52 protein-coding genes (2 of these 52 only partly in view) are annotated in these 56297 nt (G+C 61.7%); 22 read left to right on the forward strand and 30 right to left on the reverse strand.

Annotated features, from left to right (window positions below; all coding sequences use genetic code 11):
- From CUR33_RS12380 to CUR33_RS12425, 10 genes are all read right to left on the reverse strand, one after another.
- Nucleotides 1-364, reverse strand: partial view of a ParB/RepB/Spo0J family partition protein gene (locus CUR33_RS12380; protein ID WP_289239834.1) — the start only. It extends 509 nt beyond the left edge of the window; the window shows 364 of its 873 coding nt (coding positions 1-364); it begins with the start codon at nucleotides 362-364; its stop codon lies off the left edge, out of view.
- Nucleotides 365-374: 10 nt separating this feature from the next.
- Nucleotides 375-1163 carry a ParA family protein gene (locus CUR33_RS12385; RefSeq protein ID WP_090254191.1) on the reverse strand — a complete coding sequence of 263 codons (789 nt, stop codon included), beginning with the start codon at nucleotides 1161-1163 and terminating at the stop codon, nucleotides 375-377.
- A gap of 12 nt (nucleotides 1164-1175) precedes the next feature.
- A complete protein-coding gene (gene rsmG, locus CUR33_RS12390; RefSeq protein ID WP_289239835.1) occupies nucleotides 1176-1823 on the reverse strand; it encodes a 16S rRNA (guanine(527)-N(7))-methyltransferase RsmG in 648 nt (215 codons plus the stop codon).
- Nucleotides 1823-3715 (reverse strand): tRNA uridine-5-carboxymethylaminomethyl(34) synthesis enzyme MnmG, encoded by a 1893-nt coding sequence (gene mnmG, locus CUR33_RS12395; RefSeq protein WP_170050576.1) that lies wholly within the window; start codon nucleotides 3713-3715, stop codon nucleotides 1823-1825. Before mnmG ends, rsmG begins: the two co-directional genes overlap by 1 nt.
- A gap of 626 nt (nucleotides 3716-4341) precedes the next feature.
- A complete protein-coding gene (gene mnmE / locus CUR33_RS12400) occupies nucleotides 4342-5709 on the reverse strand; it encodes a tRNA uridine-5-carboxymethylaminomethyl(34) synthesis GTPase MnmE (protein ID WP_289239836.1) in 1368 nt (455 codons plus the stop codon).
- Nucleotides 5710-5782: 73 nt separating this feature from the next.
- The gene (gene yidC / locus CUR33_RS12405; RefSeq protein ID WP_289239837.1) at nucleotides 5783-7534 is read right to left on the reverse strand and encodes a membrane protein insertase YidC; all 1752 of its coding nucleotides are present in this window, start codon (nucleotides 7532-7534) and stop codon (nucleotides 5783-5785) included.
- 2 nt (nucleotides 7535-7536) lie between these two features.
- Nucleotides 7537-7782 carry a membrane protein insertion efficiency factor YidD gene (gene yidD, locus CUR33_RS12410; RefSeq protein ID WP_289239838.1) on the reverse strand — a complete coding sequence of 82 codons (246 nt, stop codon included), beginning with the start codon at nucleotides 7780-7782 and terminating at the stop codon, nucleotides 7537-7539.
- Complete coding sequence (gene rnpA, locus CUR33_RS12415; protein ID WP_430695388.1) at nucleotides 7775-8179, reverse strand: ribonuclease P protein component; 405 nt, start codon at nucleotides 8177-8179, stop codon at nucleotides 7775-7777. The genes yidD and rnpA overlap by 8 nt, the downstream gene beginning before the upstream one ends.
- A gap of 11 nt (nucleotides 8180-8190) precedes the next feature.
- Nucleotides 8191-8325, reverse strand: a complete 135-nt coding sequence (rpmH, locus tag CUR33_RS12420; RefSeq protein ID WP_002551315.1) for a 50S ribosomal protein L34 — start codon at nucleotides 8323-8325, stop codon at nucleotides 8191-8193.
- 211 nt (nucleotides 8326-8536) lie between these two features.
- The gene (locus CUR33_RS12425) at nucleotides 8537-8740 is read right to left on the reverse strand and encodes a hypothetical protein (RefSeq protein ID WP_289239840.1); all 204 of its coding nucleotides are present in this window, start codon (nucleotides 8738-8740) and stop codon (nucleotides 8537-8539) included.
- Nucleotides 8741-8847: 107 nt separating this feature from the next.
- Between CUR33_RS12425 and dnaA the strand changes: the two genes are divergently transcribed.
- The 4 genes from dnaA (at nucleotide 8848) to gyrB (ending at nucleotide 15127) form a co-directional block, all read left to right on the forward strand.
- Complete coding sequence (dnaA, locus tag CUR33_RS12430) at nucleotides 8848-10317, forward strand: chromosomal replication initiator protein DnaA (RefSeq protein ID WP_167145897.1); 1470 nt, start codon at nucleotides 8848-8850, stop codon at nucleotides 10315-10317.
- A gap of 31 nt (nucleotides 10318-10348) precedes the next feature.
- Nucleotides 10349-11452 carry a DNA polymerase III subunit beta gene (gene dnaN, locus CUR33_RS12435; protein ID WP_160086336.1) on the forward strand — a complete coding sequence of 368 codons (1104 nt, stop codon included), beginning with the start codon at nucleotides 10349-10351 and terminating at the stop codon, nucleotides 11450-11452.
- 149 nt (nucleotides 11453-11601) lie between these two features.
- On the forward strand, nucleotides 11602-12705 hold the full coding sequence (gene recF / locus CUR33_RS12440) for a DNA replication/repair protein RecF (protein WP_289239841.1): 1104 nt from the start codon (nucleotides 11602-11604) through the stop codon (nucleotides 12703-12705).
- Nucleotides 12706-12709: 4 nt separating this feature from the next.
- Complete coding sequence (gyrB, locus tag CUR33_RS12445; RefSeq protein ID WP_160086340.1) at nucleotides 12710-15127, forward strand: DNA topoisomerase (ATP-hydrolyzing) subunit B; 2418 nt, start codon at nucleotides 12710-12712, stop codon at nucleotides 15125-15127.
- 302 nt (nucleotides 15128-15429) lie between these two features.
- On the opposite strand, the gene CUR33_RS12450 is transcribed toward gyrB, so the two are convergent.
- The 4 genes from CUR33_RS12450 to glyQ all read right to left on the reverse strand — a co-directional run bounded on the left by CUR33_RS12450 (nucleotide 15430) and on the right by glyQ (nucleotide 19858).
- On the reverse strand, nucleotides 15430-16203 hold the full coding sequence (locus CUR33_RS12450) for a lysophospholipid acyltransferase family protein (RefSeq protein WP_160086342.1): 774 nt from the start codon (nucleotides 16201-16203) through the stop codon (nucleotides 15430-15432).
- Nucleotides 16204-16235: 32 nt separating this feature from the next.
- A complete protein-coding gene (gene gmhB, locus CUR33_RS12455; RefSeq protein ID WP_289239842.1) occupies nucleotides 16236-16769 on the reverse strand; it encodes a D-glycero-beta-D-manno-heptose 1,7-bisphosphate 7-phosphatase in 534 nt (177 codons plus the stop codon).
- A gap of 90 nt (nucleotides 16770-16859) precedes the next feature.
- Nucleotides 16860-18914 (reverse strand): glycine--tRNA ligase subunit beta, encoded by a 2055-nt coding sequence (glyS, locus tag CUR33_RS12460; RefSeq protein ID WP_289239843.1) that lies wholly within the window; start codon nucleotides 18912-18914, stop codon nucleotides 16860-16862.
- Nucleotides 18911-19858, reverse strand: coding sequence for a glycine--tRNA ligase subunit alpha (gene glyQ / locus CUR33_RS12465; protein ID WP_170050290.1), 948 nt, complete (start codon nucleotides 19856-19858; stop codon nucleotides 18911-18913). Before glyQ ends, glyS begins: the two co-directional genes overlap by 4 nt.
- A gap of 66 nt (nucleotides 19859-19924) precedes the next feature.
- Here glyQ and CUR33_RS12470 point away from each other — a divergent pair, with 66 nt between their 5' ends.
- From CUR33_RS12470 to CUR33_RS12480, 3 genes are all read left to right on the forward strand, one after another.
- On the forward strand, nucleotides 19925-20482 hold the full coding sequence (locus tag CUR33_RS12470; protein WP_289239844.1) for a DNA-3-methyladenine glycosylase I: 558 nt from the start codon (nucleotides 19925-19927) through the stop codon (nucleotides 20480-20482).
- A 45-nt stretch (nucleotides 20483-20527) separates the two neighbouring features.
- On the forward strand, nucleotides 20528-21415 hold the full coding sequence (locus CUR33_RS12475; protein WP_289239845.1) for a lysophospholipid acyltransferase: 888 nt from the start codon (nucleotides 20528-20530) through the stop codon (nucleotides 21413-21415).
- A gap of 68 nt (nucleotides 21416-21483) precedes the next feature.
- Entirely contained in the window at nucleotides 21484-21756 is a 273-nt protein-coding gene (locus tag CUR33_RS12480) for a PilZ domain-containing protein (RefSeq protein ID WP_160086356.1), read from the forward strand.
- A gap of 18 nt (nucleotides 21757-21774) precedes the next feature.
- Here CUR33_RS12480 and CUR33_RS12485 read toward each other — a convergent pair whose 3' ends face one another.
- From CUR33_RS12485 to def, 5 genes are read right to left on the reverse strand one after another with little or no spacing between them, the layout of a single operon-like run.
- On the reverse strand, nucleotides 21775-22092 hold the full coding sequence (locus tag CUR33_RS12485) for a hypothetical protein (RefSeq protein ID WP_289239846.1): 318 nt from the start codon (nucleotides 22090-22092) through the stop codon (nucleotides 21775-21777).
- Nucleotides 22093-22101: 9 nt separating this feature from the next.
- Entirely contained in the window at nucleotides 22102-23475 is a 1374-nt protein-coding gene (gene trkA / locus CUR33_RS12490; RefSeq protein ID WP_090254226.1) for a Trk system potassium transporter TrkA, read from the reverse strand.
- A gap of 12 nt (nucleotides 23476-23487) precedes the next feature.
- Nucleotides 23488-24801, reverse strand: a complete 1314-nt coding sequence (gene rsmB / locus CUR33_RS12495; RefSeq protein WP_289239847.1) for a 16S rRNA (cytosine(967)-C(5))-methyltransferase RsmB — start codon at nucleotides 24799-24801, stop codon at nucleotides 23488-23490.
- Nucleotides 24798-25742, reverse strand: a complete 945-nt coding sequence (gene fmt, locus CUR33_RS12500) for a methionyl-tRNA formyltransferase (protein ID WP_289239848.1) — start codon at nucleotides 25740-25742, stop codon at nucleotides 24798-24800. Before fmt ends, rsmB begins: the two co-directional genes overlap by 4 nt.
- 58 nt (nucleotides 25743-25800) lie before the next feature.
- A complete protein-coding gene (gene def / locus CUR33_RS12505) occupies nucleotides 25801-26307 on the reverse strand; it encodes a peptide deformylase (RefSeq protein ID WP_090254233.1) in 507 nt (168 codons plus the stop codon).
- A gap of 152 nt (nucleotides 26308-26459) precedes the next feature.
- On the opposite strand from def, the gene CUR33_RS12510 reads away from it, so the two are divergent.
- The 3 genes from CUR33_RS12510 to CUR33_RS12520 all read left to right on the forward strand — a co-directional run bounded on the left by CUR33_RS12510 (nucleotide 26460) and on the right by CUR33_RS12520 (nucleotide 29289).
- Nucleotides 26460-27485, forward strand: a complete 1026-nt coding sequence (locus tag CUR33_RS12510; RefSeq protein WP_167145924.1) for a LysM peptidoglycan-binding domain-containing protein — start codon at nucleotides 26460-26462, stop codon at nucleotides 27483-27485.
- Between the two features lie 89 nt (nucleotides 27486-27574).
- On the forward strand, nucleotides 27575-28690 hold the full coding sequence (gene dprA / locus CUR33_RS12515) for a DNA-processing protein DprA (RefSeq protein ID WP_289239849.1): 1116 nt from the start codon (nucleotides 27575-27577) through the stop codon (nucleotides 28688-28690).
- Nucleotides 28691-28731: 41 nt separating this feature from the next.
- Nucleotides 28732-29289, forward strand: coding sequence for an L-threonylcarbamoyladenylate synthase (locus CUR33_RS12520; RefSeq protein WP_289239850.1), 558 nt, complete (start codon nucleotides 28732-28734; stop codon nucleotides 29287-29289).
- A 15-nt stretch (nucleotides 29290-29304) separates the two neighbouring features.
- On the opposite strand, the gene CUR33_RS12525 is transcribed toward CUR33_RS12520, so the two are convergent.
- On the reverse strand, nucleotides 29305-30282 hold the full coding sequence (locus CUR33_RS12525; RefSeq protein WP_289239851.1) for an NADPH:quinone reductase: 978 nt from the start codon (nucleotides 30280-30282) through the stop codon (nucleotides 29305-29307).
- Between the two features lie 182 nt (nucleotides 30283-30464).
- Here CUR33_RS12525 and hemF point away from each other — a divergent pair, with 182 nt between their 5' ends.
- From hemF to CUR33_RS12540, 3 genes are read left to right on the forward strand one after another with little or no spacing between them, the layout of a single operon-like run.
- Nucleotides 30465-31385: an oxygen-dependent coproporphyrinogen oxidase gene (hemF, locus tag CUR33_RS12530; RefSeq protein ID WP_289239852.1), complete on the forward strand. Its 921-nt coding sequence runs from the start codon at nucleotides 30465-30467 to the stop codon at nucleotides 31383-31385.
- A complete protein-coding gene (gene aroE / locus CUR33_RS12535) occupies nucleotides 31385-32209 on the forward strand; it encodes a shikimate dehydrogenase (RefSeq protein ID WP_289239853.1) in 825 nt (274 codons plus the stop codon). The genes hemF and aroE overlap by 1 nt, the downstream gene beginning before the upstream one ends.
- A gap of 4 nt (nucleotides 32210-32213) precedes the next feature.
- Entirely contained in the window at nucleotides 32214-32840 is a 627-nt protein-coding gene (locus CUR33_RS12540) for a class I SAM-dependent methyltransferase (RefSeq protein ID WP_289239854.1), read from the forward strand.
- 79 nt (nucleotides 32841-32919) lie between these two features.
- On the opposite strand, the gene CUR33_RS12545 is transcribed toward CUR33_RS12540, so the two are convergent.
- Entirely contained in the window at nucleotides 32920-36990 is a 4071-nt protein-coding gene (locus tag CUR33_RS12545) for a bifunctional nitrate reductase/sulfite reductase flavoprotein subunit alpha (RefSeq protein ID WP_289239855.1), read from the reverse strand.
- A 545-nt stretch (nucleotides 36991-37535) separates the two neighbouring features.
- Here CUR33_RS12545 and nirB point away from each other — a divergent pair.
- The 5 genes from nirB to modC all read left to right on the forward strand — a co-directional run bounded on the left by nirB (nucleotide 37536) and on the right by modC (nucleotide 43319).
- The gene (gene nirB, locus CUR33_RS12550) at nucleotides 37536-40091 is read left to right on the forward strand and encodes a nitrite reductase large subunit NirB (RefSeq protein WP_289239856.1); all 2556 of its coding nucleotides are present in this window, start codon (nucleotides 37536-37538) and stop codon (nucleotides 40089-40091) included.
- Nucleotides 40091-40468: a nitrite reductase small subunit NirD gene (gene nirD, locus CUR33_RS12555; RefSeq protein WP_289239857.1), complete on the forward strand. Its 378-nt coding sequence runs from the start codon at nucleotides 40091-40093 to the stop codon at nucleotides 40466-40468. The genes nirB and nirD overlap by 1 nt, the downstream gene beginning before the upstream one ends.
- Before the next feature lie 260 nt (nucleotides 40469-40728).
- Nucleotides 40729-41475, forward strand: coding sequence for a molybdate ABC transporter substrate-binding protein (gene modA, locus CUR33_RS12560; RefSeq protein ID WP_289239858.1), 747 nt, complete (start codon nucleotides 40729-40731; stop codon nucleotides 41473-41475).
- 12 nt (nucleotides 41476-41487) lie between these two features.
- Nucleotides 41488-42180, forward strand: a complete 693-nt coding sequence (gene modB / locus CUR33_RS12565) for a molybdate ABC transporter permease subunit (RefSeq protein WP_289239859.1) — start codon at nucleotides 41488-41490, stop codon at nucleotides 42178-42180.
- Complete coding sequence (modC, locus tag CUR33_RS12570) at nucleotides 42177-43319, forward strand: molybdenum ABC transporter ATP-binding protein (RefSeq protein ID WP_289239860.1); 1143 nt, start codon at nucleotides 42177-42179, stop codon at nucleotides 43317-43319. Before modB ends, modC begins: the two co-directional genes overlap by 4 nt.
- Here modC and CUR33_RS12575 read toward each other — a convergent pair.
- Nucleotides 43302-43733 carry a hypothetical protein gene (locus CUR33_RS12575; protein WP_289239861.1) on the reverse strand — a complete coding sequence of 144 codons (432 nt, stop codon included), beginning with the start codon at nucleotides 43731-43733 and terminating at the stop codon, nucleotides 43302-43304. The two genes, modC and CUR33_RS12575, sit on opposite strands and share 18 nt — an antisense overlap.
- Nucleotides 43734-43858: 125 nt before the next feature.
- Here CUR33_RS12575 and CUR33_RS12580 point away from each other — a divergent pair, with 125 nt between their 5' ends.
- On the forward strand, nucleotides 43859-44671 hold the full coding sequence (locus tag CUR33_RS12580; protein ID WP_289239862.1) for a helix-turn-helix domain-containing protein: 813 nt from the start codon (nucleotides 43859-43861) through the stop codon (nucleotides 44669-44671).
- 102 nt (nucleotides 44672-44773) lie between these two features.
- Nucleotides 44774-45517, forward strand: coding sequence for a hypothetical protein (locus CUR33_RS12585; RefSeq protein WP_160086396.1), 744 nt, complete (start codon nucleotides 44774-44776; stop codon nucleotides 45515-45517).
- A 233-nt stretch (nucleotides 45518-45750) separates the two neighbouring features.
- Here the strand turns inward: CUR33_RS12585 and CUR33_RS12590 are convergent, their stop codons facing one another.
- Entirely contained in the window at nucleotides 45751-46275 is a 525-nt protein-coding gene (locus CUR33_RS12590) for an Mpo1 family 2-hydroxy fatty acid dioxygenase (RefSeq protein WP_289239863.1), read from the reverse strand.
- 92 nt (nucleotides 46276-46367) lie between these two features.
- Here CUR33_RS12590 and CUR33_RS12595 point away from each other — a divergent pair, with 92 nt between their 5' ends.
- Together CUR33_RS12595 and CUR33_RS12600 are read left to right on the forward strand one after the other, a co-directional pair.
- Nucleotides 46368-47051, forward strand: coding sequence for a Crp/Fnr family transcriptional regulator (locus tag CUR33_RS12595; RefSeq protein ID WP_282874470.1), 684 nt, complete (start codon nucleotides 46368-46370; stop codon nucleotides 47049-47051).
- A gap of 81 nt (nucleotides 47052-47132) precedes the next feature.
- Complete coding sequence (locus tag CUR33_RS12600; protein WP_289239864.1) at nucleotides 47133-49139, forward strand: alkaline phosphatase D family protein; 2007 nt, start codon at nucleotides 47133-47135, stop codon at nucleotides 49137-49139.
- On the opposite strand, the gene CUR33_RS12605 is transcribed toward CUR33_RS12600, so the two are convergent.
- From CUR33_RS12605 to CUR33_RS12635, 7 genes are all read right to left on the reverse strand, one after another.
- Nucleotides 49115-49453 carry a DUF3325 domain-containing protein gene (locus CUR33_RS12605; protein WP_289239865.1) on the reverse strand — a complete coding sequence of 113 codons (339 nt, stop codon included), beginning with the start codon at nucleotides 49451-49453 and terminating at the stop codon, nucleotides 49115-49117. The two genes, CUR33_RS12600 and CUR33_RS12605, sit on opposite strands and share 25 nt — an antisense overlap.
- Nucleotides 49446-51041 (reverse strand): PepSY-associated TM helix domain-containing protein, encoded by a 1596-nt coding sequence (locus CUR33_RS12610; protein WP_289239866.1) that lies wholly within the window; start codon nucleotides 51039-51041, stop codon nucleotides 49446-49448. Before CUR33_RS12610 ends, CUR33_RS12605 begins: the two co-directional genes overlap by 8 nt.
- Nucleotides 51038-51334, reverse strand: coding sequence for a hypothetical protein (locus CUR33_RS12615; RefSeq protein ID WP_289239867.1), 297 nt, complete (start codon nucleotides 51332-51334; stop codon nucleotides 51038-51040). The genes CUR33_RS12610 and CUR33_RS12615 overlap by 4 nt, the downstream gene beginning before the upstream one ends.
- A gap of 7 nt (nucleotides 51335-51341) precedes the next feature.
- A complete protein-coding gene (locus CUR33_RS12620) occupies nucleotides 51342-53804 on the reverse strand; it encodes a TonB-dependent siderophore receptor (RefSeq protein ID WP_289239868.1) in 2463 nt (820 codons plus the stop codon).
- 122 nt (nucleotides 53805-53926) lie between these two features.
- The gene (locus tag CUR33_RS12625) at nucleotides 53927-54958 is read right to left on the reverse strand and encodes a FecR domain-containing protein (RefSeq protein WP_289239869.1); all 1032 of its coding nucleotides are present in this window, start codon (nucleotides 54956-54958) and stop codon (nucleotides 53927-53929) included.
- A 1-nt stretch (nucleotide 54959) separates the two neighbouring features.
- The gene (locus tag CUR33_RS12630) at nucleotides 54960-55469 is read right to left on the reverse strand and encodes a sigma-70 family RNA polymerase sigma factor (protein WP_289239870.1); all 510 of its coding nucleotides are present in this window, start codon (nucleotides 55467-55469) and stop codon (nucleotides 54960-54962) included.
- 135 nt (nucleotides 55470-55604) lie between these two features.
- Nucleotides 55605-56297, reverse strand: the 3' portion of a protein-coding gene (locus tag CUR33_RS12635) for an NAD(P)/FAD-dependent oxidoreductase (protein WP_289239871.1). It continues 621 nt past the right edge of the window; the window shows 693 of its 1314 coding nt (coding positions 622-1314); its start codon lies beyond the right edge, outside the window; it ends in the stop codon at nucleotides 55605-55607.

Here is a 56297-nt window from a genome sequence, read left to right on the forward strand (position 1 = left end):
CCATGGCAATGGCCGCTTCGTCCGGCAATTCGCGAACCATAGCCGGGATCTTGTCCAAGCCGGCTTGCTGACTGGCTCGCCAGCGGCGTTCACCGGCGACGATCTCGAAACGTCCTTCGCCAATCGGCCGCACCACAATCGGCTGCATCACGCCGTGGGCCTTGATCGAATGCGCCAGTTCTTCCAGAGCGGTGGCGTCCATGTCACGGCGAGGCTGGTATTTACCGCGCTGGATCAGGTCCAGGGGTACGTATTGCAGTTCACGGCTGTCGACCTGCGCGGCCTCTTCCTGCAAAGCGCTGACACTGGTACCGCCCAGCAACGCATCCAGACCGCGTCCGAGTCCTCGTTTTTTCACAGCCATGGGTATTTCCTTATGCAGTTGCGGTGTGGGCACTTGCGCGCTGGCGGCGCACCAGTTCGCCAGCCAGGGCCAGGTAGGCGATGGCGCCACGGGATTGCTTGTCATACACCAGCGCTGGCATGCCAAAGCTTGGCGCTTCAGCCAGACGCACGTTACGCGGGATGACCACGTCGTAGAGCTGGTCAGGGAAATGCTGCTTCAATTGCGCTGACACATCGTTAGTCAGGCTGATGCGCGGGTCGTACATGGTGCGCAGCAGGCCTTCAATCTTCAGCTTGGGATTGAGGATCTCGGCGATGCGCTGAATGCTGTTGACCAGGTCGCTCAAGCCTTCCAGCGCGTAGTACTCGCATTGCATGGGGATGATCACCCCATCAGCGGCCACCAGGGCGTTGATCGTCAACATCGACAGCGCCGGTGGGCAGTCGATGAGAATGTAATCGTAATTCTCGCGGATAGGCGCCAACGCATAACGCAGGCGGCTTTCCTTCATTTTCATTTCCAGCAGCGAAACTTCGGCAGCGGTCAGGTCCCGGTTTGCCGGCAGCAACTGGTAGCCGCCGTGCTCGGAGAACTGCATGGCATCGACCAGGTTGCATTCACCTATCAGCACGTCGTAGATCGAATGCTCCAGGCCGTGTTTATCCACACCGCTGCCCATGGTCGCGTTGCCCTGTGGGTCGAGGTCGATCAACAGCACGCGGCGCTTGGTCGCCACCAGCGAGGCAGCTAGATTGATGCAGGTGGTGGTTTTGCCCACGCCGCCTTTCTGGTTAGCGATTGCGAATACCTTAGCCATGCTGCATTCCCCCTAAACCGAGCGACGCAGTATCAACAGATGGCGCTGACCTTGGCAACCGGGAACCTTGAGTACATGGGTAGCGGTGAGACGAAAGTCCGCTGGCAGGGCCTGCAGCTCGTCATCCGGGTGCACGCCTTTCATCGCCAGCCACCGCGTATCGCCGCTTCCTAGGTGCCGGGTCCAGTTGCTGAAATCTTCCAGCGAACTGAATGCCCTGGAGCAGATACCGCTGAACGGCACTGCCGGGGTGAACTCTTCGACGCGGCTGTGGATAACTTGCAGGTTGGCCAGTTTCAACTCCAGCTTTACCTGAGTCAGGAAACGGGTCTTTTTGCCATTGGAATCGAGCAGGGTGAACTGCCGCTCGGGAAACAAGATGGCCAGCGGAATGCCCGGCATGCCGCCGCCACTGCCGACGTCCAGCCAGTTATCCCCAGCCTCGGTGACGAAAGGCACCACCGAGAGGCTGTCGAGCAGATGGCGCGAAACCATTTCATTCGGGTCGCGTACTGCGGTGAGGTTGTAGGCCTTGTTCCACTTGATCAGCAGGGCCAGGTAAGCCAGCAACTGTTCGTGCTGCTGCGCGCTGAGTTCAACACCCAACTCCAGAGTGCCTTGGCTCAGTTCTTCGGCGTGACGTGCAGTGACCAACGACATCAGGCGCTGTGCTCCAACTGCTGACCGGCAGTGCGCTTTTTCAAATGGATCAGCAGCAGGGAAATCGCTGCCGGGGTAACGCCGGGAATCCGCGAGGCCTGGCCAAGGGTTTCCGGACGGCTGTTGCCGAGCTTATGTTGGATTTCCTTGGACAACCCGGAAATGCCTGCGTAGTCGATATCGAGCGGCAGCTTGGTGTCTTCACTGGCGCGCAGGCGGGCGATTTCATCCTGCTGGCGGTCGATATAACCGGCGTACTTGGTCTTGATCTCGACCTGCTCGGCCACTTGCGGGTCCTGCGCACCACCACCGGTGATGGTTACCAGCCCGGCGTAATCGATTTCCGGGCGGGCCAGCAGGTTGAGCAGGTTGTATTCGTGGGTCAACGGTGTACCGAAGTGCGCGGCAATCGCATCGCCCTGGGGCGTACCAGGGCGTACCCAGGTGCTTTTCAGGCGCTGTTCTTCCTGCACGATGGCTTCACGCTTGGTTTCGAACGCAGCCCAGCGCACGTCATCGACCAGGCCCAGCTCACGGCCTTTCTCGGTCAGACGCAGGTCCGCGTTGTCTTCACGCAGGATCAGCCGGTATTCGGCGCGCGAAGTGAACATGCGGTACGGCTCCTGGGTACCCAGGGTGATCAGGTCGTCGACCAGTACGCCGATATAGGCCTCATCGCGACGCGGGCACCAGCTGTCCTTGCCCTGAGCGCGCAATGCGGCGTTGCAACCTGCGAGCAAACCTTGCGCACCGGCTTCTTCGTAACCGGTGGTGCCGTTGATCTGCCCGGCGAAGAACAGCCCCGCAATCACCTTGGTTTCCAGGCTGTACTTGAGATCACGCGGGTCGAAGTAGTCGTACTCGATGGCGTAACCGGGACGCACGATATGCGCGTTCTCCATGCCACGGATGCTGCGCACGATCTGCAATTGCACATCGAACGGCAACGAGGTGGAGATGCCATTCGGATACAGCTCATGGGTATTCAGGCCTTCTGGCTCGATAAATACCTGATGGCTGTCCTTGTCGGCGAAGCGGTGGATCTTGTCTTCGATCGACGGGCAGTAACGCGGGCCGACGCCTTCGATCACCCCGGAGTACATCGGCGAGCGATCAAGGTTGGCCGCGATGATTTCGTGGGTACGCGCGTTGGTGTGGGTGATCCAGCAGCTGACTTGACGCGGTTGCTGCTCGGCACGACCGAGGAAGGACATCAGCGGCGTTGGTGTATCGCCCGGCTGCTCGGTCATCACCGAGAAATCCACCGACCGACCGTCGATGCGTGGCGGCGTACCGGTTTTCAGGCGACCAACACGCAGTGGCAATTCACGCAGACGTTGCGCCAAGGCAATCGAGGGTGGATCACCCGCGCGGCCGCCGGAGTAATTCTGCAGACCGATGTGGATAAGTCCACCGAGGAAGGTGCCAGTGGTCAACACCACCGAATCTGCGAGGAAACGCAGGCCCATCTGGGTGACTACGCCTTTGACTTCGTCGTTTTCGACGATCAGGTCATCGGCTGCCTGCTGAAATATCCACAGGTTGGCCTGGTTTTCCAATGTTTCGCGAATCGCGGCTTTGTACAGCACGCGATCAGCCTGGGCGCGAGTGGCACGTACCGCTGGGCCCTTGCGGCTGTTCAGTACACGGAACTGGATACCACCTTTGTCGGTGGCTTCAGCCATGGCGCCGCCGAGGGCGTCGATTTCCTTAACCAGATGGCTCTTGCCGATCCCGCCAATGGCCGGGTTGCAGCTCATCTGCCCGAGTGTTTCCACGTTATGGGTCAGCAGCAGGGTTTTTACCCCCATGCGTGCAGCTGCCAACGCAGCTTCAGTACCGGCATGACCGCCACCGATGACGATCACCTGAAAACGGGAAGGGAAATCCACCACGCACCTCGTGCCTGTTGAGAAATGGGGGGCTTTTTGGGTTGAAAAGCGGGAAAGGCGGCAAGTATAGGGATTTAGCCGGTGTGAAAGAAGCCTTTTGCACAAAAAATAGCCAGTTTGCTTGGGTGCTGTTCGGCCTTGTCGGTTAATAAAGAATAAAAGAGAGAATTTTTATAAAGCCTTGTTTATATGTTTATTACTTAGCAACGGCTTTTCTGTGGATAGATCGCTACAGGTCAATGGATTCAATGCTTACAGCGTTTAAAAAGTCTGTGCTGATCCTGCCATCTGCCTGTTCAGTTGCCGTACGCAAGCTGTGGATGAAATGCATGGTTATCCACAGAGGCGGTTATCCTCAGTTTTATCACCGGGTTATAGGCAGGGCTTAGGCTAGTTTTTCCACAGGGCTTAGGTGGATAAATAAGTGGCTGAGCATGCATATTTCGCCCAGGCGAAGGCTTTCCCGAACGACATTAGTTGGGATTTAAGGACGTAGGAGGGATTAGGCGCAGGGAGGGTATTGCGGATGAGGGGCATGATTCGATGCGCCGTAACCCATCAGAAGTATCCTGCAGCTGACGGGTTAGGCGATGCGTTGGCAGGTGAGACGGCGTACGCCGACCAGCCTATTTTCCGATACAGAAGCTGGAAAAGATCCGCCCCAGCAGGTCATCGGAACTAAACGCACCGGTGATTTCGCCCAGGGCCTGCTGAGCCATGCGCAGGTCTTCGGCGAGCAGTTCGCCAGCGCCGGCCAGGGTCAGCTGAGCATGGCCGTGTTCAAGGTGAGTGGAGGCCTGACGCAGCGCTTCCAGGTGGCGTCGGCGCGCACTGAAGCTGCTCTCTGAAGTCTGTTCATAACCCATACAGGCCTTGAGGTGTTCCCTCAGCAGGTCCAGGCCCTCGGTGGATTTGGCCGACAGGCTGATGGTGACGTGGCCGTCATTGCAGACTTCCAGCACCACCGACTCACCGGACAAGTCGGCCTTGTTGCGAATCAGGGTGACCTTGGACGGATCAGGGCGTTGGTCGAGAAACTCCGGCCACAGGGCAAAGGGATCGCCGGCTTCAGGGGCCGTGGCATCCACCACCAGCAGGATGCGATCGGCTTCACCAATGGCTTTCAGTGCGCGCTCGACACCGATGCGTTCGACCTGATCCTCGGTGTCACGCAGACCGGCGGTGTCGACCACGTGCAGCGGCATGCCATCGATGTGGATATGTTCGCGCAGCACGTCGCGGGTGGTGCCGGCGATTTCGGTAACGATGGCTGCCTCGCGACCGGCCAGGGCATTGAGCAGGCTGGATTTTCCGGCATTGGGGCGGCCGGCGATCACTACAGTCATGCCATCGCGCAGCAGGGCCCCTTGGCCGGCCTCACGCAGCACACCGGCAAGGTCGGCGCGCACGCCATCGAGCAGGCTGAGTACATGGCCATCGGCGAGAAAGTCGATTTCCTCTTCGGGGAAGTCGATGGCTGCTTCAACGTAAATGCGCAGGCTGATCAGCCGCTCGGTCAGGCCATGCACGCGACGCGAGAACTCGCCTTGCAGCGAGCGCAATGCATTGCGCGCGGCCTGCTCGGAGCTGGCTTCGATCAGGTCGGCAATAGCCTCAGCCTGGGCCAGATCAAGTTTGTCATTGAGAAAGGCGCGCTCGCTGAATTCACCAGGGCGCGCCAGGCGTGCGCCGAGTTGTACACAGCGGCGCAGCAGCAGATCGAGCACCACTGGCCCGCCATGGCCTTGCAGTTCCAGCACGTCTTCGCCGGTAAAGGAGTTGGGGCCGGGGAAGTACAGGGCTAGGCCTTCATCCAGCACCTGCTTGGCGTCGGCGAAGAACGGCCCATAGTGAGCGTAGCGTGGTTGCAGCTCGCGTTGGCAGATCGCCTGCGCCAATGTGCCGGCCAGCGGCCCGGAAACACGCACGATGCCAACGCCACCCCGGCCCTGGGCAGTGGCGACGGCGGCAATGGTTTCAGCAACGGGTGGCATGCGCTTCTCCTGAATACGACATAGCAAAACGCCCCTGAAAAGGGGCGTTTGTTACAGCTTAGAAGCTAGGAGCTTAGGCGTCTGCGGCCTTGGCTGCGGCTTCGATCTTGCGGGTAATGTACCACTGCTGGGCGATGGACAAGACGTTGTTGACCACCCAGTACAGCACCAGACCAGCCGGGAACCAGAGGAAGAAGAAGGTGAAGATGATTGGCATCAACTTCAGTACCTTGGCTTGCATCGGGTCCGGCGGCGTTGGGTTGAGCTGCTGCTGAATAAACATGGTCGCGCCCATGATGATCGGCAGGATGAAGTATGGGTCCTTGATCGCCAGGTCGGTTATCCACAGTAGCCACGGCGCTTGGCGCATTTCCACGGATTCCAGCAGCACCCAGTAGAGCGCGAGGAACACAGGCATCTGCACCAGGATCGGCAAGCAGCCGCCCAGCGGGTTGATCTTCTCTTTCTTGTACAGCTCCATCATCGCCTGGGACATCTTCTGGCGATCGTCACCGTGCTGCTCTTTCAGCTGAGCGAGTTTCGGTGCCACGGCACGCATGCGCGCCATGGATTTGTAGCTGGCAGCAGACAACGGGAAGAAGATCAGCTTGATGATCACGGTCAACATGATGATCGACCAGCCCCAGTTACCCAGCAGGTTGTGGATAACTTCCAACAGCCAGAAGATAGGCTGAGCGAGGAACCACAGAATGCCGTAGTCGACAGTCAGCTCAAGACCTGGAGACAGCGTCTTCAGATGGCCTTGTAGCTTCGGGCCGGCATACAGAACTGCACTGGTTTCACCTTGAGCGCCGGCAGCAACCTGAATGGCCGGGCCGGTAAAGCCGACAATGTAGTTGCCTTGGCTGTCTTTACGGGTCTGTACTTGGTTAGTGCTGTCTTTGCTTGGAATCCAGGCAGTGACGAAGTAATGCTGTAGCCAGGCAACCCAGCCTCCTTGAACGGTTTCTTTGAAGGCTTGTTTGTCGATGTCTTTCATCGACACTTTTTTGTACGGCTCTTCGCTAGTCCAAAGTGCGCCACCGAGGTAGGTCGCAGTGCCGGTCGCGGTGGTGGAGGACGGATCGTCGCTGCCATCACGCTTGAGCTGGGCAAACATGTTGCCGCTCCAGGCCTGACCACTCTGGTTGTCGATCAAGTAGCTGACAGTCACCTGATAGGACGAAGGATCAACGCAGCCGGGTTTCTTCTGCTGTTGGTCTTTGGCCGCACATTCAGCGTTCAGACCACGCTTGAAGGTGAAGCGCTTAATGTAGTTGACACCGTCTTCGCTGAATTTGAGGTCAACCTGCAGCTGATCCTGACCGTCGGCCAGTTCATAGCTCTTCTGTTCGCTGCTCCAAAGAGCACGACCGCTGGATTTGTCCGGCGCATTGCTGCCGATCAAACCGCTCTGTGCCAGGTAGGTACGCTCTCCGCCGTTGTCGAACAGCTGGAAAGGTACATCCGGACGATCCTGACGACGTGGGTACTGCGGCAAACGCAGTTGCACCACATCACCACCGCGCGGATCGATGGCCAGATCCAGCACATCGGTCTTCACGCGAATCAGTTCATCGCTGGCAGCAGCAGGTGCGGCACTGATGGCGCTGGGTTCAACGGCAGTGGTGGCGCTCGGAATATCATCGCCGCCTGCTGGGGTTGAGGTCGCGGCAGTGGTATCCGGCAAGCCGGGTACAGTGCTGCTGGTCGCGGCAATTTCTGTCGGCAAGGCAGCTTGACCGTAGTCCTGGTTCCACTGGAGAACCATCATATAGGACACGATTGCCAGGGCGACGATCAGGATCGAGCGTTGAATATCCATGATTATTCGGCCATCGAAGAGGAACGGGAGGTTTTCACGCAGGGAACCGGGTCGTAGCCACCGGGATTCCACGGGTGACAGCGGCCAAGCCGACGCAGGGTCAGCCAGCCACCGCGCATGACGCCATGATGTTCAATGGCTTCAAGCGCGTAGCAAGAACAGCTTGGGTAGAAACGACAGTGACTGGCCATCAAGGGGCTGATGGCGTAGCGGTAGAACTGGATGGGAAACAAAGCCAGTTTACGCATGGGGACTGTCGTTCACCCCGGGTGTTGCGACGGTTTCCGGGCTTGGCTTGCTGCGTTCGAGGCGTTTCCAGAGTTTGCCAAACTGGCGAGCCAGTTCGACATTCTCCAGATCGCCGAGGCCTTTACGCGCAACCACCACGATGTCCCATCCCACCAGGTTGTCCTGATTGAGACGGAACGATTCGCGGATCTGGCGTTTCAGGCGATTGCGCTCAACCGAGAGCTTGACGCTCTTCTTGCCGATCACCAATCCCAGACGGGGGTGATCAAGTTCGTTGTTGCGCGCCAGCAGCAGGACATTTTTGCCCGGAGCTTTGCCGCTAGGGGAGTCGAAGACTGCCTTGAATTGCCGGGGGGTTAGCAGACGCTTTTCCCGACTGAAGTCTCGACTCACCACAAGACCGAAATTTAGACGGCGAGACGCTTACGGCCCTTGGCGCGGCGGCGCGACAGGACAGCACGGCCGTTCTTGGTGGCCATACGAGCACGGAAACCGTGGGTGCGAGCGCGTTTGATAGTGCTGGGTTGGAAAGTACGTTTCATGGTGCGGTACCTGGGTGGTCGACTACGGGCCGGAATGGCCCCCGTTTTAAGAGACCGGCAATTCTAGAGAAACCCGAGGGTCAGGTCAATTTCCAACCAGGCTTTTCCTGCATAAAGAAATATAAAGAAGAGAATATTTAAAGATGTTTAGTAATGTTAGTAGATATTAGCTAGCAATTCATCTGTGCATAAGTGCCTCAAGGCCAACAGATCAGAGCTGTTCAGCCAAGGGTAAGTCTGTCGAAAAGGCGTGCTGCAACTGTGTGGAAGCAGCGCACAAGCTGAGGATGGAATGCCATTTTACCCACAGCAGGGTTTTCCACCGGGTTTTACCCTGGTTTATCCAATGAGCTTGCGGGCGGTTATCCACAGCCATTATCCCATCTGCTTTATAAGCCTCGAACGCGATTAACACGTTGATTTTCCTTGCGCATAAGCAAGCTTACATGTGGATAACTCAAGCCTCGGCGGCTACAATGACGGCTGTTTTTTGCCTCGCGCCTTGCGATTTAGGGGATGTCCGTGTCTGTGGAACTTTGGCAGCAGTGCGTCGAGCTTCTGCGCGATGAGCTGCCTGCTCAGCAATTCAACACCTGGATCCGTCCACTGCAGGTCGAAGCCGAAGGCGACGAGCTCCGCGTCTATGCGCCGAACCGTTTTGTGCTCGATTGGGTTAATGAGAAGTACCTCAGCCGTTTGCTCGAGTTACTCACCGAACGGACCAACGGTCTGGTTCCGGCGCTCTCCTTATTAATAGGTAGCAAACGCAGCTCGGCACCTCGTGCTGCAGCTGTCAGTACCCCGTCAGCTGCGCCGAGCACGCCAGCACCTGCGGCAGTCACCACAGCAGCAACCTCTACCGCGCAGGCAGAACCCTCGCGCGCGAGCTTTGACCCCATGGCCGGTGCGGCCAGCCAGCAGGCGCCGGCGCGTACTGAGCGTTCGGTGCAGGTCGAAGGTGGGTTGAAACACACCAGTTACCTGAATCGCACCTTTACCTTTGATAACTTCGTCGAAGGTAAATCCAACCAGCTGGCCCGCGCAGCGGCCTGGCAGGTGGCGGACAACCCCAAGCACGGTTACAACCCGCTGTTCCTTTATGGCGGCGTGGGCTTGGGTAAGACTCACTTGATGCATGCAGTGGGTAACCATCTGCTGGCGAAGAACCCGAATGCCAAGGTGGTGTACCTGCATTCCGAGCGTTTCGTCGCGGACATGGTCAAGGCCTTGCAGCTGAACGCCATCAACGAGTTCAAGCGCTTCTACCGTTCGGTGGATGCACTACTGATTGATGACATTCAATTCTTCGCCAAGAAAGAGCGTTCCCAGGAAGAGTTCTTCCACACCTTCAACGCTTTGCTCGAAGGCGGCCAGCAGGTGATTCTCACCAGTGACCGTTACCCGAAAGAAATCGAAGGCCTGGAGGAGCGTCTCAAGTCACGTTTCGGTTGGGGTCTGACGGTAGCCGTTGAGCCACCTGAGCTGGAAACCCGCGTGGCGATTCTGATGAAGAAGGCCGATCAGGCCAAAGTCGACCTGCCGCATGATGCTGCCTTCTTTATTGCCCAGCGCATCCGCTCCAACGTGCGTGAGCTGGAAGGCGCGTTGAAGCGCGTTATCGCCCACTCGCACTTCATGGGCCGCGACATTACCATCGAGCTGATCCGCGAATCGCTCAAGGACCTGTTGGCCCTGCAGGACAAGCTGGTAAGCATCGACAATATTCAGCGCACGGTCGCCGAGTACTACAAGATCAAGATTTCTGATCTGCTGTCCAAGCGCCGCTCACGTTCGGTCGCGCGTCCGCGTCAGGTGGCCATGGCGTTGTCGAAAGAGCTGACCAACCACAGCCTGCCGGAAATTGGTGATGCCTTCGGCGGCCGCGATCACACAACGGTATTGCATGCATGCCGTAAGATTGCTGAACTTAAGGAATCCGACGCGGACATCCGCGAGGACTATAAGAATTTGCTGCGTACGCTTACAACCTAATACGCAACTCCACTAGGCAAGGGACTAGACCATGCATTTCACCATTCAACGCGAAGCCTTGTTGAAACCTCTGCAACTGGTCGCCGGCGTCGTGGAACGCCGTCAGACCTTGCCGGTTCTTTCTAACGTGCTGCTAGTGGTCGAAGGCCAGCAGCTGTCGCTGACCGGTACCGACCTGGAAGTCGAGCTGGTTGGTCGCGTCACCCTTGAAGAGCCAGCGGAGTCCGGTGAGATCACCGTGCCGGCGCGTAAGCTGATGGATATCTGCAAAAGCCTGCCGGCTGACGCTCTGATCGATATCCGTATCGACGAGCAGAAGCTGCTGGTCAAAGCCGGCCGCAGCCGCTTCAGTCTGTCCACCCTGCCCGCCAATGATTTCCCTACTGTCGAAGAAGGCCCAGGTTCGCTGACCTTCAGCCTGGTACAAAGCAGACTGCGCCGTTTGATCGAACGCACCAGCTTTGCCATGGCCCAGCAGGACGTGCGTTATTACCTCAATGGCATGCTGCTAGAAGTACAGACCGGCATCCTCCGCGCCGTTGCCACCGACGGTCACCGACTGGCCATGTGCTCCATGGAAGCGGCGATCGAGCAGGTTGAACGCCATCAGGTCATCGTGCCGCGCAAAGGTATTCTCGAACTGGCTCGTCTGCTCACTGAGCAGGATGGCAGCGTCAGCATCGTTCTCGGTCAGCACCACATCCGCGCTACCACCGGCGAGTTCACCTTCACCTCGAAACTGGTCGACGGCAAGTTCCCGGATTACGAGCGTGTGTTGCCGCGTGGTGGTGACAAGCTGGTGGTTGCTGATCGTCAGGGCCTGCGTGAAGCGTTTAGCCGTACCGCGATTCTGTCCAACGAGAAGTACCGCGGCATTCGTCTGCAACTGGAATCTGGCTTGCTGAAAATTCAGGCTAACAACCCTGAGCAGGAAGAAGCGGAAGAAGAGATCGCCGTGGACTACAGCGGCAGCTCGCTGGAAATCGGTTTCAACGTCAGCTACTTGCTCGACGTGCTGAGCGTGATGACCACCGACCAGGTGCGTCTGATCCTCTCCGATGCCAACAGCAGTGCCCTGGTACAGGAAGCTGACAACGACGATTCATCCTATGTCGTTATGCCAATGCGTCTGTAATCCAGACCGTTGAATAACTACTGCGCTCGGTCATGCCGCGTTGGGGTCGCTTTCGGAATGCTCATGTACTACCCGTACACTCCGCTTCCTCAACCGATCCCGCCTTGCCTGACCTTCGCTCGTAACGTTCTTCAACGGTCTCTTAGTTAATGTCCCTTACTCGCTTTACCGTCACCGCGGTGCGTAATCTGCACCCGGTGACCCTTTCCCCCTCTCCGCGTATCAACATCCTTTCCGGCGACAATGGCAGCGGCAAAACCAGCCTGCTCGAAGCCATTCATTTGCTGGGTCTGGCTCGCTCCTTTCGCAGCACTCGCCTGCTTCCGGTCATTCAGTACGATCAACTCGCTTGCACGATTTTCGGTCAGGTACAAATGTCTGATGGTCGGCAAAGCAATCTGGGTATTTCGCGGGATCGTCAGGGTGAATTTCAGATTCGTATCGATGGGCAGAATGCGCGCAGTGCTGCGCAACTGGCCGAGACCTTGCCGCTGCAACTGATCAATCCGGACAGCTTCCGTCTACTTGAAGGTGCGCCGAAGATTCGTAGGCAGTTTCTCGATTGGGGAGTGTTCCACGTGGAACCTCGTTTTCTGCCGGCCTGGCAGCGCCTGCAGAAGGCCCTGCGTCAGCGGAACTCATGGCTGCGGCATGGTACACTTGACGCCGCTTCGCAGGCTGCCTGGGACCGAGAGTTGTGCCTGGCCAGCGACGAAATTGACGGTTATCGGCGTGCCTATATCCAGGCCCTGAAACCGGTTTTCGAGCGCATCCTGAATGAGCTGGTTGAGCTGCAAGGTTTGACCCTCAGTTACTACCGCGGTTGGGATAAAGAGCGCGAGCTCAATACGGTGCTTGCCTCTACCCTTACCCGCGATCAGCAACTGGGTCACACCCAGGCAGGTCCGCAGCGCGCCGACTTAAGGCTGCGTTTAGGGGCACATAATGCCGCCGAGATACTCTCGCGCGGCCAGCAGAAATTAGTTGTATGTGCACTGCGCATTGCGCAGGGCCATTTAGTCAATCAGGCCAAGCACGGCCAATGCATCTATCTGGTGGATGACCTGCCGTCAGAACTGGATGAACAGCACCGTCGTGCGTTGTGCCGATTGTTGGAAGACTTGCACTGCCAGGTGTTTATCACCTGTGTAGACCATGAATTGTTGAGGGAAGGCTGGCGCACGGATACGCCAGTTGCCATGTTCCACGTGGAACATGGTGGCATTACCCAGACCCACGACCACCGGGAGTGAAGGCATGAGCGAAAACCAAACGTACGACTCCAATAACATTAAGGTCCTCAAGGGCCTGGATGCCGTACGCAAGCGGCCTGGCATGTACATCGGCGATACCGACGATGGCAGCGGTCTGCACCACATGGTGTTCGAGGTGGTCGACAACTCGATTGACGAGGCGTTGGCTGGGCATTGCAGCGAAATCACCATCACCATCCACCCGGATGAGTCGATCAGCGTGCGCGATAACGGCCGTGGTATTCCGGTCGATATGCACAAGGAAGAAGGCGTTTCCGCAGCTGAAGTGATCATGACCGTCCTGCACGCAGGCGGTAAGTTCGACGACAACAGCTACAAGGTTTCCGGTGGTCTGCACGGCGTGGGCGTTTCTGTGGTTAACGCCCTGTCCAAGGAGCTGATCCTGACCATCCGCCGTAGTGGCAAGATCTGGGAGCAGACCTATATCCACGGCGTGCCTCAGGCACCGATCGCCGCGGTCGGCGACAGCGATGTCACCGGTACGCAGATCCACTTCAAGCCGTCCGAAGACACCTTCGCCAATATCCATTTCAGCTGGGACATTCTGGCTAAGCGTCTGCGCGAACTGTCGTTCCTCAACTCCGGCGTGGGCATCCTGCTCAAGGATGAACGCAGCGGCAAGGAAGAGCTGTTCAAGTACGAAGGCGGTCTGCGTGCCTTCGTTGAATACCTCAACCACAACAAAACTGCGGTCAACCAGGTGTTCCACTTCACCGTGCAGCGTGATGACGGTGTCGGTGTAGAAGTTGCCCTGCAGTGGAACGACAGCTTCAACGAGAACCTGCTCTGCTTCACCAACAATATTCCCCAGCGCGACGGTGGTACTCACCTGGCCGGCTTCCGCTCGGCGCTGACGCGTAACCTGAATGCCTATATTGAGCAGGAAGGTCTGGCCAAGAAGCACAAGATCGCCACCACCGGTGACGATGCCCGTGAAGGCTTGACCGCGATTATTTCGGTAAAAGTACCGGACCCGAAGTTCAGCTCGCAGACCAAAGACAAGCTGGTTTCCAGCGAAGTGAAAACTGCGGTCGAGCAGGAAATGGGCAAGTACTTCTCCGACTTCCTGTTGGAAAACCCCAACGAGGCCAAGGCCGTAGTCGGCAAGATGATCGACGCTGCGCGCGCCCGTGAAGCAGCGCGTAAAGCGCGTGAAATGACCCGCCGTAAAGGCGCGCTGGATATCGCCGGGCTGCCGGGCAAACTGGCCGACTGCCAGGAGAAAGACCCTGCCCTTTCCGAACTCTATATCGTGGAAGGAGACTCCGCGGGCGGTTCTGCCAAGCAGGGCCGTAACCGCAAGACCCAGGCGATCCTGCCGCTCAAGGGCAAGATCCTCAACGTCGAGAAAGCGCGTTTCGACAAGATGATTTCCTCTCAGGAAGTCGGCACCCTGATCACCGCCCTGGGCTGTGGTATCGGCCGCGATGAGTACAACATCGACAAGCTGCGCTATCACAACATCATCATCATGACCGACGCCGACGTCGACGGTTCGCACATTCGTACTCTACTGCTGACCTTCTTCTTCCGTCAGTTGCCGGAGCTTGTTGAGCGTGGCTACATCTATATCGCTCAGCCGCCGCTGTACAAGGTCAAGAAGGGCAAGCAGGAGCAGTACATCAAGGACGACGAGGCTATGGATGAATACATGACCCAGTCGGCCCTGGAAGATGCCAGCCTACACGTCAACGAAAGCGCGCCAGGCTTGTCTGGTGAAGCGCTGGAGCGCCTGGTCAACGATTACCGCCTGGTGATGAAGACCCTCAACCGATTGTCGCGCCTGTACCCGCTGGAGCTCACCGAGCACTTCGTCTACATCCCGCGGGTGGAAACCGAGCAGTTGGCGGACAAGGCAGCTATGGAGCAATGGCTGGGCCTGCTTGATGCACGCCTCAAGGGTATGGAGAAGTCCGGTCTGGTGTACAAAACCAGTCTGCACGAAGACCAGGAGCGTCACCTCTGGCTGCCGCAGGTGGAATTGGTTTCCCATGGGGTTTCCAGCTACATCATCTTCAACCGCGACTTCTTCGCCAGTAACGACTACAAGACCGTTACCACTCTGGGCGATCAGCTCAACAGCCTGCTAGAAGAAGGTGCCTTTGTGCAGCGCGGCGAGCGCAAGAAGCACGTCAGCACCTTCAAGGATGCACTTGCTTGGCTGATGGCTGAAAGCACCAAGCGCCATAGCATCCAACGCTATAAGGGTCTCGGTGAAATGAACCCGGATCAACTCTGGGAAACCACCATGGACCCGGAAGTTCGCCGCATGCTCAAGGTGCGTATCGAAGACGCGATCGCTGCCGATCAGATCTTCAACACCCTGATGGGTGATGCCGTTGAACCGCGTCGGGACTTTATCGAGACCAACGCACTGGCTGTGTCCAACCTGGACTTCTAAAACAGCCGGAGGACGCCAGACACACGCTGGTTTCTGTCTAGAAAAAGCCCCTGCTGATTAACTTCAGCAGGGGCTTTTTTGTTCCACATGGAACATAGCGGCAGGCATGCAGCGCACATCCGTACCCGAGCAAATTTGAGCGATAAAAAAGCCGATACTGAGGCCGGCTTGAGGTTACATCGGAAAACTTATGCACGAAAAGTAGTTGGTTAGATGCACATTAAAACTGCTTATAAATCATTACCTTGAAAGGCTTAATAGCACTCTGCCGGTATTTCGCGCACAGGTTATCCACAATTGAGCTAGGCCGGCTCCTGGGCTTCCAGAGGCTGGCTCTGTGCATCCAGTGAGCCGATATCGCGTTGCGCCTGGCTGACCCAGGCAAACGCACGATCATTGAGCTCGGCGATGGCGCGCGGACCGGTACCTTCAGCGTGCATCAGTGGGCCAATCACTACTTGAACGGTACCTGGGGTTTTGCGCCATCCCAACTTGGGCCAGAACTCACCAGCGTTGTGGGCAATCGGTAGCACCGGCAGGTTGGCATTCACTGCGAGGGAGGCGCCGCCACGGCTGAACTTGCCGATCTGGCCGGGCGGAATGCGCGTGCCTTCCGGAAATACCAGCACCCAGGCGCCCTGCCCCAGGCGTTTGTGGCCAAGCTTGGCCAGCTGCTTGAGCGCCGCTTTGGGGTTACTGCGGTCGATGGCGATAGGTTTGAGCATGGCCATCGCCCAGCCGAAGAACGGTACATACAGCAGCTCGCGCTTGACCACTTGGCTGAGCGGCTCAAAGTAGCCGCAGAGGAAGAAGGTCTCCCAGGTGCTTTGGTGCTTGGCGAGGATCACGCAGGGCTGCTCGGGGATATTCTCCAGGCCCTTGATCTCATAGTTGATGCCGGCTACCACCTTGGCCAGCCAGGTGGCGCAGCGGCACCAGTTCTGGATAACAAAGCGATAGCGCGCGCGAAACGGTAGGAAGGGGGCAACGAAGACGCTGAGGGTGCACCAGACAAAGGCGCTGGAAGACAACAACAGATAGAAGAGAACGGTTCTGAGGGTCTGCACTGTCGACATGGGAGCTTTTACCGTCGCAGGCAGCGCCTGCTTTATAAGTGGAGAAGCTGTGCGGCAACCGCCGCCAGATCATCGAATACCAGGGTGCCCGCTGGCAATCCTTTCGCCAGGGTGCGTTCGCCCTTGCCGGTCTTTACCAAAACTGGCTGACAATCGACGGCGCCGGCCGCTGTCAGGTCACCGCTGCTGTCTCCGACAAACCACACGCCCTTAAGTGCTACGCCATAGTACGCAGCAATCTGCTCGAGCATGCCGGGTTTCGGTTTGCGGCAGGCGCAGCCCTCATCCGGGCCGTGGATGCAGTGCACGATCAGGCCCAGCTCGCCGCCCTGCGCTGTCACCAGTTCACGCAGGCGCGCGTGCATGGCTTCCAGGGTGGCCAGGTTGTAATAGCCGCGGGCGACCCCGGATTGATTGGTGGCCACGGCGATCGTCCAGCCGGCTTGCGACAGGCGCGCGATGGCTTCGATAGCGCCGGGTAGCGGAATCCACTCGGCGAGGCTTTTGATATAGGCGTCGGAGTCGTAATTGATGACGCCGTCGCGGTCGAGAATCAGCAGTTTCATGGGGAAATCCGTAACCGGCTGACGGTGATGGCCGCCAGCTGGTAAAGGTGATGATGGGCTGCGCGTAGCCCATCGGACTCGCGGCAGGCGTTAGCCGAGTACTGAGATATCGGCCACACCGAGGAACAGGCCACGCAGCTTGGCCAGCAGCGCATAACGATTGGCCCGTACGGCAGGGTCTTCGGCGTTGACCAGTACGGCCTCGAAGAAGGCATCCACCGGCTCGCGCAGATTGGCCAACTGACTCAGTGCCAGGTTGTACTGACGCCCTGCAGCCAGCGGCCGTACTGCATGCTCGGCCTGCTGAATAGCGGCGTTAAGGGCGAACTCGCTGGGGTTGTCGAAGTGATGGGCTTCGACGCTCGCTGCGACCTGACCTTCGGCCTTGCTCAGCAAGTTGGACACGCGCTTGTTCGCCGCCGCCAGAGCGGCCGCCTGCGGCAAAGCCCGGAAAGCTTGCACGGCCTGTACGCGTTGATCGAAATCCAGCGGCGAGGTCGGGCTGACCGCACGTACGGCCTGGTACACGGCCACTTCGACGCCTTCGTCCTCATAACGCGCGCGCAGACGGTCGAAGATAAAGTCCTGCACCTGGGGAGCCAGGCCATCGGCTTTGATCTTGTCGCCGAATTGTTTGATCGCAAAACCAACGGCTTCAACCAGATCCAGATCCAGCTGCTTCTCGATCAGGATGCGCAACACGCCAAGGGCAGCGCGACGCAGGGCATAGGGGTCCTTGCTGCCGGTGGGCAGCATGCCGATGCCGAAGATCCCAACCAGGGTATCCAGCTTGTCGGCCAGGGCCACGGCAGCACCAGTGAGGGTACTCGGCAGCTCAGCGCCGGCGCCGCGCGGCATGTACTGCTCGTTCAGCGCCAGGGCGACGTCTTCGGCTTCGCCATCATGCTTGGCGTAGTAGTAACCGGCGATGCCCTGCATTTCCGGGAACTCGCCGACCATTTCACTGGCCAGGTCGCACTTGCAGAGAATGCCGGCCCGTGCCGCGCGAGTGGCGTCGCCACCAATGCGCTGGGCGATAAAACCAGCCAGGGCCGAGACGCGCTGGGCCTTGTCATAGACCGAACCCAGCTGGGCCTGGAACACCACGTTGGCCAGGCGCTGGTTGAAGGTCTCAAGCTTTTGCTTCTTGTCCTGCTTGAAGAAGAACTCGGCGTCCGTCAGGCGCGGACGCACCACCTTCTCGTTGCCGGAAATGATCTGCGCCGGGTCTTTACTTTCAACGTTGGCCACGGTGATAAAGCGCGGCAGCAGCTTGCCGTTGCTGTTGAGCAGGCAGAAGTACTTTTGGTTGTCCTGCATGGTGGTGATCAGTGCTTCCTGCGGCACTTCGAGGAAGCGTTCCTCGAAGGAACAGACCAGCGGCACCGGCCATTCGACCAGGGCACTGACTTCATCCAGCAACGCCGGCGGTACGATGGCCGTGCCCTGCTCTGCTGCAGCCAGTTCATTGACCCGGGCAATGATCTGCGCGCGACGCTCGGCGAAGTCGGCAATCACATAGGCGCTACGCAGGTCTTCGGCGTAGTTGGCCGGCGCGCTGATACGCACCTCATGGTTGGCGTGGAAGCGGTGACCACGGGAAACCCGGCCGGCTTGTTGGGCGAGGATTTCGCAGTCGATCACCTCGTCACCGAACAGCATCACCAGCCACTGGCTCGGGCGGACGAATTCGGTCTTGCGCGCGCCCCAACGCATGCGCTTGGGAATCGGCAGCTCGTTCAGCGAGGTTTCGACGATGCCCGGCAGCAGGCCAGCGGCTGCTTGACCCGGAATGCTCTGGCTGAATTTCAGTTTGGGGCCGCTTTGGTCGATTTGGCTCAGCTCGACACCGCACTTCTTGGCGAAGCCCAGCGCGGCTTGAGTCGGGTTGCCGTCCTTGTCGAACGCTGCCTGTACGGGCGGGCCGTCGAGGTTCTGCGTGCGATCGGCTTGCTGCTCTTCAAGCTGCTCGATCAGTACGGCCAAACGGCGCGGCGCGGCGTAATAGCGCACTTGGCCATAGCTCAGGCCAGCGGCTTTCAGGCCTTTTTCGATACCGGCGAGGAAAGCTTCACCCAGGGTTTTCAGGGCTTTCGGTGGCAGCTCTTCGGTGCCCAGCTCTACCAGGAAATCACGCGCACTCATTCTGCTGCCTCCAGCTTGGCCAATACTTCATCACGCAGGTCGGGTGCCGCGAGCGGGAAGCCGAGTTTGCGCCGCGCTTGCAGGTAGCTCTGCGCCACCGAGCGGGCCAGGGCACGCACGCGCAGGATGTATTGCTGACGCGCGGTCACCGAGATGGCTCGGCGCGCATCTAGCAGGTTGAAGGTGTGCGAGGCCTTGAGCACCATCTCGTAGGTCGGCAGCGGTAGCTCCAGTTCGATCAGGCGGTTGGCTTCGCTTTCGTAGAAGTCGAACAGCTCGAAGAGTTTCTCGACGTTGGCGTGTTCGAAGTTGTAGGTCGATTGCTCCACTTCGTTCTGGTGGAACACATCGCCGTAGGTGACCTTGCCGAACTGGCCGTCGGTCCAAACCAGGTCGTACACCGAGTCGACGCCCTGCAGGTACATGGCCAGGCGCTCGAGACCGTAGGTGATCTCACCGGTTACCGGGTAGCACTCGATGCCGCCGACCTGCTGGAAGTAGGTGAACTGGGTGACTTCCATACCGTTCAGCCAGATTTCCCAGCCCAGACCCCAGGCGCCGAGCGTCGGCGATTCCCAGTTGTCTTCGACGAAGCGGATGTCGTGTACCAGCGGGTCGATGCCGATGGCCTTCAGCGAGCCTAAGTAAAGCTCCTGGAAGTTTTCCGGGTTCGGCTTGAGTACCACCTGGAACTGGTAGTAGTGCTGCAGACGGTTGGGGTTTTCGCCGTAGCGGCCGTCAGCCGGACGACGGGAAGGCTGCACATAGGCGGCGTTCCAGGTCTCTGGGCCGATGGCACGGAGAAACGTGGCGGTGTGGAAGGTGCCCGCGCCAACTTCCATATCGTAGGGCTGCAACACCACACAGCCCTGCTCGGCCCAGTACTGTTGCAGGGCGAGGATCAAGTCTTGGAAGGTGCGCACGGCAGGCGTAGTCTGGCTCACAAATTTCACCCGTACTTTGGCGGCTTCAGAAAGTCCGCGAGTATACCGAAGCTCAGGAAAACCCGCATGCCACGCTGTTTCTGGTGCAATGACGATCCGCTGTATCAGGCGTACCACGATGAAGAATGGGGCGTACCGCAACGTGACCCCCAGGTGCTGTTCGAGTTACTGCTGCTGGAGGGTTTTCAGGCAGGTCTGTCGTGGATCACCGTGCTGAAGAAGCGCGAGCACTATCGCAAGGTGCTGTTCGGGTTTGATTTGCAGCGTCTGGCCATGCTCACCGACGAGTACATCGAAGAAACTCTAATGCAGGACCCCGGCATCATCCGCAACCGCCTCAAGCTCAAGGCCATGCGCAAAAACGCTCAGGCCTGGCTCAAGCTGGAAGACCCAGTGGCGTTGCTCTGGTCGTTTGTCGGCGGCGTGCCAAAGATCAACCACTTCAGCGAACGCGGCCAGGTGCCGGCGGTAACCGCTGAGGCCGAGGCGATGAGCAAGGCGCTGAAGAAGGCCGGTTTCACCTTTGTCGGGCCGACCATTTGTTATGCCTATATGCAGGCCAGCGGCATGGTCATGGATCACACCACGAACTGTGACCGCTACGCGCAACTCAACGGCTACTAGCGCAGGCGGTTACAATGGCCACCTTTTGATCGGCTGGAGTTGCCTGTGGAAAAGTTCAAAGGTGCCCTGGTGGTGGGTTTCTTACGTCTGTTTGCCCTGCTGCCATGGCGCGCAGTTCAGGCTGTGGGCGCGGCGATTGGTTGGCTGATGTGGAAGCTGCCGAACGGCTCACGCGAAGTGGCCAGCATCAACCTGCGTAAATGCTTTCCCGAACTGGATGAGGCCGCGCACCAGCGTCTGCTGGGCCAATCGCTGATGGATATCGGCCGAACCCTGACCGAAAGCGCCTGTGCCTGGATCTGGCCGGCGCAGAAATCCATCGGCCTGGTGCGTGAAGTCGAGGGTCTGGATGTACTCAAGGAGGCTCTGGCCAGCGGTAAGGGCGTAGTCGGCATCACCAGCCACCTGGGCAACTGGGAAGTGCTTAACCACTTCTACTGCGCGCAGTGCAAACCGATCATCTTCTACCGCCCGCCCAAGCTCAAAGCGGTCGATGATCTGCTGCGCCAGCAGCGTGTGCAGCTGGGTAACCGCGTTGCGCCGTCGACCAAGGAAGGCATCCTCAGTGTGATCAAGGAAGTGCGCAAAGGCGGTGCGGTGGGCATTCCGGCTGATCCTGAGCCGAGCCTGTCTTCCGGGGTATTCGTGCCCTTTCTGGGCACCGAGGCGCTGACCAGCAAGTTTGTTGCCGGCATGTTGAGCGGCGGCAAGGCCTGCGGAGTATTTCTGCATGCGCTGCGTCTGCCGGATGGTTCGGGCTTTAAGGTCATCCTCGAAGCTGCACCGGAAGCCATGTACAGCACTGATACGGCAACCGCTGTTGCGGCGATGAGCACCGTTATCGAACGGTATGTGCGTACTTACCCGAGCCAGTATATGTGGAGCATGAAGCGCTTCAAGAAGCGCCCTGCCGGCGAAGCCAAGTGGTATTGAATGGGTCTGAGTTGCAGGCGAAGCCTGCTCTCGACTAGGCTGGAGGAACCCACTCTGACGGACGGCGCATGAGCAATAGTCGAAAGAATATCCGCACGCCCCTGAAGGTACGCCTGCGTATCGACCATCCGGTGCACGGTGAGCTGATGGTCACCACGCGGGATATTTCCGAATGCGGCGTCTATGTGCTGATGGACCAGGCGCAAAATATGCTCAGCATGGGTGAGCAGGTGCAGGGCCAAGTGCAGGGGTTGCCGATGGAAGCGCCGATCCTCACGCTCGAAGTGGTACGCGTCGAAGCCCTGGGCGTTGGCCTGCGCTTTGTGCAAACCGAGGAATAGTTCAGGCTATTTCCTGAGTTACCGAGCCGGCTTATCCAGGCGTTTGAGAAATACACTGATTTCCTTGCCCGCCTGCTTGTCACCCTTCTCTTCTGCCACCCGCAAGCCTTGCGTCCAGGCAGCCCGCGCCTCGGCGCTACGCCCCTGCTTGTTCAGCGCCTGGCCGAGCAGCTTCCAGGCGGCTGAATATTGCGCATCGAACTCGACACAGCGCTGCAAATGCTCCGCCGCCTTGGCGAACTCCGCCGCATCTAGATAACCCTTACCCAAACCAAAACGCAGCAGGGCATTGTCCATGCCTTTGGCCAGCATTTTCTCCAGGGCTTCGGTGCTCATGGTCGATTCCTAAAAAAAGGTCAGGCCGACCTGGAACAGACGCTCGGCATCGCGGATGTACTTTTTGTCGACCAGGAACAGGATCACATGGTCGCCCGTCTCGATCACCGTGTTGTCGTGAGCGATCAACACCTCTTCGTTGCGGATGATCGCACCGATGGTAGTGCCCGGCGGCAACGCGATATCAGCGATGGCGCGGCCGACTACCTTGCTCGATTTGGCGTCACCATGGGCAATCGCTTCGATGGCCTCGGCGGCACCGCGGCGCAGGCTGTGCACGCTTTCGATATCACCACGGCGCACGTGGGTCAGCAGAGTGCCGATGGTGGCCAGCTGCGGGCTGATGGCGATGTCGATTTCGCCGCCTTGTACCAGATCAACGTAAGCCGGGTTGTTGATGATGGTCATCACCTTGCGCGCACCCAGGCGCTTGGCCAGCAAGGAGGACATGATGTTGGCTTCGTCGTCGTTGGTCAGGGCCAGGAAGATGTCGGCGTCGCTGATGTTTTCTTCCACCAGCAAGTCGCGGTCCGAGGCGCTGCCTTGTAGCACGATGGTGCTGTCGAGGGTTTCCGAGAGGTAGCGGCAACGTGCCGGGTTCATCTCAATGATCTTCACCTGGTAGCGGCTCTCGATGGCCTCGGCCAGACGCTCGCCGATATGCCCTCCGCCGGCGATCACGACTTTCTTGTAGCTGTCTTCCATGCGGCGCATTTCGCTCATCACCGCACGGATATGCGCCTTGGCGGCGATAAAGAATACTTCGTCATCGGCTTCGATCACCGTGTCGCCCTGCGGCATGATCGCCCGGTTGCGGCGGAAGATCGCGGCCACCCGGGTGTCGACATTCGGCATGTGCTCGCGCAATTGACGCAGCTGCTGACCGACGAGTGGGCCGCCGTAGTAGGCCTTGACCGCCACCAGCTGAGCCTTGCCTTCGGCGAAGTCGATCACCTGCAGGGCGCCGGGGTATTCGATCAGGCGCTTGATGTAGTTGGTCACCACCTGCTCGGGGCTGATCAGTACGTCGACCGGGATCGATTCGTTGCTGAACAGGCCGCTGCGGGTCAGATAGGCCGCTTCACGCACCCGTGCAATCTTGGTCGGGGTGTGGAACAGGCTGTAGGCGACCTGGCAGGCAATCATGTTGATTTCATCGCTGTTGGTCACTGCCACCAGCATGTCGGCGTCATCTGCGCCGGCCTGGCGCAGCACCGTGGGAAACGAACCACGACCTTGTACGGTACGAATATCCAGGCGGTCACCGAGGTCGCGCAGACGGTCACCGTCGGTGTCGACCACGGTGATGTCGTTGGCTTCGCTGGCCAGGTGTTCCGCCAGGGTGCCGCCAACCTGGCCTGCACCGAGAATGATGATCTTCATGCAGTCTGTTCCTCAGCCGCGCGGGGCGGCAGCGATTTTCATCAGCTTGGCATAGTAGAAGCCGTCGTGGCCGTCGACTTGCGGGAATAGCTGGCGACCGTGGGCGGTTTTATGGCCGAACGCTCCGGCAATATCCAGCTCACGGGCGCCCGGCGTACGCGCCAGGAAGGCAGCAATATTCTCGCTGTTTTCCGCCGGCATCACCGAGCAGGTGGCATAGAGCAGGATGCCGCCGACTTCCAGAGTCTGCCACAGGCTATCCAGCAGCTCGCCCTGCAGCTTGGCCAGCGCGGGAATGTCATCGGCCTGACGGGTCAGTTTGATATCCGGGTGACGGCGGATCACCCCGGTGGCCGAGCAGGGCGCATCGAGCAGGATGCGCTGGAACGGCTTGCCGTCCCACCAGGCGGCCAGGTCGCGGCCATCGGCGGCGATCAACTCGGCCTCCAGGCCCAGACGTTTGAGGTTTTCGCGTACGCGCACCAGGCGTTTTTCTTCCAAGTCCACCGCCACAACGCCGGCCAGTGAGGGCTCGGCTTCCAGCAGATGGCAGGTTTTACCGCCTGGCGCGGCGCAGGCGTCCAGCACGCGTTGACCGGGCGCCAGATCGAGCAGTTCGGCCGCCAGCTGCGCCGCTTCGTCCTGCACACTGACGCGGCCTTCAGCAAAACCCGGCAGGGTGGTGACATCGCATGCCTGCAGCAGGCGAATGCCGTCACGGCTAAACGTGCAAGGCTCCGCCTCGAAGCCTACGCGGTGCAGTTCGGCCAGGTAGTCATCGCGACTGCCGAGGCGGCGGTTGACCCGCAGAATCAGCGGTGGGTGGGCATTGTTGGCCGCGCAGATGGCCTCCCAGTGTTCCGGCCACTGAGCTTTCAGGGCCTTCTGCAGCCAGCGCGGGTGGGCAGTATGCAGCACCGGATCGCGATCCAGCTCGGCCAGCAGTGACTCATGCTCGCGCTGGGCATTGCGCAGCACGGCATTCAGCAGGCCCTTGAGTGAAGGCTTCTTCAGCTTGTCGACACAGGCTACCGTCTCGCCGATGGCCGCATGCGCCGGGATGCGTGTGTAGAACAGCTGATAGAGGCCGATCAGCAGCAGCGCTTCGACATCGCGGTCGACGGCTTTGAAGGGTTTCTGCAGCAGCTTCTCGGCGATCAATGCCAGGCGTGGCTGCCAGCGTGCGGTGCCAAAGGCCAGATCCTGGGCTAGGCCACGGTCGCGCTGCTCGACCTTATCCAGCAACGGCGGCAGGCTGCTACCCAGCGAGGCTTTGCCATTGAGCACCACGGCCAGGGCGCGGGCGGCGGCCAGACGTGGGTTCATAGACCGAGCACCAAGCCAGGTGCGAACTGCTCGCGGCGGCTGTTATACAGGTCACTAAAGTTCAGCGCCTTGCCGCCGGGCAGTTGCAGGCGTGTCAGACGCAGCGCGCCTTCGCCACAGGCCACGGTCAGGCCGGATTTATCGGCGGCGAGGATGCTGCCGGGTTGGCCCTGCCCTTCGCCCAGTGCGGCGGCGTGCACCTTGATGGCTTCGCCACCTAGCGTGCTATGGCAGATCGGCCAGGGGTGAAAGGCACGCACTAGTCGCTCCAGCTCAATGGCCGGGCGGCTCCAGTCGAGGCGCGCTTCATCCTTATTCAGCTTGTGTGCATAGGTCGCCAGGCTGTCATCCTGCACCTCGCCAACCAGACTGCCGGCGGCCAGGCCGCTGATGGCAGCGATCACCGCCTGTGGGCCAAGTGTGGCCAGGCGATCGTGCAAGCTGCCACCGGTGTCTTCGGCAGAAATGGGCGTGCTGACCTTGAGCAGCATCGGCCCTGTGTCCAGGCCGGCTTCCATCTGCATCACGGTAACGCCGGACTCAGCATCACCGGCCTCCACCGCGCGCTGGATCGGTGCGGCACCACGCCAGCGTGGCAGCAGCGAGGCGTGACTGTTGATACAGCCCAGGCGCGGGATATCCAGCACCGCTTGCGGCAGGATCAGGCCGTACGCCACCACCACCATCAGATCGGGCTTGAGTGCCGCTAGCTCGGCTTGGGCTGCGGGGTCGCGCAGGGTCTGCGGCTGGTACACCGGAATATCGTGCTGAAGGGCGAGCTGCTTAACCGGGCTTGGGGTGAGCTTCTGTCCGCGGCCGGCCGGGCGATCAGGCTGGCTGTAGACGGCAATGATCTGGTGTGGCGTGTCGAGCAAGGCCTTGAGGTGTTCGGCGGCGAATTCCGGGGTGCCGGCAAAGACAATACGCAAAGACTCAGACATGGGTTCTCACTGCTAGAAAGAAAAAGGCTTGCCGTAGCAAGCCTTTGAAAGGTGTGGCTTAAGCCTGCTGGCGGTGCTGCTTTTCCAGCTTCTTCTTGATGCGGTCGCGTTTGAGATTAGACAGGTAATCGACAAACAGCTTGCCATTAAGGTGGTCGCATTCATGCTGAATGCACACGGCAAGCAGGCCTTCTGCGATCAGCTCGTAGGGCTGGCCATCGCGGTCTAGCGCCTTGATCTTGACCTTCTGCGGGCGGTCGACGTTTTCGTAGAAGCCTGGCACTGACAGGCAACCTTCCTGGTACTGATCCATTTCCTCGGTCAGCGGCTCGAACTCGGGGTTGATAAACACCCGTGGCTCGGATTTGTCTTCGGACAGGTCCATCACCACCAGACGTTTGTGCACGTTGACCTGCGTCGCGGCCAGGCCGATACCCGGTGCGTCGTACATGGTTTCAAACATGTCATCGATCAGTTGACGCAAGGCGTCATCGACCACGTCCACCGGCTTGGCGATGGTGCGCAGGCGCGGATCGGGAAACTCGAGGATATTCAGGATCGCCATATGCGTTTGTGATGCACTTGTGGAATAAAGTCAAAATCCGCTGCTAAGATGATGAGCAGCATTGAAAAACGGCTTCACGCCGCAGCACGACTGGGTTATGTCGCGGCGCTAGGGCGCTCCACGTGAAGACACATAATAAAGGGATTCACCGCATGAGGAAATCACTACTCGCCCTGCTGCTGGTTGCGGCAAGTGGCTTGGCCCAGGCCGCCGTGCAACTCAAGGACGGTCACCCAGACCGTTATACCGTGGTCAAGGGCGATACCCTCTGGGATATCTCTGGCAAATTTCTAAGTCAGCCGTGGAAGTGGCCTGAAATCTGGCACGCCAACCCACAGGTGGAAAACCCCCATTTGATTTATCCAGGCGATCAACTCAGCCTGGTGTATATCGATGGTCAGCCACGGCTGATGCTCAATCGCGGCGAGTCGCGCGGCACCATCAAGCTGTCGCCGCAGGTGCGCAGCACGCCGATGGCTGAAGCCATTCCGGCGATTCCGCTGGAGGCGATCAATAGCTTCCTGCTGAGCAACCGTATTGTTGATACCCCTGAGCAGTTCCAGGGAGCGCCCTATATCGTCGCCGGCAACGCCGAGCGCGTGGTCAGTGGTGCTGGTGATCGTGTCTATGCCCGAGGCAGTTTCGACGAGTCGGCGCCGGCTTATGGCATCTTCCGCCAGGGCAAAACCTACGTGGATCCGGAAACCCAGGAATTCCTCGGCATTAACGCCGATGACATCGGTTCGGGTGAGATCGTGGCCGAAGAAGGCGATGTCGGCACTATGGCCCTGACGCGCTCGACTCAGGAAGTTCGCCTTGGCGACCGGTTGTTCCCAACGGAAGAGCGGGCCATCAATTCGACCTTCATGCCGAGCGAGCCGGCTGGCGAGATCAATGGTGTGATCCTCGATGTGCCACGTGGTGTTACGCAGGTCGGTCAGTTCGATGTGGTGACCATCAATAAAGGTGCCCGTGACGGTCTGAGCGAAGGTAACGTGCTGGCAATCTACAAAACGGGCGAAACCGTACGTGACCGGGTAACTGGTGAGTCGGTGAAGATTCCGGACGAGCGTTCGGGCTTGCTGATGGTGTTCCGCACCTACGACAAGCTCAGCTATGGCCTGGTGCTGGGGGCGTCTCGTTCGCTTGAACTGATGGACAAAGTGCGTAACCCGTAACACCGATAAGCCCCGCAAACGCGGGGCTTTTTTATTCCCGTCTGAATTTCCTGCCGCCCGCGCGGCGCGACCGATCAAGGATGATCCGCATGTCGCAATCTTCTGCTATTTCCCCTGCTATATCTCCCGCTGAACTGGAAGCGCGTTTGCGCTTGCACTGCTTGCCGGAGCTCGGGCCTCGCCGCTTTCGTAAACTCCTCAGGGCATTCGACAGTGCTTCTGCCGCGCTCAGCGCACCGGCGAGTGCCTGGCGTTCTCTGGGACTACCGCAGGCATGCAGTGAGGCGCGACGTAGCGCTGAGGTGCGTGAGCGTGCGGCGCGGAGCCTGGCCTGGTCGGACGTCGATACGCATCATTTGTTGATGTGGGATGACGCGATTTATCCAGGTCTGCTGGCTGAGTTGGCGGATGCGCCACCGTTGCTGTTTGTTGCAGGTGACCCGACTTTGCTGGAGCAGCCGCAACTGGCCATGGTCGGTAGTCGGCGTGCATCGCGGCCAGGGTTGGATACCGCGCAGAGCTTTGCTCGCAGCCTGGCGGGTGGAGGTTTTGTGATTACCAGCGGTCTGGCCTTGGGCATCGATGGTGCGGCTCATCAGGGCGCGCTGGATGCCGGCGGCAAGACGGTGGCGGTACTCGGCACCGGCTTGCAGTGTTTATATCCGGCGCGGCACAAGCAACTTGCCGCCGATATCGTCACCCGTGGTGGTGCACTGGTGTCCGAGTTGCCGTTGGATTGCACGCCCCAGGCGAGCAATTTTCCCCGGCGCAATCGCATCATCAGTGGCCTATCCGTGGGTGTACTGGTGGTGGAAGCCAGCCCGTCCAGCGGCTCGCTGATTACCGCGCGCCTGGCCGCCGAACAGGGGCGTGAAGTCTATGCGATTCCCGGTTCGATCCATCATCCCGGCGCGCGTGGCTGCCATCAGCTGATCCGTGAAGGGGCGACGCTGGTGGAGAGTATCGAAGACATTTTGCAGGCTCTGCGCGGCTGGCAGGCGCAGCCACCCGCAAGCGCAGCGCTGAAGCCAGAGTCGCCCAGTCACCCATTACTGGCCTTGTTGCATGCCGCGCCGCATAGCAGCGAAGCGCTGGTGGTCGCCAGTGGTTTGCCGTTGGCTGAGGTGCTGGCGGCGCTGACCGAGCTGGAACTGGACGGCCGGGTGGTCTGCGAAAATGGCCGCTGGGTGGGCCGCGCGCTTTAGCTTGGATACACTGCCCGCCAGGCCTTAGTGGAGAGCAGTGAATGGTCAGTAACTGGCAGATACAGCAAGCAGCACGCGTAGTGCGCAATGGCGGAGTGATTGCCTATCCGACCGAAGCGGTATGGGGGCTGGGTTGTGATCCCTGGAATGACGAAGCGGTGGAGCGCTTGCTGGCGCTGAAGGATCGGCCGGTGCACAAGGGGCTGATTCTGGTCGCCGCCGAGGTTGAGCAGTTTGATTTTCTTCTCGAAGACCTGCCAGAAATCTGGCTGGCGCGCCTGGCCGGCAGCTGGCCGGGGCCGAACACCTGGCTGGTGCCGCACCAGAACCGGCTGCCCGAATGGATTAGCGGCCAGCACGACAGCGTGGCCCTGCGCGTCAGTGATCATCCGCAGGTGCGTGCGCTGTGTCGTCTGACCGGGCCGCTGGTGTCGACCTCGGCCAATCCGGCTGGCCGACTGTCTGCGCGTTCGCGTCTACGTGTTGAGCAGTACTTTCCCGGCCAGCTGGATGCGGTGCTGGGGGGGGCGTTGGGCGGCCGCAAGAACCCGAGTCTGATTCGCGACTTGATCAGCGGTGATGTGATCAGACCGTCCTGATCACAGCCAAATCGTCTAGGGCAGCAGAATGCTCGAACCGGTGGTTTGCCGCGCGCTCAGCGCAGTTTGCGCCAGCGCGGCGTCCTTAAGTGCATAGCGGTTGCTGATTTCCACCTGCAGTTGACCGCTGGCGATCATGGCGAACAGTTCGTCCGCCATGTTTTGCAGACGAGACGGCGTATCGGCGTAGCCGGCCAGGGTCGGTCGAGTGACGAACAGCGAGCCCTTCTGCGCCAGAATGCCCAGGTTGACCCCGCTGACTGCGCCAGACGCATTACCGAAACTGACCAGCAGGCCGCGCGGGGCCACGCAGTCCAGCGAGGTTTCCCAGGTGTCCTTGCCGACGCCGTCGTAGACCACCGGGCACTTCTTGCCATCGGTCAGTTCCAGCACGCGCTGGGCGACGTTTTCATGGCTGTAGTCGATGGTTGCCCAGGCGCCCTGCTCTTTGGCCCGTGCGGCTTTTTCGGCCGAGCTGACGGTGCCGATCAGCTTGACCCCAAGCGCTTTGGCCCACTGGCAGGCGAAGGAGCCGACCCCGCCGGCGGCGGCATGAAACAGAATGGTTTCGCCACCTTGCAGAGGGAACGTTTGGCGCAGCAGATACTGCACCGTCAGGCCCTTGAGTATCACTGCGGCGGCCTGCTCGAAGCTGATTGCATCCGGCAGTTTCACCAGCTTCTCGGCCGGCAGCACATGCAGCTCGCTATACGCGCCCAGCGGTCCGGTGGCATAGGCCACGCGGTCGCCCACCTGAAAACCGCTGACCGCAGCACCCACCGCCTCGACGATGCCCGCACCTTCGGTGCCCAGGCTGGACGGCAGCGCTGGCGGCGCATACAGGCCGCTGCGGAAATAGGTGTCGATAAAATTCAGGCCGATCGCCTGGTTCTGCACCCGTACCTCATTCGGACCTGGGGCTGCGGGTGTGTAGTCGGTGTAGTCGAGAACGTCCGGGCCGCCGTGACGGTTGAACTGGATACGCATGGCCATTTTCAGATTCTTCCGCGATTGAATGCCTGGATGATGCCCGCACGGGCAGAAACGTGCCGTTATCCAATCGTCTGCATTGACCGTCGTCAACTGCGGCCGTGGGGTGGCTGGTGTTATGCTGGCCGCCCATTTTTCCCCGCGGCCACGTGCCGCCTGGCCTTACCCGCTTTCAAGGTGCCGCCGTGAGTGACCGTACTGAGGCCGTCAAAGCCTACCTGCTGGATCTGCAAGACCGTATCTGCACTGCCCTGCAAGCCGAAGATGGTGGTGCCGAATTCTTCGAGGATGCCTGGCAGCGGCCAGCCGGCGGTGGCGGCCGCACGCGGGTGATGGAGAACGGCGCGCTGATCGAAAAGGGCGGGGTGAACTTCTCCCATGTGTTCGGCGACAGCCTGCCGCCCTCAGCCAGTGCGCATCGGCCGGAACTGGCCGGACGTGGCTTCGAGGCCCTTGGTGTGTCACTGGTGATCCACCCGGAAAACCCCTATGTGCCGACCTCCCACGCCAACGTGCGTTTCTTCAGCGCCGAGAAAGAAGGTGAAGAGCCGGTCTGGTGGTTCGGCGGCGGCTTCGACCTGACGCCTTACTACGGCAATGAAGAAGACTGCCGGCACTGGCACCAGGTCGCCCATGACGCCTGTGCGCCCTTCGGTGCCGAGGTCTATCCGAAGTTCAAGGAATGGTGTGATCGCTACTTCCACCTCAAGCACCGCGGCGAGCCGCGCGGCATTGGCGGGCTGTTTTTCGATGATCTGAATCAGTGGGATTTCGACACCAGCTTCGCCTTTATGCGCGCCATCGGCGATGCCTATATCGCGGCCTATCTGCCCATCGTGCAGCTCCGCAAGCTGACCCCCTATGGCGAGCGCGAGCGTGAGTTCCAGGCCTTCCGCCGTGGCCGCTATGTCGAGTTCAACCTGGTGTTCGACCGTGGCACGTTGTTCGGCCTGCAGTCCGGCGGGCGTACCGAATCGATCCTGATGTCGCTGCCGCCGCACGTACGCTGGGGCTACGACTGGAAGCCGGAGCCGGGCAGCGAAGAAGCGCGGCTGACCGAGTATTTCCTGACTGATCGTGAGTGGCTGAATGAGGCGGGCCGCTGATGGACCGCTACGGCGTATTCGGCAACCCCATCGGCCATAGCAAGTCGCCGCTGATTCATCGTCTGTTTGCTCAGCAGACCGGCGAGCAGCTGAGCTATGAAGCCCTGCTCGCGCCGTTGGACGACTTCCCCGGATTTGCCTGCGCGTTCTTTGCCGAGGGTTTGGGTGCCAATGTCACGGTGCCGTTTAAGGAGCAGGCGTTTGCTCTCGCCGATCAGCTCAGCGCCCGTGCTCAACGCGCCGGCGCGGTCAATACCCTAAAGAAGCTCGCCGACGGCAGCCTGCTTGGCGACAACACCGACGGCGCTGGCCTGGTGCGTGATCTGAAGGTGAATGCCGGGGTAAACCTCAAGGGCAAACGCATTCTCCTGCTCGGTGCCGGCGGTGCCGTGCGCGGCGTGCTGGAGCCATTGTTGGCCGAGCAGCCGGCGGCGCTGGTGATTGCCAACCGTACGGTGGAAAAGGCCGAGCAACTGGCCCGTGAATTTGCCGACCTGGGCCCAGTGGTTGCCAGCGGTTATGACTGGATTGATGCGCCGGTGGACCTGATTATCAACGGCACCTCGGCCAGCCTGGCCGGCGAGTTGCCGCCGATTGCCCCAAGCCTGATTCAGCCCGGGCACACCCTGTGCTACGACATGATGTACGGCAAGGAATTGACCGCTTTTAACCGCTGGGCCGCCGAGCACGGCGCAGCGCGCACTTTGGATGGCCTGGGCATGTTGGTGGAGCAGGCCGCTGAAGCCTTTGCCCTGTGGCGCGGCGTGCGCCCAGCCAGCGCTCCGGTGTTGGCCGAACTACGCCGCCTGTTGGCCGAGGGATGAAGCCGTGGGGTTGAGCGCGGATGACCTGGCGCAGATCAGCGCGCTGACCCTGCGCCATTATCAGGGCTGCGCCGAAGACTTTCGCGACGGCACCCGCGATCACGATGTCAGCCAGAATATCGCCGCTCTGCTCGCGGCTATCCAGGTGACTGCGCCCTACCAGATTCTTGATTTCGGCTGCGGTCCGGGTCGCGATCTGCGCACCTTTGGCGCTATGGGCCACAGCGCTGTCGGTTTGGATGGCTGCGGGCGCTTTGTCGAAATGGCTCGCGCCGACAGTGGCTGCGAGGCCTGGCAGCAGGACTTTCTTGCCCTCGATCTGCCGCCTGAGCGCTTCGATGGGGTGTTTGCCAATGCCTCGCTGTTTCATATTCCCCGCCAGGAACTGCCGCGGGTGCTGCAGCAACTGCATGCCACCCTTAAACCCGGCGGCGTTTTGTTTAGCTCCAACCCCCGTGGCGAGAACCAGGAAGGCTGGAATGGCGAGCGCTACGGCGCCTATCACGACCTGGCCAACTGGCGCGTGTTGCTCAACGCCGCCGGCTTTAGCGAACTGCAGCATTACTACCGCCCGGCAGGCTTGCCGCGTGACCAGCAGCCCTGGCTGGCCAGTGTATGGCGCAGGCTCTGATTAATTAGCTAGTCCGTAGGGTGGACGTCGCTTTTCACGTCCACCGCAATGGTGGATCGATAAGCGTGATCCACCCTACTCAGTACACATCACGCAGATAGCGTTTCTGCTCGGCCAGGCGGCGAATATGCTCGGCTGCGCGCTCCTCGCTCAAACCACCGTGCTCGCGCGCCACATCCTGTAGCGCCTGTTCGACATCCTTGGCCATGCGGTTGGCGTCGCCGCAGACATACAGCTGCGCACCCTCCTCCAGCCAGCGCCAGAGCTCGCCGCCCTGCTCGCGAATGCGATCCTGCACGTAGATCTTCTGCGTCTGATCACGGGAGAAGGCCAGGCTGAGGTTGGTCAGCAGGCCGTCGTGCTGCATCGCCGTCAGCTCGTCACGGTAGTAGAAGTCGCTGGCCGCATGCTGCTCGCCGAAGAACAGCCAGTTCTTGCCGGCATCGCCGCGCGCGCGGCGTTCTTGAAGGAAGCCACGGAACGGCGCCACGCCGGTGCCGGGGCCGATCATGATCATCGGCACGTCGCCATCGTGCGGCACGCGAAAGTATTTGTTGCTCTGCACAAACAGCGGCACCTCGCCGTTACCCACACGGTCGGCGAGAAAGGTCGAGGCCACGCCCTTGCGCTTGCCGTAGCGCACGGCGGAAACGGTCAGGTGCACTTCGCCGTCATGCGCCTTGGGGCTTGAGGAGATCGAATACAGGCGCGGTTGCAGCCGTTTAAGGCTGCCCAGCAGCTCGCCAGCCGAGTGTTCGGCCGGATAGGCCTGCAGCACGTCGGCCAGTTGGCGGCCCCACAGCCAGTCCTTCAGTTCGGCTTTGCGCTCGCCAAGCAGGCTGCGCAGCTCACTGCTGGCGCTGCGTTCGGCGACCAGGGCGAGGGTCTCGTTGCTTGGACGGGCGATTTCGAAATGGCTGCTAAGCGCCTCACGCAGCGGCAGCTCGCCGACCTTGGCCACGTTGACCAGTTGTTCGCCGTCCAGGCGCGCCAGCTCGAGCACTTCCTCGACCAGCTCCGGGCAGTTGCGCGGCCAGATGCCGAGGGCATCGCCGGCTTCGTAGGCCAGGCCGGAGTCGCCCAGGGCGAAGGCGAACTGGCGGGTGTCCTTGCTCGCGCCTTCTGCGTTAAGGCGCAGATTCAGCGCCAGGCGCGCAGGCAGCGGCTGGGTCTTGCTCACCAGCTGCGTGCTGACGGGCTCCGTTGCGACGGCGCTTCGTGCCGGAACTGCTGTTGCCGCCGGGCGCAGCAACGGTAGCAGCTCGCTTAGCCAGGCCGCTGCTGCGTCGTCGAAGTTGCTGTCGCAATCCAGGCAGGGCCGCAGCGGCGTGGCGCCGAGTTCGGCCATACGCCGGTCGAGGTTTTTGCCGTGCTGGCAGAACTGTTCGTAATTCGGGTCGCCAAGCGCCAGTACCGCATAACGCAGATTTTCCAGGCGCAGGTCGCTGGTCTGCAGGGCGTTCCAGAAGGCCTGGCCATTGTCCGGTGCATCGCCGTCGCCGAAGGTGCTGCTGAGCAGCAACACCGAGCCGGCGCTGGCCAGTTGCTGCGGTGGGTAATCGGCCATGCAGCTGAGCGCCACGGCCACCCCGGCTTCGTTCAGGTAGGCGGCCAGGCGTTCGGCCAGTGCTTCGGCATTGCCGGTTTGTGAGGCCCACAGCAGCGTCACTGCAGGGTTTGCTGCCAGCGCCGCTGGCGCGACGCGGCTGAATATTCCGGCGAGCATGCCGTCGAGCCACAAGCGGGTCGGCTCGGCCAGGGGCCCCTGGCTTGGCAGGCTGGGTACACCGCCGCCGGGGTTGCTGCGCAAGCCGCTGATATAGCCGGCCATATAGGTGCGCTCGCTTTCGCTGAGGTGCGGCGGCGCGCTGCAATCTACGCCGACCAGGGCCGCAAAGGTTTCGATGCTCGACATCGCGAGTTCCTCGGGCGGGTGAGAGAGGCGAGTGCTGTCGACTGCCTCGGCGGCGGGCGTATCGAGGCGTTGATGGGCGATCAGCTCGATACGCCGCAGGCTAACGGCGCAGAACTTGAATTCCGGCTGCTGCGAGATGGGGTCGATGGCGTCGCTGGTCACCGCGTTGATCGCCAGGTTGTCGCCGTACACATCGTTCCAGTGGAACGGCGTAAAGCAGCCGCCGGGCAGCACGCGGTCGCTGATCTGCACCGGCAGCACGGCGTGGCCACGCCGTGAGCGAACTTCCAGCTGATCGCGGTCGCGCACGCCGAGGGCGGCGGCGTCCTGTGGGTGCACTTCGATAAAGGGGCCCGGGTTGAGCTTGTTCAGTGTGGCGACCTTGCCGGTCTTGGTCAGGGTGTGCCACTGGTGCTGCAGGCGCCCGGTATTGAGTACGAATGGGAAGTCGGCATCGGGCATTTCCGCCGGGTCGAGGTGCGGGCGCGGGAAGAACTGCGCTTTGCCGCTGGGCGTGGCAAAGGCCAGGCGCGGCGTGCTGCCGTCTGCGTGGGTGTGCAGCGTCTGGCTGATTCCGTCGTTGATGTAGCGCAGCGGCATACGCCCGTCGCCTTCTTCGCTGGCGCAGGGCCATTGCAGCGGCGTTTGGCGCAGGCGCGGGTAGCTGGCGCCGCGCAGGTCATAGCCGGTTTTGCGGTTGTGGAAGCGTTTGATTTCCTCGAACACCTGCTCGGCCGAGCTGTAGCTGAAGCCGTCGGCAAAGCCCATGGCGCAGGCCACCTCGGCGATGATGCGCCAGTCGGCCATGGCCTCGCCGGGCGGCTCGACGGCTTGCGGCATCAGGGTCAGGTTGCGTTCGGAGTTGATCATCACGCCTTCGGCTTCGGCCCACAGCGCGCCGGGCAGGAGGATGTCGGCGTAGCGATTGGTTTCAGTATCGAGAAAAGCGTCCTGGGCGATCACCAGTTCGGCGGTCTTCAGCCCTTCAATCACCTTGCTACGGTTGGCCATACTCGCCACCGGATTGGTGCAGATGATCCAGCAGGCTTTGACCTTGCCGGCTGCCAGATCCTCGAACAGCGTCACGCTGCCGCCGCCCAGGCGGGTGTGCAGGGTGCCGGCCGGCACGCCCCATACTTGCTCGACAAAGGTGCGGTCGTCATCCACCAGCACGCTGCGCTGGCCCGGCAGGCCGGGGCCCATATAGCCCATTTCGCGGCCGCCCATGGCGTTGGGCTGGCCGGTAAGGGAGAACGGCCCGCTACCGGGGCGGCAGATCTTGCCGGTGGCCAGGTGCAGGTTGCACAGGGCGTTGGTGTTCCAGGTGCCGTGGGTGCTCTGGTTGAGGCCCATGGTCCAGCAGCTCATCCACTCGCCGGCTTCGCCGATCCAGCGTGCGGCCTGGCGGATCGCTGCTTCGCTGAGCCCGGTGTGGGCGGCGACGTATTCGGGCGTGTAGCTCTCAAGGAAGTCCGGCATGACCTGCCAGCCTTCGGTGAACTCGGCAATAAAGCCCGGATCGGTGTGGCCATTCTTGTGCAGCAGGTGCAGCAATCCGTTGAGCAGCAGCAGGTCGCTGCCCGGTTTGATCTGCAGAAACAGGTCAGCTTTGTCCGCCGTGGCATTGCGTCGGGGGTCGACGACGATCAGCTTGGCGCCGGCCTTGACCCGCGCCATCAGCCGTAGAAACAGGATCGGGTGACAGTCGGCCATATTCGCGCCGATGACGAAGAATACATCGGCGCGCTCGAAATCCTGATACGAGCCGGGTGGGCCATCAGCGCCCAGCGACAGCTTGTAGCCGCTGCCGGCGCTGGCCATGCATAGGCGCGAGTTGGATTCGATCTGGTTGCTGCCCAGGTAGCCCTTGACCAGCTTGTTGGCCAGGTACTGCGCTTCCAGCGACATCTGCCCGGAGACATACAGGGCGATGGCGTCCGGGCCGTGTTCGTCGAGGACCGCGCGCAGGCGGGCGGCGGCGGCGCTGATGGCGGCATCCATGGCGATTTGCCCCGGGTCACGGTTACGTTCGCTGCGCAGGTAGGCGTGCTGCATACGGCCGGATTCGTTCAGCGGCTGGGCGCAGGTGCTGCCCTTGGTGCACAGGCGGCCGAAGTTGCTCGGATGCTGTTGGTCACCGCTGACCTTGGCGATCTTGCCGTTTTCCACTTGCATGACGATGCCGCAGCCGACGCCGCAATAGGGACAGACACTTCGCACGGTTTTGTTCGCCACACCCCTCTCCTGCACCTGAAACGCAAAACGCCATGCAACCCTCCGTCGAAACGGGAGTGGCACGGCGTCTTTGTCGTGGATGGGCAATCAGCGTTGATTACCTGGGTGGGTCTATAGCAAGGCACGCGCCAGGGTTCGCCAGGGCGGCTTGAACGCCCGCGCGGCAAGGCCTGGCGAGGTGTGTGCGGGACAGCAGGGCCGGTTTTGCGCGACTCATAATGGGGCGCAGGCTGCTCTGCTCGCCTCTTTTTGGGTCTGTATCGCGTCGGGCAGGTGAGCCTGCAACTGCGCCTGCAGCCTGCTGCAATGTGGGCCGCAGGCCGCTGCCGGGAAACTGGCACAGGCGCTGCATGAGCCCCAGCGAGCCCGCCACATTCGGGCCGCCCATTCGATCAATGGCGATCGCCAGCCTGAACAGGCAATGGGTAATCAGGTGCCACTCGCGGGCACCGCACAGAACAGGCAAAGGCGCCTGAAACCGCAAGGTTTCAGGCGCTTTTTTTATTGCCGCAGAAAAACCTGATGAGCTTCGGCCGGGAAATGCCATGAACAGCACAGATACCTCCACAGACCAGCAGCGGCTGATCATCATCGGCAACGGCATGGTCGGCCATCACTGCGTCGAGCAACTGATCGAGCGTGGCGCGCTGGCGCAGTACCGCGTGCAGGTATTCAGCGAAGAGCCGCTGCGCGCCTATGACCGCGTGCACCTCTCCGAGTATTTCACCGGCCGCGATGCCGAATCCCTGGCCCTCAGCGGTGCCGAGCTGTACCAGACGCCGGGCGTAACCCTGCACCTCGGCGTGCCGGTGCTGGAGATCGACCGCGAGCGCCGCGAAGTGATCACCGCCGAGGGCAGCTTCCCCTACGACCAGCTGGTGCTGGCCAGCGGTTCTTATCCGTTCGTGCCGCCGATTGAAGGCGCCGAAGGCGATTCGCGCCTGGTCTACCGCACCCTGGCCGACCTCGACACCATCCAGGCTGCCGCCAAGAGCGCGCGCCGTGGCGTAGTGGTTGGCGGTGGCCTGCTCGGCCTGGAAGCGGCCAACGCATTGAAGTCGCTGGGCCTGGAAGCCCATGTGGTGGAATTCGCCCCACGGCTGATGCCGGTGCAGCTGGATGATCACGGCGGCCTGGCGCTGAAGGCACAGATCGAAGCCCTGGGCGTTAGCGTGCACCTGTCGCGCGGCACCCAGTCGATCACCCCGGGCAGCGAATACCGCTACCGGATGAACTTCGCCGGTGAGGAATTCCTCGAAACCGATCTGATCGTGTTCTCCGCCGGCATTCGCCCGCAGGACGCCATCGCCAAGCAGTGCGGCCTGGAACTCGGCCCGCGCGGCGGCGTGGCCATCGACAGCCAGTGCCGCACCAGCGACCCGGCGATCTACGCCATCGGCGAGTGCGCGGCGTGGAACGGCGGCATCTTCGGCCTGGTCGCACCGGGCTACCAGATGGCCCGCAGTGTCGCCACCCAGCTCTGCGGCGAGGACAGCGAGCCCTTTATGGGCGCGGACATGTCGACCAAGCTCAAGCTGCTCGGCGTCGACGTCGGCTCCATCGGTGATGCCCACGGCGCCACCGCCGGCTCGCGCAGCTACCGCTTTATCGACGAAGCCAACGCCAGCTACCGCCGCTTGGTCGTATCGGCCGACGGTAAGCAGGCCATCGGTGCCGTGCTGGTCGGCGACAACAGCTACTACGACACCCTGCTGCAGTACGTGCAGAACGGCATCAAGCTGCCGGCCGACCCGTCCTGCCTGATCCTGCCGCAAGGCGAAGGCGCGCCGGCGCTGGGTGCCGATGCGCTGCCGGACACCGCGACCATCTGCTCCTGCCATAACGTCAGCAAGGGCGCGATCTGCGCCGCCATCGACGGCGGTTGCGGCGACCTGGCCGGACTCAAAGCCTGCACCAAGGCGGCCACCGGCTGCGGCGGCTGCTCGGCGCTGCTCAAGCAGGTGTTCGAGCACGAGCTGACCGCCCGCGGCGTGGTGGTGGACAAGAGCCTCTGCGAGCACTTCGCCTACACCCGCCAGGAGCTGTACGGCATCGTCCGCGTGGAAGGCATCGAGAGTTTCGAGGCGCTGCTGGCCAAGCACGGCCGTGGCCATGTCGGCTGCGATATCTGCAAGCCAGCGGTGGGTTCGATCCTCGCCTCCTGCTGGAACCGCTCGATCACCGATCCGGCGCTGGTGCCGCTGCAGGACACCAACGACACCTTTATGGCCAACATGCAGAAGAACGGTACCTACTCGGTGGTGCCGCGCATCCCCGGTGGCGAGATCACCCCGGACGGCCTGCTGGCCATCGGCGCGGTAGCGAAGAAATACGACCTCTACACCAAGATCACCGGCGGCCAGCGCATCGACTTGTTCGGCGCGCAGCTGCATGAGCTGCCGGACATCTGGGCCGAACTGATTGCCGCCGGCTTCGAAACCGGCCACGCCTACGGCAAGTCGCTGCGCACGGTGAAGTCCTGCGTCGGCAGCACCTGGTGCCGCTACGGCGTGCAGGACAGCGTGGCCATGGCGCTGTTGCTGGAGGATCGTTACAAGGGCCTGCGCTCGCCGCACAAGATCAAGTTCGCGGTCTCCGGCTGCACCCGCGAATGCGCCGAGGCGCAGAGCAAGGACGTCGGCGTGATCGCTACCGAGAACGGCTGGAACCTTTATGTCGCTGGCAACGGCGGCATGCGTCCACGGCATGCCGAGCTGTTCGCCACAGACTTGGATGATGCCACTCTGGTGCGCTACATCGACCGCTTCCTGATGTTCTACGTGCGCACCGCCGATCGCCTGCAACGCACCTCGGTATGGCGTGAGTCGCTGGAAGGCGGCCTGGATTACCTGAAGGAAGTGATCATCGACGACAGCCTGAATCTCGCCGCCGAACTGGAAGCGCAGATGCAGCTGGTGATCGACCGCTACGAGTGCGAATGGGCCAACGCCCTGAAAGACCCGGAGAAGCTCAAGCGCTTCCGCACCTTCGTCAACCAGCAGGGCGGCGACCCGGATATCCAGTTTGTCGAGGAGCGCGGCCAGCGCCGCCCGATCAGCGCCGCCGAACTGCAACTTATTCCAGCCGAGGAGGTGGTCTGATGGGCCAGTCGAGCGCAGCAGCAACAATCGAACAAACCAGCGTGCAATGGCGCGCCCTGTGCAGCCGAGCCGATCTGGTGGCCAACTCCGGTGTGGTCGCCTGGGTCGACGGCGCCCAGGTGGCGCTGTTCTATCTGCCAGGCGAGGCCAGCGACAAGCAGCTGTATGCCGTGGACAACCGCGACCCGAAGTCCGGCGCCAACGTTATCGGTCGCGGCATTGTCGGCAGCCTGGCCGGCGACCTGGTCATCGCCGCGCCGCTGTACAAACAGCACTACCGCCTGGAAGACGGCAGTTGCCTGGAATACCCCGAGCAGCAACTGCGTACCTGGCCTGTACGCTTACAGGGCGACCGGGTGGAAATTGGTCTGAGCTAAAACCACTGGGCGAGCCGGGCTGAATAGGGCACTACTTGACTATTGAGTCAGTAATTGGCTTTATGCGCCTCAGCCCGCAGCGCTGATGCCTGCGTAGCAGGGTTGTCGATTATCTCGGCAGCCCTGGTTTTGTTGTTCTACAGAGTGCCTTGGTACGCAAATCGCTATATCTCGTGAGATATAGCGAAGGTAGAGTAGCCAGGCGTATCAGCGCCGACAGAACAGCCGTTGGCCCATGGCCGCACACCCAGGAGGTATCCATGCACGCGCGTATCGCGGCGTTATTCGCCGTTTTTGCTATCAGCAGCAACGCCCTGGCCGAACAGGTTCAGGTGGCGGTGGCCGCCAACTTCACCGCGCCGCTGCAGGCGATTGCCAGCGAGTTCGAAAAGGATACGGGGCACAGCGTACTCGCCTCCTTCGGCGCCACTGGCCAGCTGTATGCGCAGATTCAAAATGGCGCGCCGTTCGAGGTGTTTTTCAGCGCCGATGAAAGCACCCCGGCCAAGCTCGACAGTGAAGGCCTGGGCGTTAGCGGTTCGCGCTTTACCTACGCAGTTGGCAGCTTGGTGCTGTGGTCGGCCACGCCGGGTTATCTGGATGGCAGCGACGCGGTGCTCAAGGCCAACCAGTACAAACACTTGGCAATCGCCAACCCGAAAGCCGCACCCTACGGCTTGGCGGCCACCGAAGTGCTGGACAAGCTCGGCCTGAGTGCTGCGGTTAAAGACAAGCTGGTCGAAGGGCAGAACATTACCCAGGCGCATCAATTCATTGCCACCGGCAATGCCGAACTGGGCTTTGTTGCGCTTTCGCAGGTGTACAAGGATGGCCAGCTCAGCAGTGGCTCGGCCTGGATGGTACCGGCGCAGATGCACACGCCGATCAAGCAGGATGCGTTGATCCTCAAGAAAGGCGAACATAATCCTGCCGCGGCAGCCCTGACCGAGTACCTGAAAGGTGAGAAGGCGGCGAAGATGATCAAGTCTTACGGCTACCAACTTTAAAAGGCGGTTGCGATGCCACTGACTAAAGCCGATTTCGCCGCGGTCCTGCTGACCCTGGAGCTGGCATCGCTGACCACCTTGTTGCTGCTGTTGATCGGTACGCCGATTGCCTGGTGGCTGGCGCGCACTGATTCGCGCTGGAAGCAACCGATTGGTGCGATCGTCGCGCTGCCGCTGGTGCTGCCGCCGACGGTGATTGGTTTCTACTTGCTGGTAAGCATGGGGCCGCACGGTTTTATCGGCCAGCTGACTCAGAGCCTCGGCCTCGGCACTCTGACGTTTACCTTTACCGGGCTGGTGATCGGCTCGGTGTTCTATTCCCTGCCGTTTGTTGTGCAGCCGCTGCAGAACGCCTTTGAGGCGATTGGCCGTGCCCCGCTGGAGGCGGCAGCGACGCTGCGCGCCGGGCCTTGGGATGCGTTCTTCACGGTGGTGCTGCCGCTGGCCAAGCCGGGTTTTGTCACTGCGGCGATTCTCGGTTTCGCGCATACCGTGGGCGAGTTCGGCGTGGTGCTGATGATCGGCGGCAATATCCCCGGCAAGACCCAGGTGGCGTCGGTGCAGATCTACAACCATGTGGAAACCATGGAGTACGCCCAGGCCCACTGGCTGGCGGGCGGTATGGTGCTGTTCTCCTTTATCGTGCTGCTGGCGCTCTACTCTGGTCGAAGCAGCGGGCGCAGCAGTACGCGGGTGTGGCAATGATCTGGCCTTTGGCGCGGCGCAATCCGGCGATTCGCACAGTCGCCGAGCCGGGAGCAATCCAGGCGCGCTTCAAGGTTGAGCATGCGGGCTTCAGCCTGGATGTCGAACTGACTCTACCCGGTCGCGGCGTCAGCGCCCTGTTCGGCCATTCTGGTTCAGGCAAGACCAGCTGCCTGCGCTGTTTTGCCGGGCTGGATCAGCCGAGCAAAGGCTACCTGCAGGTCAACGGCGAGCTGTGGCAGGACAGCGCCCAGGGCGTCTTCGTCCCGGCGCATCAACGTGCCGTGGGTTACGTGTTTCAGGATGCCAACCTGTTTGCCCACCTCACCGTGCGGGGCAATTTGCAGTACGGGTTGAAGCGCATCCCCGCAGCGCAGCGGCGGATTGCACTGGACCAGGCGGTGGAACTGCTCGGTATTGAGCATCTGTTGGAACGCTTGCCGGGCAAGCTATCCGGCGGCGAGCAGCAGCGCGTTGGCATCGCCCGTGCCCTGCTGACCAGCCCGCGTCTGCTGCTGCTGGACGAGCCGCTGGCTTCCCTCGATCTCAAGCGCAAGCAGGAGGTGTTGCCCTATCTGGAGCGCCTGCATCAGGAGCTGGAGATTCCGATTGTCTACGTCAGCCACTCGCCGGATGAGGTGGCGCGCCTGGCCGATCATCTGGTGCTACTGGAGGACGGTAAGGTCAGCGCCAGCGGCCCACTCAAGGAAACCCTGCTGCGCGCCGACCTGCCGTTTGTCTTTGAAGACGATGCCGAAGCGGTGGTCGATGGCGTGGTCAGCGGCCATGATCCGGCCTACGGGCTGCTCTCCCTGCAATTGCCCGACAGCGCTATCAACCTGCGCTTGCCCCATGGGTCGTTGCCGTTGGGCCAGTCGGTACGGATCAAGATCAAGGCGCGCGATGTCAGCCTGAGCCTGCAACAGGCCGAGGACAGCAGCGTGCTTAACCTGTTGCCAGCGCGAGTAGTGGACTGGATCAACGTCGCCGAACAAGCCCATGTGCTGGTGCGCGTGCAAGTGGGCGGCGAGCAACTGATTGCCCGCATCACCCGTTACTCCTTCGACCGCCTGCAGATCCAGCGCGAGAAATCGCTGTGGGCGCAGGTCAAGTCGGTGTCGTTACTGAGTACGCATTGATGCCGGGGCAAACGCGCCGGGGATGACCTGCGAGCGCTTCAGCCCCAGCCACTCCAACTCGATAAACACCACTACCGCAACAGCCTGGACGATCACGAAGGCGTAGCCCAGCGCGTTCGGCGTGAACCAGCCGCTGAGCAGCACCAGCAGGCTGAGCACCACCCATAGCGCATTCAGGCCGATCACCGTGTAGACCGCTGCCCGCGCCATGCTTTCACGGCGGGACAGCCAGAGCAGAAAGGCCACCAGCGGAATCAGTACCACGCCGACGCCGAAGAGGAATTCACCCGGCAGGGCCAACAGACTGCTCAGCCAGTCAGCCAGCAGCAGGAGTTGCGCCGTGGTGATCACGCCCACCAGGCCATCGGCGAGCAGGGCACGGCGCAGTAACAGTGAAGGTTGCAAGGTGGTCATGGCGAAGTCTCCGTAAAGAACCGTCGAAATGGCGGCTTGCCATTAGATTTCGCCGATCCGCGCGCCGCGTCGATTACCTCGTAGGTAATGGCTGCAATGACCTTGCTGGTCTATCGTCGATGCCCATGAACAGTCAAATCCAGCCCGTCGGGGCCCTGCTGCGCCAATGGCGTCAGCACCGTCGTCTCAGCCAGCTCGACCTCGCCTGCGAGGCCGAAATTTCCACCCGCCACCTGAGTTTCCTGGAAACCGGGCGCGCCCAACCCAGCCGCGAGATGCTGCTGTTGCTCGCCGAGCAGCTGGAGATTCCGCTGCGCGAACGCAATCGGCTGCTCAGCGCCGCCGGCTATGCGCCGCTGTTCACTCAGCATGCGCTGTCCGAGCCAGCCATGGCGGCCGCGCGCAGTGCCATCGACCTGCTGCTCAAGGCCCACGAGCCCTACCCGGCACTGACCATCGACCGTCACTGGAACCTGCTGGCGGCCAACAGTGCCCTCGCGCCCTTTCTGCAGGGCATTGCGCCTGAGCTGCTGACGCCACCGATCAACGTCATGCGCCTGAGCCTGCACCCGCAAGGGCTGGCACCGCGTATCGTCAACCTGGGCGCCTGGCGCGCCTACCTGTTGGCGCGCTTGCAGCGCGATTTTCAGGCCAGCGGCGATGCTCAGTTGCACGCCCTGTGGGATGAGCTGAACGCCTATCCAGGGCCGGCGGCGCCCGCGCAATTCGACAGCGACACAGTGCTGATGCCGTTGCAGTTTGCCAGCGAGCAGGGCGTGATCAGCCTGATCGGCACCACCACGGTGTTTGGCACCGCCAACGACATCACCCTGGCGGAACTGGCGCTGGAAACCTTCTTTCCGGCCGATGCCTTCAGCGCGCAGTACCTGCGTGACGTGGCCGAATCGACGCATCTTTCCGACGAAATCACTCTTTAGGCTGCTTTTATCCCGTATTCAGTGCAGTACCCTGTTGCGCGCGATTGTATAAGCTGACCTCGTTCAGCACTGCTCACAAAAATAATAAGGAGCACACCACGTATGCGTTCTATAACGCTGTCTCGCTCGCTATTGCTCGCGGTTATCGGGTTGTTGGCCGGCCTCTCGCCGCTGACCTTTGCCCAGGCCGTTACCCCCCAGGAACAGGTTCAGGTGCAGGCCAGCCGGGTTACCAGCAGCCTGATGCTGTTACGCGGTGAGGGTTTCCAAAAGAAACACCAGGACGCCCTGGAAACTGATCTGCAGGCCCTGGCCGCCGCCGTGCAGAGCCTGCCGCAAAGCAGCGATGCCCTGCGCAGTGCCCATCAGGAACTGGTGGTGCAGATTCGCCGTGGCGTGGCCTTTGGCCCGAGTGAAGATGACATGCCCTGGCGCTACCCCGAGGACCTCAGCAAAGCCCTGCTCGGCGTGCTTGAGGAAACCCGCAAGCTGGCCGGCCCGGCTGACAGCGAACTGTCCGCCAAGCTCGAATACCTCTCGGTGCAGTACCTCAGTCGCGCCTACTTCGGCAATTTCGAAACTGCCCGCGAGCAGCCCGACACCTACCTCGGCCAGGATGAACGCAAGATCGTGCCGTCAGTCGATGCGCAGCTGGCCGCACTGGATGGCAAGGCCGACCCACAGGTGGGCAAGCTGAAAACCCGCTGGGATTACCTCAAGGCCGCGCTGGTCGACCTCAACAGCCAGAGCAGCGCCCTGCAAAGCGCCTCGGGCCGACCGTTTGCGCCGATCACCGTGTATCGCCATACACGGTCGCTGACCACGCAATGGATGGCGATGTATTGAGGTCTGTCTTGGATCTGCTGCGCGTCGGCGATACTGCGTTAAAAACAGGCTCGGAAAGCCCTTGCGGCTAACGCGCTTTAGCGCGACCCGAAGGGCGAGTGAAACGAGTAGTGCTCATGTACAAAAGTACACTCCGCTTCCTCGCCGTTTTGACCAGCCGGAGGCTGTTAATACGTAGCGCCTTGCAGGACTCTAGCTCGCAAGGTCTTGATTACGTTCTAGGCGTGAATCGATCAAGCAGTGGCTTTCTTCTCGCGGATACAGGTCGGGCCGGCGCGCTCGACGATGGCGTGCTCAACCTCTTTGCGTAGGCCCAGCAGGAAGGCCGCTTCGGCGGCGACGAACAGCGGGCCGATCACCAGGCCCATCACGTCATCGATAAACGCCGGTTTGCGCCCTTCGTAGTAATGGCCGACAAATTGAATAATCCAGCCGATCACAAACAGGCCGATGCCGCTGCTCAGCCACAGCGCCGTCGATTGCATGGCCAGGCCCGCCGCTGCCCATAGGCTGAGCGCCAGCAGCAGCGCCATCAGCAGGCCGAAACGCAGGTCCAGGCGCAGGTAAAACACCCCTGCCGCCAGAGCCATCAGCAGGGCTGGGGACAGCCACAGGCCGAGCAGCTCGAAGCCAGGGCGTGACAACAACACGGCCACCGCCACAACGATCAGTGGAATACCGATAAAGTGGCTAAGAATATTGCGTTGGTCGCGGTGATAGGCCGCGTATTGAGCCAGATGATCAACCAGGGTTTTCATTATTATTTTCCTTATGCAAGACAGGTGGCCAGCATGAACCCACGCCCACGCAGCGCTCTGTCAGCTAGCCGACAAACCGCCTGGAGTCGTCGATGAACAGCGGCCATAGCTATCAGGCACGTCTGCGTCAGGGCCACTGGTTCAGCGCCCTGCCCGCTGCATTACAGGAGGCGCTGCTGGCCGCTGCCCAGGTGCAGCAACTGGCACCCGGTCAGGTACTGTTTCGTCGGGGCGACAAACCCTGTGGCCTGTATGCGGTGGTCGAGGGCGGCATGCGCATTGGCGCGGTCAGTGCCACCGGCAAGGAAGCGCTGTTGACCCTGGTCGAGCCACCCTACTGGTTTGGCGAGATTTCCCTGTTTGATGGCCAACCGCGCACCCACGATGCCTTTGCCGAAGGCCCCGCCACCTTGCTGCTGGTGCCGCAGGCGCGGCTGCTGGCGCTGCTCGAACAGCAACCGCAGTACTGGCGTGATTTCGCCCTGCTGATGAGCCATAAACTGCGCCTGGCGTTTATCGCCCTGGAGGAGATGAGCCTGTTGCCCGCTGCCCCGCGTCTGGCCCGGCGCCTGCTGCTGATTGCCGAGAACTATGGCGAGGGCGAGCCGCGCCGGGTGCTGCACCTGCCCCAGGAACAGCTGGCGCTGATGCTGGCGATTTCCCGGCAGACCACCAACCAGATCCTCAAGGAGCTGGAAGCCCAGGGCATTCTGCGCCTGACCTATGGCGAGATCGAACTCCTCGATTTGCCGCGCTTGCGTCAGGCGGCGCAGTAGGCAGCGGCTGCAAAGACTGAACCTCTGGCGCAGAATGGCGCTCTATTGCCGACCTGTTTGCCGCCAGAGCCCGATGTACTGATGCCGATAACCGCTGAGACACTCCCTGCCGTCCACGCTGACCTGCCCCAGGTGCTGGCCGGCCCGCTGCTGCGCCGCATGGAAGCGCAGCGCCTGGTGCTCTGGCTGGTTGGCAGCAGGCCCTTATCGCTAACCCTGCAGCTGAGCCATGGTGATGCAGCCGAGCCACAGCGCTTAACGCTGCACGGTGACAGCTGCCAGGTTATCCAGATTGGCGAGCAGGCGTTTATCCACCTGATTGACCTCAAGCTGGAAGCGCCGCTGCCCTGCGATGTGCAGATTGATTACGACCTGCTGATCGAACAGCCGGATCAGGCCGCGCTGGGTATCGCCGACTGGGCGCCGCACTTGCTGTACGACGGCGCGACCCAGGCGAATTTTGTGCTGCGCGCGCAGCTGGATCATCTCCTGCACGGCTCTTGCCGCAAGCCGCATCACCCGGCGGCCGATGGTTTGCTTTGCGCCGACCGTCTGCTGGCCGAAGCGCATGCCCCCGAGCAGCGCCCGGCCTTGCTGCTGATGAGTGGCGATCAGATCTACGCCGATGATGTCAGCGGACCGATGCTGCGTGCGATTCATCAGGTGATTGAGCGTCTCGGCCTGTTCGGCGAGCACCTGGAAGGCGCGGTGGTCGATGACAGCACGGCGCTGTACCAGCACCCGGCCAGCTACTACCAGCGCGCCGAACTACTGCCGGCGCTGAAGAGCAACGAAACCCTGCGCGAGCGCTTCTTCGGCGGCGTGGAAAAACCGGTGTTCACCACCAGCAGCGCCGACAACCACCTGGTGACCTGCGCCGAAGTGTTGGCCATGTACCTGCTGGTCTGGTCGCCGACGCCCTGGACGTTGCTGGATGCGGAAATGCCGGCGCTCAGCGCCGAGGAAGTGCCGCGTTATCAAGCCGAGCGTGAGCGCATTGAAGCCTTTCGCGGTGGCCTGGGCCAGGTCGCCCGTGCCCTCGCCCACTTGCCGACGCTGATGATCTTTGATGATCACGACATCACCGATGACTGGAACCTCTCCGCGCAGTGGGAAGAGACGGCCTACGGCCACCCGTTTTCCAAACGCATCATCGGCAATGCGCTGATCGCCTACTTGCTGTGCCAGGGTTGGGGCAATAACCCGGATGTGTTTGCTGAGCCGCTACAGATGATCCGCGCGATGACCGAGGGCCGCGATGCTGCAAACCACATGGACAGTGAGCCGCAGGATTCGCTGATCGACACCTTGCTGAGTTTTCACCAGTGGCAATTCGTCCTGCCGAGCAGCCCGGCGCTGGTGGTGCTCGACACCCGTACGCGGCGCTGGCGCAGCGAGCGCAACCTCAAGCGGCCGTCCGGCCTGCTGGATTGGGAAGCGCTGTGCGAGTTTCAGCAGGAGCTGCTGGATCATCCGGCGGCGATCATCGTCTCCCCCGCGCCGATGTTCGGCGTCAAGCTGATCGAGACCATCCAGAAGGTCTTCAGCTGGGCCGGCCATCCGCTGATGGTCGACGCCGAAAACTGGATGGCCCACCGGGGCGCAGCGCAGGTGATGCTGAACATCTTCCGCCACTCGCGCACGCCGGGTAACTACGTGATTCTCTCCGGCGATGTGCATTACTCATTTGTCTACGAGGTGCTGATTCGCCAGCGCAAGCGCGGGCCGAAGCTTTGGCAGATCACCAGCAGCGGGCTGAAAAACGAATTCCCGCCGCGCCTGCTCGACTGGTTCGATCGCCTCAACCGCTGGCTCTACGCGCCGTGGTCGCCGCTTAATTGGCTGACCACGCGCCGGCGCATGCAGGTCAAGCCGCGCATCCCCTCGCGCAGCAAGGCCGGCGAACGCCTGTGGAATGGGGCGGGGCTCGGTCAGGTGTGGTTCAACGACAACGGCCAGCCGAGCGCGATCTATCAGCTGAATGCCGATGGCTCGCCCGCGGTGGCGTTTGTCGATGACCGTGATAACGCACCGAGCACGGCGCCTGCCCGCCGCGCGGCAACTCAGTCGGCCGATCGCTCGGTCTGAGGCCGCGCGGGCCAGAGCGGGGCCAGCCATTGCGCGCGCCAGCTCAGGGTCAATGCGACGATCAGCGTGGCGACGCCCAGCAGCATCAGCCACAGCAGGATGGCCATGGCCGGCGAATCGCCCGCCAGGCTGCACAGCAATGACAGCCCGAGCATCAGGCTGGCGCCGCTGCGCAGGGCGACTTGCCGTGACGCCGTCAGTTGCACGCCTTGATGCACCTGACGCCAATGGTTGGGCAAGGCCAGGGCGAGCCAGGCAAAGCCCAGCACCGCCAGCAGCAGGGCCAACAGCGAGTACAGAGCGGCGTCAGACATGGGCGACCTCCAGCGTTTCTTCCTGCGGCACGCGGCGGCGCAGCTTGTGCGCGGCCAGCAGGGCGAGTGCGGCTGCAGCGAGCAGGCACAAGTCGGTGCCGGCCACCGGGCCGTTGCCGCTGCGCAGGGTGGCCAGCAGGTGATCGCCGGTGGTCAGCCAGTTGGCTAGAACGGCCAGTACCGCCAGCAGCGCAATCGCCGTGCACTGCTCACGCCAGGCGTGCAGGTAACCGAGGCGTTGGTCCTGCATCACGCGCCACACGGCATGGGCGCACGCCACGAGCCACAGGGCATAGAAGCTCAGGATTTCGACACGCGCGCGGCCCAGGCCAAATAGCTGCTCTTGCATGGGCAGCCAGCGGTTGGCGAGCAGAAACGCCAGGGTGGCGAGAATCACCCCGCACACGCCGGCAACACTCAGCGTATCCAGCAGCGAGACGCCGAGATGGCCGTGGCGCTGCTGCTTCTTGCGCCGGGCCTGGGTCCAGAAGAACAGCCCGGTGGCGATCACCACACAACCGCCTAGCCCGCCAAGGAAATACAGCCAGCGCAGGGCGTCGTGGCGGAACTGGATGTAGTGCAGGCCGGCGATGAAGTTCCAGGTGTTCACCGTGGCTGAGGCCTGGAAACGACCCATGACCTCACCGCTGACGTTGGCAAAGCGGAAGTTGTCGATGTCCTTGGTCACGCTGCTGTGGCTGGTGCGGCGCAGCAGCACATTGCCGTTGGCATCCTTGGGGTTGTTGACCCGCAGCAGGTACACCGAGCCCCGTCCCCAGTGTTGTTCAGCCTTGGTCACCATGAGCTCCAGCGGCGCCAGTTCTCCCGGCTGCTTGGCGGCCCGCAGGCGGATGCGACCGAGTGCTTCGCCGAGGAAAGCGCGTTCGGCGCTGACGCCGCTTTGCACCTGCTCGCGGTAGGTGTGCTGCGGCGCATCCGGGTAGTAGATGGCGAAGGCGACGATCAGCCCGGACAGGGTGATCAGCAGGTGGAACGGCAGCAGCGCCACGCCGGCGACGTTATGCACATCCAGGGTGCTGCGGCCGAAGGCGCGGTGCAGGCGCAGGGTGAAGAACTCGCTGAACAGCTTGCGATGGATCACCACGCCGGACACCAGCAGGCAGAGCATGGCCATGCCGGCAATGCCCACCAGCCAGGCGCCGATGTTTTTGTAGCGCAGCGTCAGGTTGTGGTGGAAGGGGTAGATAAAGCCACTGGCACCCAGGGTCAACGGCTTGGCCAGCGGCTCAAGAGTGATCGGGTGGAACAGGTCGCGGCTGCTCTTGCGCGACTCTTCGCTGCCGTAAGTCAGGGTCAGAAACGGTGTGCGTTCCAGGGGCAGGATGATGGTCCAGACGGGCGCGTTGGCGGCGCGTTGTTCCAGCAGTGGGCGAATGTCACGGTCCAGCGACGGCCGCTGCATGCTGTCATCCCAGTGCAGGCGGGTGCTGGGCATCATCCAGCGGTCGATTTCCTTATCGAACACCGACAGGCTGCCGGTCCAGAATACGGCGAACAGCAAGACGCCGAGCACCACGCCGGCCCAGGTGTGCAGCTCGCCCATGCGGCTTCTGAATCCTGTTTTCATGGGTGCCCCTGCAGCAGCAGGGGCGTGCCCCAGGCCAGCAGGCTCAGCCCGCCGAGCAACAACCAGGCGTTACGCCGGCGTTCGCGGGAAAAGCCCCAGAGCAGCAACAGCAACAGGTAAATGAAGCCGAGCATGAGCGCCAGCATCACCGCATCGCCTTGGCTCATGCCGGCCCACCAGCCCAGCAGGCCGCTCAGGCCAACCAGTTGTGCGCTGGCGAAATAAGCCAGCGCACACAGGCCGACAACGTGGCTGGCCGTCGCAGCCGGTTGGATAACATCGCGCAGGTGCATGACGGCCTCACTCAAAGCGGTAGCTGGTGCTGAATTGCAGCGAGCGCGGTTCGCCCGGCAGGATGCCGAGGTCATTGGTGGCCGACTCGTAGTAGGTCTTGTTGCCCAGGTTGCGGGCGTTGAGGGCAAACGCCCAGGGGCCGCGCTCATGGAACAGCCCGGCATCCAGCACGGTGTAGGCCGGCAGGGTGACGGCGTTGGTGGTCGAGGCGAAGGAATCGCCCTGATGGCGCACACCGAGGCCGACGCGCCAGCCGTTACCCAGCTCTTTGACGCCCCACAGGGTGGCGCTAAAGCGTGGGGCGTTGGCCGCCCGTTTGCCTTCCAGCGGGGTGGCCGGCTGCGTCGGGGTGATCGCCGGTGCCGTGGTGTTGTTTGACTGGGTCACCCGTGCATCCAGGTAGGTGAGCCCGCCCTGCAGGCTCAGGCCATGGCCGAGATCGCCGAGGGCCGACAGCTCGACGCCTTCGGCGGTGATTTCACCGACATACAGCGACGGGCCGTTGGGGTCGCTGGGGTCACGGGTTGGTACGTTTTCCTTGATGATCTGGAACAGGCTCAGGCCCAGCTCCAAAGCACCGTCGTTGAGGCGCAGCTTGCTGCCCAGCTCATAGCTGGTGGTGATCTCCGGCGGCTGGATGGCGTTGCCCGGATCGATGACCCCGGTGGCGCTGCCTGGCTGGTAGGAGCGCGAGGCGGACAGGTAGTAGGACGACCAGTCATTGGGCTGATAGACCAGGCCGGCGCGCGGGCTGCGGTAATCATCATCACGGCTGTAATCACTGCCGACGCGGTTGTCGAAGTCGCGCTCCAGCTGATCTTCGCGCAGGCCCAGCAGCATCACCCAGTGCTCGTTGAAGCGCATCAGGTCCTGGATGTAATAGCCGGCGGTATGGGTTTCATAGATGCCATCGCGGCGCACGGAGGCAGCGCTGTAGGGCACGGTCTTGAGCACCGGGTTGTACACCGACAGGTTGTAGGCGGCGGGCAGGTCGCCGCCGCGTGACAGGGTGTCGCGTTCCTCGATAGCGTACTCGGCGCCGACCATCAGCTCGTGCTGGATGCCCAGCCACTCGACCTGCTTGCTCAGCTCCAGCTTGTTGGCCAGGTCAGTCTGCTGGCTGTCGAAGTTGCTGCGCGACAGGCGCACGGTGGGTGTGGCGGTGTTGAGTAGCAGGCGGTTGATGGTGGTCTGGTTACGTTCAAGGTCCAGGGTGCGGTAGCTCAGGGTGTTGCGCAGTTGCAGGCTGTCGCTCAGGTCCACCTTGAGGTCGGCCTGGAAGGTGCTGTCAGCGCTGGTGCCGCTGTCGTTATCACCGGGATTGGCCGAGCCGTAATAGGTCGAGCGCGAGACATCGGCCGGCTTGCCGTTGATGCCGGGAATACCGGCATCGAACACGCGCTCATCGGCCAGGTGCTGGGCGCGCAGGTCGAGGGTCACGTCATCGTTGAAACGCAGGGTGGAAGCCAGCGCCAGGCCGTGCTTCTTGTACCAGACCTCGTCGCGGTACGAGTCGCCCTCATCGGCCATGGCATTGATGCGCACCTGTACCGCTTCGTTCAGCGGCTGGTTGACGTCGAGGGTCAGGCGACGGGCATCGTAGGAGCCCAGGCTGGCCGATAAATCAGTTTGCGCTTGTGAGTGCGGGCGCTTGCTCACCAGGTTGATCAATCCACCGGCCGAGCCCCGGCCGTAGAGCACGCCGCTGGGGCCTTTGACCACTTCGACCTGTTCTAGGTTGAAGGTGTCGCGGAAGCTGTTGCCGCCATCGCGCATGCCGTCCACATAGGTATCCGAAATAGCCGAGAAGCCACGGATGACGAACTGCTCACGAATGCCTTCACCGGTGCTGCTGGTCACGCCTGGGGTGTAGGCCAGGGCTTCCTTGATCGAACGCGCGCCGCGATCACGCAGCACGCTGGCCGGCACCGCATCGACCGTCTGCGGTACATCCAGCGAGTCGGCATCGGAGCGGGTGGCGCTGCTCACCGGCACGCTGCTCTGGTAACGGCTGGCCTTGCCGGAAATGGTCATCGCGGGCAGTTCGGTGCGGGCCGCTGCGTTGTTCGTTTGCGCGGGTGCGGGCCGCAGAACATAACCACCGGCCTCTACCTGCACAGCCTGCAAGCCGGTACCGGCCAGCAGCGCCGCCAGGGCTTCGGGCACGGTGTAGTGGCCTTGAAGACCTGCGGTTACCTTGTCGGCCGTTTGCTCGGCGGTAAAGCTGAGCAACAGGTTGGCGCTGCTCGACAGGTTGCGCAGCGCCGGTGCCAAGGGTCCGGCGGCAATGGCGAAGGTCTGCTGCGCTTCCTGTTGGGCCGGCGCGGTGTCTGCGGCCAAGGCCACGCCCGGCAGTTGCTGGAGGGCCAGGCTGCAGGCCAGGGCCAAGAGCAGGCGGCCACTCGGCCGCTGTTGGAGGTTGTGCGCGGTGTGACGCGGCGGCGTCACGGGGCGATTGGCACGGTGCATGGGGGCTCCTGGCACAGAAAGCGAATAAGGTTCTTGCTGTGTAGGTGCCGCGAGAAGCGCAATCGGGCAGTGCGTGGCTGAATTATTTTTCGTCGAGCTCGGCTATCCACTGCGACGCGGGCTTAGCCGGCCTGTTCGATCAGCACCCAGTAGCGGCTGCGCGTGCGCACCTGCACCGGCAGCACGCTGGGCAGGGTGGCGAGAATGCGATCACTGTCGTGCACCGGGAACACCCCGGACAGGCGCAACCCGGCGACGCGCGGATCGCAGCGCAGCATCCCGGGACGGTAGCGATCAAGCTCGGCGATAAATTCGCCCAGGGGCATGTCGTCGGCAATGATCTGCCCACGGGTCCAGGCCAGGTCGGCCTCATGCAGCGGGCGCAGCGGGTCGATATGGGTGCGGCTGAAACCGGTGCGTTGCCCAGCCAGCAGCACCTGCACGCGGTCACTGCGGGTCGGGTGGAGTTGCACGGCGTTTTCCTGCACGGCTACCTGGGTATGGCCGTCGTCCTGGCGCACGCTGAAACGCGTGCCCAGCGCACGGATGCGCCCTTGTGCGGTTTGCACCTCCAGCGGACGTGGGTCGACGGGCTGCAGGCCCTGGGCCGCGGCGGTGACGATCATTATCTCGCCCGCGCGCAGGTGCAGCAGACGGGTCTGCGCATCGAATTGCAGATCGAGTGCCGTGGCGGTGTTGAGCGTGACGCGGGTGCCGTCGCTGAGGGTCACGCGGCGTTGCTCGCCCGTGCCGGTACGGTGTTCGGCCAACTGTTCCTGCCAGGTGCTGGTGCGGCTGGCCAGCAGCCCGGAGCCGGCCAGCAGGCCACCCCAGAACAGCGAACGCAGCAGCGTGCGGCGGCTGGCCTGAGCGGTTTGTCGCGCATAAGGTGAGAGTGTCTGGTAGGCACTCTTGGCCGGCAATGCCTTGAGCCGGCCGGTCATGGCCTCGATATGCCGCCAGGCGCGTTCGTGCTCGGGGCTGGCCGCGCGCCAGGTCTGCCAAGCCAGTTGCTCCTGCGCGCTGGTTGCGCCGGACATCAGCAGGGTCAGCCATTCCACCGCCTGGTCTGCCACCGCCGCGCTGATCGGCTGGCCTTCGGCCAAGAGCCTGGCGGGTGTGTTGGGGTAAACCGCGCTGTGCTGTCCGTTCATCTCAGCTGGCCAGGGCAAACAGGTATTGGCGGTTGGCGCGCACCAGGTACTGCTTCACCGAGCTGCTGGATACGCCCAGGCGTTGGGCGATTTCGGCATAGCTGAGTTCTTCCAGGTGGGCGAGCAGGAAGGCTTCCTTGACCTGGGCCGGCAGACCGTCGAGGGCGCTGTCGATCTGACGCAGGGTTTCCAGTGCCTGCAGCTGTTCTTCCGGCGAGGGGTAAACCGCTTCCGGCAGGCTGGCGAGCACTTCAAGGTAGGCGTCTTCGAGGCGCTGGCGGCGATGACGATGGGCAATCAGCCGGCGCGCAATGGTCGCCAGAAAGGGCCGGGGTTCGCGAATTTCACTGGCCTGGCCGGAATGAATAACGCTGACGAAGGTGTCCTGAGCCAGGTCTGCGGCGGCAAAGGTGTCGTTCAGCTTGCGCCGCAACCAGCCTTCCAGCCAGCCGTGGTGCTGGCGGTAGAGCGTGTCGAGGTCGGTAGACAGGTCAAATTCAGAGGCGGGCACAGTGAGCTCCGGTCAGCCGGATGGCTACTCAGGCGCACATGATAATTATTATTATTAAAAACTCAATGCTGCCGGTGACGTGTGCCCCGGCAGCTGATCAGCGGACGGCGCTCACGCGTCAGCGCTGCAGTGTTCTTAACGCAGCTTTTCCAGCATCTGGTAGTACCACATGCCGGCGGCCAGCATCGGGTTGCCGAACACATCGCCCAACGGCACCTTGATGTGTTTGCAGGCGGCAAAGGTGTCGTAGTGACCCAGGGTGCCGGTCAGCGCGTTGGCCATGATCTCGCCCATGATGTGGGTGGTGGCGATGCCGTGGCCGGAGTAACCCTGGCAGTACCAGACGTTGTCCGAGAGCTTGCCCAGCTGCGGGATGCGGTTGATCACGATGCCCATGGCGCAGCTCCACTGGAAGTCGATGTCGACGCCCTTGAGCTGCGGGAAGGTCTGCTCGATACCGGGGCGCAACTCGGCGGCGATATCCCGCGAATCCCGCCCGGAGTAGTTGCAACCGCCGCCGAATAGCAGGCGGCCGTCGGCGGTCATGCGGTAGTAGTCGAGGACGAAGCGGCAGTCGTACACGGCCAGGTCCTGCGGATTGATTTCTTTCGCCAGCTCACCCAGCGGCGCGGTGGTGACGATGCCGCCCATGGCCGGGAAGATCATGCCCTTGAGCTTTTTCGGCTCCAGCTTGTGGTACACGTCGCCAGCCAGCAGCACCTGCTTGGCATTGATTCGGCCTTGGGCGGTGACTACCGCCGGCTTGGCGCCGTGGATGATCTCCAGCACTTCGGAGTGTTCGAAAATCAGCGCGCCCAGGCTGGCGGC

Source organism: Pseudomonas sp. FEMGT703P (genome assembly GCF_002786345.1).
Lineage (GTDB): Bacteria > Pseudomonadota > Gammaproteobacteria > Pseudomonadales > Pseudomonadaceae > Aquipseudomonas > Aquipseudomonas peli.

What these genes read in the sequence shown, in the direction of transcription:
- CUR33_RS12385 (WP_090254191.1), bottom strand. Translation starts at nt 1,163, where the DNA reads ATGGCTAAGGTATTCGCAATCGCTAACCAGAAAGGCGGCGTGGGCAAA.
- rsmG (WP_289239835.1), bottom strand. Translation starts at nt 1,823, where the DNA reads ATGTCGTTGGTCACTGCACGTCACGCCGAAGAACTGAGCCAAGGCACT.
- mnmE (WP_289239836.1), bottom strand. Translation starts at nt 5,709, where the DNA reads ATGCCACCCGTTGCTGAAACCATTGCCGCCGTCGCCACTGCCCAGGGC.
- yidC (WP_289239837.1), bottom strand. Translation starts at nt 7,534, where the DNA reads ATGGATATTCAACGCTCGATCCTGATCGTCGCCCTGGCAATCGTGTCC.
- yidD (WP_289239838.1), bottom strand. Translation starts at nt 7,782, where the DNA reads ATGCGTAAACTGGCTTTGTTTCCCATCCAGTTCTACCGCTACGCCATC.
- rpmH (WP_002551315.1), bottom strand. Translation starts at nt 8,325, where the DNA reads ATGAAACGTACTTTCCAACCCAGCACTATCAAACGCGCTCGCACCCAC.
- dnaN (WP_160086336.1), top strand. Translation starts at nt 10,349, where the DNA reads ATGCATTTCACCATTCAACGCGAAGCCTTGTTGAAACCTCTGCAACTG.
- recF (WP_289239841.1), top strand. Translation starts at nt 11,602, where the DNA reads ATGTCCCTTACTCGCTTTACCGTCACCGCGGTGCGTAATCTGCACCCG.
- gyrB (WP_160086340.1), top strand. Translation starts at nt 12,710, where the DNA reads ATGAGCGAAAACCAAACGTACGACTCCAATAACATTAAGGTCCTCAAG.
- CUR33_RS12450 (WP_160086342.1), bottom strand. Translation starts at nt 16,203, where the DNA reads ATGTCGACAGTGCAGACCCTCAGAACCGTTCTCTTCTATCTGTTGTTG.
- gmhB (WP_289239842.1), bottom strand. Translation starts at nt 16,769, where the DNA reads ATGAAACTGCTGATTCTCGACCGCGACGGCGTCATCAATTACGACTCC.
- glyS (WP_289239843.1), bottom strand. Translation starts at nt 18,914, where the DNA reads ATGAGTGCGCGTGATTTCCTGGTAGAGCTGGGCACCGAAGAGCTGCCA.
- CUR33_RS12470 (WP_289239844.1), top strand. Translation starts at nt 19,925, where the DNA reads ATGCCACGCTGTTTCTGGTGCAATGACGATCCGCTGTATCAGGCGTAC.
- CUR33_RS12480 (WP_160086356.1), top strand. Translation starts at nt 21,484, where the DNA reads ATGAGCAATAGTCGAAAGAATATCCGCACGCCCCTGAAGGTACGCCTG.
- CUR33_RS12485 (WP_289239846.1), bottom strand. Translation starts at nt 22,092, where the DNA reads ATGAGCACCGAAGCCCTGGAGAAAATGCTGGCCAAAGGCATGGACAAT.
- trkA (WP_090254226.1), bottom strand. Translation starts at nt 23,475, where the DNA reads ATGAAGATCATCATTCTCGGTGCAGGCCAGGTTGGCGGCACCCTGGCG.
- rsmB (WP_289239847.1), bottom strand. Translation starts at nt 24,801, where the DNA reads ATGAACCCACGTCTGGCCGCCGCCCGCGCCCTGGCCGTGGTGCTCAAT.
- fmt (WP_289239848.1), bottom strand. Translation starts at nt 25,742, where the DNA reads ATGTCTGAGTCTTTGCGTATTGTCTTTGCCGGCACCCCGGAATTCGCC.
- def (WP_090254233.1), bottom strand. Translation starts at nt 26,307, where the DNA reads ATGGCGATCCTGAATATCCTCGAGTTTCCCGATCCGCGCCTGCGCACC.
- CUR33_RS12510 (WP_167145924.1), top strand. Translation starts at nt 26,460, where the DNA reads ATGAGGAAATCACTACTCGCCCTGCTGCTGGTTGCGGCAAGTGGCTTG.
- dprA (WP_289239849.1), top strand. Translation starts at nt 27,575, where the DNA reads ATGTCGCAATCTTCTGCTATTTCCCCTGCTATATCTCCCGCTGAACTG.
- CUR33_RS12520 (WP_289239850.1), top strand. Translation starts at nt 28,732, where the DNA reads ATGGTCAGTAACTGGCAGATACAGCAAGCAGCACGCGTAGTGCGCAAT.
- CUR33_RS12525 (WP_289239851.1), bottom strand. Translation starts at nt 30,282, where the DNA reads ATGGCCATGCGTATCCAGTTCAACCGTCACGGCGGCCCGGACGTTCTC.
- aroE (WP_289239853.1), top strand. Translation starts at nt 31,385, where the DNA reads ATGGACCGCTACGGCGTATTCGGCAACCCCATCGGCCATAGCAAGTCG.
- nirB (WP_289239856.1), top strand. Translation starts at nt 37,536, where the DNA reads ATGAACAGCACAGATACCTCCACAGACCAGCAGCGGCTGATCATCATC.
- nirD (WP_289239857.1), top strand. Translation starts at nt 40,091, where the DNA reads ATGGGCCAGTCGAGCGCAGCAGCAACAATCGAACAAACCAGCGTGCAA.
- modA (WP_289239858.1), top strand. Translation starts at nt 40,729, where the DNA reads ATGCACGCGCGTATCGCGGCGTTATTCGCCGTTTTTGCTATCAGCAGC.
- modB (WP_289239859.1), top strand. Translation starts at nt 41,488, where the DNA reads ATGCCACTGACTAAAGCCGATTTCGCCGCGGTCCTGCTGACCCTGGAG.
- modC (WP_289239860.1), top strand. Translation starts at nt 42,177, where the DNA reads ATGATCTGGCCTTTGGCGCGGCGCAATCCGGCGATTCGCACAGTCGCC.
- CUR33_RS12575 (WP_289239861.1), bottom strand. Translation starts at nt 43,733, where the DNA reads ATGACCACCTTGCAACCTTCACTGTTACTGCGCCGTGCCCTGCTCGCC.
- CUR33_RS12580 (WP_289239862.1), top strand. Translation starts at nt 43,859, where the DNA reads ATGAACAGTCAAATCCAGCCCGTCGGGGCCCTGCTGCGCCAATGGCGT.
- CUR33_RS12585 (WP_160086396.1), top strand. Translation starts at nt 44,774, where the DNA reads ATGCGTTCTATAACGCTGTCTCGCTCGCTATTGCTCGCGGTTATCGGG.
- CUR33_RS12590 (WP_289239863.1), bottom strand. Translation starts at nt 46,275, where the DNA reads ATGAAAACCCTGGTTGATCATCTGGCTCAATACGCGGCCTATCACCGC.
- CUR33_RS12595 (WP_282874470.1), top strand. Translation starts at nt 46,368, where the DNA reads ATGAACAGCGGCCATAGCTATCAGGCACGTCTGCGTCAGGGCCACTGG.
- CUR33_RS12600 (WP_289239864.1), top strand. Translation starts at nt 47,133, where the DNA reads ATGCCGATAACCGCTGAGACACTCCCTGCCGTCCACGCTGACCTGCCC.
- CUR33_RS12605 (WP_289239865.1), bottom strand. Translation starts at nt 49,453, where the DNA reads ATGTCTGACGCCGCTCTGTACTCGCTGTTGGCCCTGCTGCTGGCGGTG.
- CUR33_RS12610 (WP_289239866.1), bottom strand. Translation starts at nt 51,041, where the DNA reads ATGAAAACAGGATTCAGAAGCCGCATGGGCGAGCTGCACACCTGGGCC.
- CUR33_RS12615 (WP_289239867.1), bottom strand. Translation starts at nt 51,334, where the DNA reads ATGCACCTGCGCGATGTTATCCAACCGGCTGCGACGGCCAGCCACGTT.
- CUR33_RS12620 (WP_289239868.1), bottom strand. Translation starts at nt 53,804, where the DNA reads ATGCACCGTGCCAATCGCCCCGTGACGCCGCCGCGTCACACCGCGCAC.
- CUR33_RS12625 (WP_289239869.1), bottom strand. Translation starts at nt 54,958, where the DNA reads ATGAACGGACAGCACAGCGCGGTTTACCCCAACACACCCGCCAGGCTC.